This window comes from Parabacteroides merdae ATCC 43184 (assembly GCF_025151215.1).
In the GTDB taxonomy this organism is placed as follows: domain Bacteria; phylum Bacteroidota; class Bacteroidia; order Bacteroidales; family Tannerellaceae; genus Parabacteroides; species Parabacteroides merdae.
Map to the genome: position 1 here is coordinate 2998918 of NZ_CP102286.1, position 57671 is coordinate 3056588.

Annotated in this window: 47 protein-coding genes (2 of these 47 only partly in view); 9 read left to right on the top strand and 38 right to left on the bottom strand. The window is 41.3% G+C overall.

What is annotated here, in order from left to right; all coding sequences use genetic code 11:
* From NQ542_RS12535 to NQ542_RS12555, 5 genes are all read right to left on the bottom strand, one after another.
* Positions 1-71, bottom strand: partial view of a redox-sensing transcriptional repressor Rex gene (locus tag NQ542_RS12535; RefSeq protein ID WP_005634424.1) — the start only. 580 nt of this gene lie to the left of the window's left edge; 71 of the gene's 651 nt are visible here — the first part of the coding sequence; it begins with the start codon at positions 69-71; the stop codon falls past the left edge of the window.
* Between the two features lie 332 nt (positions 72-403).
* Positions 404-625, bottom strand: a complete 222-nt coding sequence (locus NQ542_RS12540; RefSeq protein WP_147295490.1) for a hypothetical protein — start codon at positions 623-625, stop codon at positions 404-406.
* A gap of 547 nt (positions 626-1172) precedes the next feature.
* On the bottom strand, positions 1173-4583 hold the full coding sequence (locus NQ542_RS12545) for a DUF6383 domain-containing protein (RefSeq protein ID WP_005634432.1): 3411 nt from the start codon (positions 4581-4583) through the stop codon (positions 1173-1175).
* Positions 4584-5250: 667 nt separating this feature from the next.
* Positions 5251-6705, bottom strand: a complete 1455-nt coding sequence (locus NQ542_RS12550) for an aminoacyl-histidine dipeptidase (RefSeq protein WP_005634435.1) — start codon at positions 6703-6705, stop codon at positions 5251-5253.
* A gap of 101 nt (positions 6706-6806) precedes the next feature.
* Entirely contained in the window at positions 6807-7823 is a 1017-nt protein-coding gene (locus tag NQ542_RS12555) for a lysylphosphatidylglycerol synthase transmembrane domain-containing protein (protein ID WP_005634437.1), read from the bottom strand.
* Positions 7824-7919: 96 nt separating this feature from the next.
* Here NQ542_RS12555 and rsmA point away from each other — a divergent pair, with 96 nt between their 5' ends.
* Both rsmA and mgtE read left to right on the top strand, forming a co-directional pair.
* On the top strand, positions 7920-8705 hold the full coding sequence (rsmA, locus tag NQ542_RS12560) for a 16S rRNA (adenine(1518)-N(6)/adenine(1519)-N(6))-dimethyltransferase RsmA (RefSeq protein WP_036723755.1): 786 nt from the start codon (positions 7920-7922) through the stop codon (positions 8703-8705).
* 80 nt (positions 8706-8785) lie between these two features.
* Positions 8786-10135, top strand: coding sequence for a magnesium transporter (gene mgtE, locus NQ542_RS12565; RefSeq protein WP_005634441.1), 1350 nt, complete (start codon positions 8786-8788; stop codon positions 10133-10135).
* 56 nt (positions 10136-10191) lie between these two features.
* On the opposite strand, the gene NQ542_RS12570 is transcribed toward mgtE, so the two are convergent.
* The 4 genes from NQ542_RS12570 to NQ542_RS12585 all read right to left on the bottom strand — a co-directional run bounded on the left by NQ542_RS12570 (position 10192) and on the right by NQ542_RS12585 (position 17122).
* Complete coding sequence (locus tag NQ542_RS12570) at positions 10192-11850, bottom strand: RagB/SusD family nutrient uptake outer membrane protein (protein WP_005634443.1); 1659 nt, start codon at positions 11848-11850, stop codon at positions 10192-10194.
* Positions 11851-11868: 18 nt separating this feature from the next.
* Positions 11869-14961: a TonB-dependent receptor gene (locus NQ542_RS12575; protein WP_227945684.1), complete on the bottom strand. Its 3093-nt coding sequence runs from the start codon at positions 14959-14961 to the stop codon at positions 11869-11871.
* A 282-nt stretch (positions 14962-15243) separates the two neighbouring features.
* Positions 15244-16425 (bottom strand): FecR family protein, encoded by a 1182-nt coding sequence (locus tag NQ542_RS12580; protein WP_005634459.1) that lies wholly within the window; start codon positions 16423-16425, stop codon positions 15244-15246.
* A gap of 154 nt (positions 16426-16579) precedes the next feature.
* On the bottom strand, positions 16580-17122 hold the full coding sequence (locus NQ542_RS12585; RefSeq protein WP_005649563.1) for an RNA polymerase sigma-70 factor: 543 nt from the start codon (positions 17120-17122) through the stop codon (positions 16580-16582).
* Between the two features lie 928 nt (positions 17123-18050).
* Here NQ542_RS12585 and NQ542_RS12590 point away from each other — a divergent pair.
* The 6 genes from NQ542_RS12590 to NQ542_RS12615 all read left to right on the top strand — a co-directional run bounded on the left by NQ542_RS12590 (position 18051) and on the right by NQ542_RS12615 (position 21865).
* On the top strand, positions 18051-18401 hold the full coding sequence (locus NQ542_RS12590; protein WP_005634472.1) for a CidA/LrgA family protein: 351 nt from the start codon (positions 18051-18053) through the stop codon (positions 18399-18401).
* Positions 18394-19092: an LrgB family protein gene (locus NQ542_RS12595; RefSeq protein ID WP_005634474.1), complete on the top strand. Its 699-nt coding sequence runs from the start codon at positions 18394-18396 to the stop codon at positions 19090-19092. Before NQ542_RS12590 ends, NQ542_RS12595 begins: the two co-directional genes overlap by 8 nt.
* Before the next feature lie 190 nt (positions 19093-19282).
* Entirely contained in the window at positions 19283-19846 is a 564-nt protein-coding gene (gene efp, locus NQ542_RS12600) for an elongation factor P (protein ID WP_005634477.1), read from the top strand.
* An 85-nt stretch (positions 19847-19931) separates the two neighbouring features.
* On the top strand, positions 19932-20612 hold the full coding sequence (radC, locus tag NQ542_RS12605) for a RadC family protein (RefSeq protein ID WP_005634480.1): 681 nt from the start codon (positions 19932-19934) through the stop codon (positions 20610-20612).
* Between the two features lie 154 nt (positions 20613-20766).
* The gene (locus NQ542_RS12610; RefSeq protein WP_005634484.1) at positions 20767-21084 is read left to right on the top strand and encodes a metal-sulfur cluster assembly factor; all 318 of its coding nucleotides are present in this window, start codon (positions 20767-20769) and stop codon (positions 21082-21084) included.
* Between the two features lie 4 nt (positions 21085-21088).
* Positions 21089-21865 (top strand): UDP-2,3-diacylglucosamine diphosphatase, encoded by a 777-nt coding sequence (locus tag NQ542_RS12615; RefSeq protein WP_005634487.1) that lies wholly within the window; start codon positions 21089-21091, stop codon positions 21863-21865.
* Positions 21866-21961: 96 nt separating this feature from the next.
* On the opposite strand, the gene NQ542_RS12620 is transcribed toward NQ542_RS12615, so the two are convergent.
* From NQ542_RS12620 to folP, 5 genes are all read right to left on the bottom strand, one after another.
* Positions 21962-22192: a hypothetical protein gene (locus tag NQ542_RS12620; RefSeq protein WP_046451767.1), complete on the bottom strand. Its 231-nt coding sequence runs from the start codon at positions 22190-22192 to the stop codon at positions 21962-21964.
* Between the two features lie 265 nt (positions 22193-22457).
* Positions 22458-23657, bottom strand: a complete 1200-nt coding sequence (locus tag NQ542_RS12625) for an acetate/propionate family kinase (protein WP_005634493.1) — start codon at positions 23655-23657, stop codon at positions 22458-22460.
* 85 nt (positions 23658-23742) lie between these two features.
* Positions 23743-24756, bottom strand: a complete 1014-nt coding sequence (gene pta / locus NQ542_RS12630; protein ID WP_005634495.1) for a phosphate acetyltransferase — start codon at positions 24754-24756, stop codon at positions 23743-23745.
* Positions 24757-24888: 132 nt separating this feature from the next.
* Positions 24889-25674, bottom strand: a complete 786-nt coding sequence (gene cdaA, locus NQ542_RS12635) for a diadenylate cyclase CdaA (RefSeq protein ID WP_005634496.1) — start codon at positions 25672-25674, stop codon at positions 24889-24891.
* Between the two features lie 4 nt (positions 25675-25678).
* On the bottom strand, positions 25679-26539 hold the full coding sequence (gene folP / locus NQ542_RS12640) for a dihydropteroate synthase (protein WP_005634497.1): 861 nt from the start codon (positions 26537-26539) through the stop codon (positions 25679-25681).
* Between the two features lie 96 nt (positions 26540-26635).
* On the opposite strand from folP, the gene NQ542_RS12645 reads away from it, so the two are divergent.
* Positions 26636-27922: a UDP-N-acetylmuramoyl-tripeptide--D-alanyl-D-alanine ligase gene (locus NQ542_RS12645; protein WP_005634498.1), complete on the top strand. Its 1287-nt coding sequence runs from the start codon at positions 26636-26638 to the stop codon at positions 27920-27922.
* A 763-nt stretch (positions 27923-28685) separates the two neighbouring features.
* Here NQ542_RS12645 and NQ542_RS12650 read toward each other — a convergent pair.
* From NQ542_RS12650 to NQ542_RS12765, 24 genes are all read right to left on the bottom strand, one after another.
* Entirely contained in the window at positions 28686-29948 is a 1263-nt protein-coding gene (locus tag NQ542_RS12650; protein ID WP_005634514.1) for an alpha/beta hydrolase family protein, read from the bottom strand.
* 33 nt (positions 29949-29981) lie between these two features.
* Positions 29982-31832: a RagB/SusD family nutrient uptake outer membrane protein gene (locus tag NQ542_RS12655; RefSeq protein WP_005634516.1), complete on the bottom strand. Its 1851-nt coding sequence runs from the start codon at positions 31830-31832 to the stop codon at positions 29982-29984.
* Between the two features lie 10 nt (positions 31833-31842).
* Positions 31843-35277, bottom strand: coding sequence for a TonB-dependent receptor (locus NQ542_RS12660; protein ID WP_005634519.1), 3435 nt, complete (start codon positions 35275-35277; stop codon positions 31843-31845).
* 961 nt (positions 35278-36238) lie between these two features.
* Positions 36239-38500 carry a Helicase associated domain protein gene (locus NQ542_RS12665; RefSeq protein ID WP_005634523.1) on the bottom strand — a complete coding sequence of 754 codons (2262 nt, stop codon included), beginning with the start codon at positions 38498-38500 and terminating at the stop codon, positions 36239-36241.
* Between the two features lie 25 nt (positions 38501-38525).
* Positions 38526-38834, bottom strand: coding sequence for an Arm DNA-binding domain-containing protein (locus tag NQ542_RS12670; RefSeq protein ID WP_005634525.1), 309 nt, complete (start codon positions 38832-38834; stop codon positions 38526-38528).
* Positions 38835-39322: 488 nt separating this feature from the next.
* Complete coding sequence (gene wecB / locus NQ542_RS12675; protein ID WP_005634529.1) at positions 39323-40483, bottom strand: non-hydrolyzing UDP-N-acetylglucosamine 2-epimerase; 1161 nt, start codon at positions 40481-40483, stop codon at positions 39323-39325.
* 17 nt (positions 40484-40500) lie between these two features.
* Positions 40501-41691: a glycosyltransferase family 4 protein gene (locus NQ542_RS12680; RefSeq protein WP_005634531.1), complete on the bottom strand. Its 1191-nt coding sequence runs from the start codon at positions 41689-41691 to the stop codon at positions 40501-40503.
* A 3-nt stretch (positions 41692-41694) separates the two neighbouring features.
* Positions 41695-43248: a heparinase II/III family protein gene (locus NQ542_RS12685; protein WP_005634533.1), complete on the bottom strand. Its 1554-nt coding sequence runs from the start codon at positions 43246-43248 to the stop codon at positions 41695-41697.
* A 5-nt stretch (positions 43249-43253) separates the two neighbouring features.
* On the bottom strand, positions 43254-44309 hold the full coding sequence (locus tag NQ542_RS12690; RefSeq protein ID WP_005634534.1) for a glycosyltransferase family 4 protein: 1056 nt from the start codon (positions 44307-44309) through the stop codon (positions 43254-43256).
* Positions 44306-45409: a glycosyltransferase gene (locus tag NQ542_RS12695; RefSeq protein ID WP_005634535.1), complete on the bottom strand. Its 1104-nt coding sequence runs from the start codon at positions 45407-45409 to the stop codon at positions 44306-44308. Before NQ542_RS12695 ends, NQ542_RS12690 begins: the two co-directional genes overlap by 4 nt.
* Positions 45410-45468: 59 nt before the next feature.
* Positions 45469-46608, bottom strand: a complete 1140-nt coding sequence (locus tag NQ542_RS12700) for an EpsG family protein (protein WP_005634536.1) — start codon at positions 46606-46608, stop codon at positions 45469-45471.
* A gap of 36 nt (positions 46609-46644) precedes the next feature.
* Positions 46645-47673, bottom strand: a complete 1029-nt coding sequence (locus NQ542_RS12705; RefSeq protein WP_005634537.1) for an acyltransferase family protein — start codon at positions 47671-47673, stop codon at positions 46645-46647.
* On the bottom strand, positions 47652-48641 hold the full coding sequence (locus NQ542_RS12710) for a glycosyltransferase family 2 protein (protein WP_005634538.1): 990 nt from the start codon (positions 48639-48641) through the stop codon (positions 47652-47654). Before NQ542_RS12710 ends, NQ542_RS12705 begins: the two co-directional genes overlap by 22 nt.
* A 5-nt stretch (positions 48642-48646) precedes the next feature.
* The gene (locus NQ542_RS12715) at positions 48647-49144 is read right to left on the bottom strand and encodes an acyltransferase family protein (RefSeq protein WP_330221672.1); all 498 of its coding nucleotides are present in this window, start codon (positions 49142-49144) and stop codon (positions 48647-48649) included.
* A 32-nt stretch (positions 49145-49176) separates the two neighbouring features.
* Positions 49177-49575 (bottom strand): acyltransferase family protein, encoded by a 399-nt coding sequence (locus NQ542_RS12720; RefSeq protein WP_005634540.1) that lies wholly within the window; start codon positions 49573-49575, stop codon positions 49177-49179.
* A 4-nt stretch (positions 49576-49579) separates the two neighbouring features.
* Positions 49580-49909, bottom strand: coding sequence for a hypothetical protein (locus NQ542_RS12725; protein WP_005649017.1), 330 nt, complete (start codon positions 49907-49909; stop codon positions 49580-49582).
* Positions 49910-49928: 19 nt separating this feature from the next.
* A complete protein-coding gene (locus tag NQ542_RS12730) occupies positions 49929-51458 on the bottom strand; it encodes an MATE family efflux transporter (RefSeq protein ID WP_032596391.1) in 1530 nt (509 codons plus the stop codon).
* Positions 51459-51524: 66 nt separating this feature from the next.
* Entirely contained in the window at positions 51525-52619 is a 1095-nt protein-coding gene (locus tag NQ542_RS12735) for a glycosyltransferase family 4 protein (RefSeq protein ID WP_227945685.1), read from the bottom strand.
* Between the two features lie 7 nt (positions 52620-52626).
* The gene (wecC, locus tag NQ542_RS12740) at positions 52627-53832 is read right to left on the bottom strand and encodes a UDP-N-acetyl-D-mannosamine dehydrogenase (protein ID WP_005634550.1); all 1206 of its coding nucleotides are present in this window, start codon (positions 53830-53832) and stop codon (positions 52627-52629) included.
* Positions 53833-53862: 30 nt separating this feature from the next.
* Positions 53863-54462, bottom strand: coding sequence for a sugar transferase (locus NQ542_RS12745; protein ID WP_085931221.1), 600 nt, complete (start codon positions 54460-54462; stop codon positions 53863-53865).
* Positions 54463-55197: 735 nt separating this feature from the next.
* Complete coding sequence (locus NQ542_RS12750) at positions 55198-55347, bottom strand: hypothetical protein (RefSeq protein WP_227187327.1); 150 nt, start codon at positions 55345-55347, stop codon at positions 55198-55200.
* Positions 55348-55372: 25 nt separating this feature from the next.
* Positions 55373-55591, bottom strand: coding sequence for a hypothetical protein (locus NQ542_RS12755; RefSeq protein ID WP_005634557.1), 219 nt, complete (start codon positions 55589-55591; stop codon positions 55373-55375).
* Positions 55588-56298: a tyrosine-protein phosphatase gene (locus NQ542_RS12760; RefSeq protein ID WP_005634560.1), complete on the bottom strand. Its 711-nt coding sequence runs from the start codon at positions 56296-56298 to the stop codon at positions 55588-55590. The genes NQ542_RS12755 and NQ542_RS12760 overlap by 4 nt, the downstream gene beginning before the upstream one ends.
* Positions 56299-56348: 50 nt before the next feature.
* On the bottom strand, positions 56349-57671 hold the 3' portion of the coding sequence (locus tag NQ542_RS12765) for a GumC family protein (RefSeq protein ID WP_005634564.1). The gene runs 1095 nt beyond the window's last position; the window shows 1323 of its 2418 coding nt (coding positions 1096-2418); its start codon lies beyond the right edge, outside the window; it ends in the stop codon at positions 56349-56351.

Consider the following 57671-nt stretch of genomic DNA (forward strand, 5'->3'; position numbering starts at 1 on the left):
AGATACCACGGCAACCTCCTAAGAGTCGGCTCCGGCACTTTCCAGATTTGTTTCATTTCATCGTTAGCCATTGTTCAATCTTTATTAATGTAGCTCACAAAAGTACAATTTTTTTCTTTGGGAATAGAAAAATAGAACACGCTCTTTTCATAAAGCGTCCATCTGTTTTCGCCACCGATACGGACGATAACTATATAAATGTTCTTGCAAAACCAACCATCATACTATCATAATCGCCCGTATATTACTTTAAAACAACTCGTTACAGCATGATAGTTACCATTTTACACTATTATTCATCTATCATAACCATCATAGTGAAAAACGATAACATACTGTATGTCAATTATACAATAAAAACAGAGACCGTCCGGGAATAGGTGCAGAACAGGTTAAAATAGCTTCATTTTTCATCAAGACAAGCTTTTCTTTTGCCAAAAACGGCTTGAATAGCTGCTTGAGACCCGGGTGTAAGAGCCACGGACATCCGGGTGTGGAAGAGGTGCAGATCCGGGTCTGTGCGAAGCTCTTCCGGGGATGTGGGGATGTTTATCTGCCATGTTGAGGACACTTTTATGCCCTGTTTTTGCATCTTATCCGGCGAAAAGAGCGTTTTTTGTGCCAAATAATCTCGTTTCTGTCGATAGTCATTTTGGCCTATATAAATATAAGCAGCTCATTATCGGTTACATAAATAAACTATTAAATAAAAAGCATGATAGATGCATGATGGTAGAATGATAGTAGAAAACAACTACTATCATGCTTTAACATATTGTGAAACAACAGCTAACAACCAGCCATGATAGTATGATAGTTGGTTTGCAAATTTTTATAGAGAAAAAAGAGATGGCCTTGGATAGCAATTTTTGGTGCGGTTGCCCTGAAAACATACAGAATCAATGCTTTTTTTTAACAAAAGCCTCCCCGATATTGCTACCGGAGAGGCTTCATTTTGTGTCTGCCTTTTCTCTTCACAGGGATAATGGCAGATGAACTTTTTTTAATTTTTTACTTTAGTATTAATATTACCGCCTGTTCACCCATCACGGGATAATTAGCTTGAAAGCTGCACGGTAAAATTTAGAATTATTTGATTTATAAAATCTTATTCTTTTTCAGAGCAGAGATACGATTGCTCGTATCCCTACCTGATGATGAATTTTCTATTATTACTTAACGATAGCCTTAACAGCTTCTTCGCCTTCAACAGCTACTACAACTACACCCTGAGGAGCAGCAATTACAGCATTGTCAGAAGTGATAACTGTGTTAGCTACTGTCTGGCCAAGGATGTTAGAAACAACAACCTTCTTACCGGCAGCATTAGCAACACGTACAGCACCCTGCTGAGCGATTACAGTTACTTCTGATGTTGCAATTTCTTCGTTGTCTGTTGCCAATTGATCATCTTCTTTGTTTTCAACGTTGAAGATCAGGGCACCGTCACCACCAGTCTTAGCGTTAGAGAAATAAGAAGGATTCTTAGTCAAGACAACGCAACCATTCTGGATCTTCAACCAAGAGCCGTTTTCAGGAGCAATCTTTTCACCATCATAGTTGTTTGATTCGAACAAGAATTTGTTAGCATTACCTTCTTCTTCCACATTACCGGCAGCTTCAGGATTCACATAACGGAATGACCAAGTATAATTTTTGTGGTTGACGCCAGTCAACACATTCTTAATCTTGGTTGCACCAGCAGCCACCAAAGAATCATTTACAGCTTGTAATCTTGCAAAATCGATCTTATCATTTGCCAAAGCCTTGAATTCGTCTGTCAAAACCCACAATGTATCAGCCTGTTTGATAGCTTCAACAAAACCTACGCGAACATAACCAGCAGTTACATCTGTGTACGGTTTCTTGTAACCATTAGCAGCAGCAGAATCAGCGAAGCTAACTACATATTTACCTCTTTCAAATGCAGCCTTACCCGGAATAGCATGGATACAGTGGTTAGCATCTACCAAGTTACCATTTTCATCACGGTGAGTTCCGTCTGCTTCCGTACAAGGAATTGTATCTGTACCCGCGAAATCATTATGAGCAACAGAAAGTAGATACTGAGGTTTGATATCACCATTGTCACGGTTGATCACAGCTGTATCGATCTGGAAGGCAAGACCTGTAGCCTTGTTAGCAGTCCACATACCTACATAATTCACGTTAGCATCCATCAAACCACCTTCGCGGTTGTTTTCATCCATCAGATATTCTTTACGAACATTTTCAAAGAATCTCAAACTGTCACGACCATCTGTTGCACTTTCACCCAAAGCCGTATTGTTGAAACGGCGATACAGAGGAGCATCGCTCTTAGCGATAGCAAATACAGAAGTTCTTGTTTCAGTCAATACCTGAGCACGCAGCAGAGCATCTTCATCGTTGTCGACAACACCAGCTTTATTCAAGCCATTGTTATTAATCAAAGCATAATAACAAGTCAGATCTTCACCCTTCGTAAATTCATTGTTTTCTTTGAAATAGAAAGAAGTTACAGCATCTGTGCTAGCCGGATTTGTCGTTGCCATGATCTGGTGTTCTTTGTTTACATAGAGCTTACGTCCGTAAGGTGCAGAAACCGTATAAAGACGTCTTTCCAACTGAGCCAATGTCGGAATATAAGTATTAGCACCACGAGCATCTACATCATAACCGAATTCAGCAGCTTGAGCAGCTTCAATTGAGAAACGGCCAGCATCTTCAGTCAATACGTTCAAAACAGAGTCTTCAGCATTCTTGTTCAGGTATTTATCAGCTGTATAAGCATGCCAGTAGTTGAATGTATAACGATTTACATCCAGATCCTGATCTTCCAAAAATTTGTATCCATTGTGTTTGTCAGCAACAGCGTCAGCAGAAACCGGTTCAAAGACAACTTCTACACCATTCAACTTGTACTGGCCGTCTTTAGTACCTTTTCTCAACTGGATCTGATAATCGTTCTGTGCATCGAACTCACGGTTAGTTACCTGAACCGGAGAAATTTCTGCACGAAGAGCAGAATGATCTTTCTTGATAACAACCCACTGGAATGCAGGGATATGGTTAAAATTCATATTCTTGATAACATCACCTCCAGTATATTCAGCTACAGAGTCTGCATCATAAATGTGAACGCCATAATATTCACCAGTTTTCACATTTTTGATCGTGTAAACACCGTCAGCGATACTTGCATAATCAGAATCAATACCGTCGGCGTAAGCCAAAAGATTTACGTGGTTTTCAACAGGTCTTCCAGCAAGCACATCGTCATCATAGAAAGTAACGACATTCTTAGCTTCGTCTACCAAAGTACAATGTGACAACACTGTAAACAGCTTCGTATTATTCTGAACACCTGGTTTAAAACCAGTTGCCATGCTACCAGAAATTCCATCATCTACACGGGCATCATCATTCAACATTGTCCAATATGTCACTTCGCTTCCTTTCTGGCTTTTCGGAGCCACGGCATTTGCCAACTCAACAAACTGAGAGAAAGATTCGACTTGCAAAGAGTCTGTCAACAGGTCCTTTGTGAATTTGAAACGGAATGCATCGTCCGGCAAATTATAGCCTAATGTATCAATCACATTATAACCATTAACCGGTGTAACCAAATTGCCTGCGGCATCTTTTTCCATGATTGCAGCCGATGTTGTCAACTGATTATACAGTTTGAAAGAAGCACCAGTACTTTCATAATAAGACGTATCAAGACGTAAATAGTTATAAGACAATTCTCCTTCGTCATTCAATTTGTTCAAAAACAGATATTCATCTTGTGCTGGTGTATATCCACCTTTTTTGTTACGCAGAACTTCATAAGGAGAAGAAGGAGTACCACTACTTCTCAGGACCTGGGCTTGATACTTATCGGCAAACGGATTTTTGTCGATATCCTCTGCAAAAGACAACTGCATGTACTTAACATCATCGCCCTTTGTGTTCAGGTCTTCAGCAGACATTACCCAAGAACCCGGAGTCAAGATCTGTAAAGCTGTACCTGATTGCAGTTTTTGTTTCGAATCTTTTGCTGCATAAATAACGTTAGTAGCAGCATCTACACGAATCACCAAAGTAGAGTCACCACCGGCAAAGTCCATAGAAACAACTTCGGAGGCTTGTAAAGAGTTAGAAACATTGTAACGGCTGTTATACCAAATCCACTGTGTCAAAGCACCACCAACTTCAGCTGCATTACCTGAAACAGCAGAAGTAGATGTACCCGTTTCTTTTACTGCATTCTTCGGATCAAAAGAAAAAGTAGCACCTGTTGCCTTGTTTGTCATAACAAAACGAGTAGCACCACCATCACCTGTCACATTAGCAGAAACCGTCCACAAAGCGGAATCAACTTTTGCCAAAGAATTCAATGAGTTTGCTGCAACCGATTTAAAAGCGAGAGTTCCATCGGCAGTTTCTGTAACGCTTACAACATTAGTTGCCCCACTTCCTACGCCTAAAGCATAATACTTGGCCTGACGAATTTCAGGTTCACTAGAAAAAACCTGAGGATTAAACGTCTGCGCAGAAGCTCCGACACCAGAAGCCAGCAGAACACCGGCTACAAGAGTAGAAAACTTTTTGTTCATAATCTAATAATTTAATTAATAATACTATATATAATGAAATTCAGTTCTATAAATCCCTCTTTGGGATCATCCTATAAAATGACTAATGAAAACGTACGTTTTTTTTAGTCATTTTGGGGGAGGGTTTAAATGGTTTGTGATAAAAAGGTGGTTTTTCGTACATGTTAAGCTATCTAATTGATAAGAAAGAATATAGAAAAAGAAAAATCTTTGAGGAAAGAATTGCAGGTTCAAAAAGTATATGTATTTTTGTAGCTGAAAAATGACGAATTTAAACGTACGTTTTTTTAGTCATTTTATTTTAGGGACCTATCTTGTTGATATAAAATTAATTACATCCCATTTTTTACCTATTTTTACCCTCATAAACATACGTACGCGTGTACCTTTCAAGATCACAAGTACACCTAATAATCAATATATTACGAAATTGCCAAACTTGCAAAAAAGAGTTTTCCCGCAAAAAAACAAAAAAACATCACCTACGAGACAATATACATATCCTCAATATACATACAATTCCTACTTTTCATACCGAGAAAGGAGATCATTCAGCATGCACAACGCAAGAAAACTTCACAGTTGACATTGTGGCAACAAAAAAGCCTCCGATGAAAAAGATCCACCGGAAGCTTCCTATTATATTATTATATAATGTATATACGAATCAGATTCTCGCAAGCGTCGTAACAATAAAGTCCCACGTACGGGCAACAGACGGAATGCTGACACGCTCGTCAGGAGAATGCGGATGCTGCAAGTCCGGACCGATAGAGATCATGTCCATATCAGGATAGGATTCCTGAATGATACCGCATTCCAGACCGGCATGCATAACCTTAGCCTCCGGCTTCTTTCCGTACAAATCCAAATAAGCTTGCTGCATGATTTTCAGGATCGGCGAATCGATATTCGGCTGCCATCCGCCGTAACCATCCGAATATTCCACCTTCGCCCCGGCTAGAGAGAAAATACTTTCCAAACTCGAACAAACAGCTTCCTTGCGGCTCTCGGACGAACTGCGAACCAAAATTTGAATCTCGATCATTTCGTTCGAGGACTTGACGATTGCCAAGTTTGTAGACGATTCGACCGTACCCGGAAAATCGACCAGCATACTGATCACACCGTTCTGGCAACCTTCTATCGCATTGATCAGATCATCCTGAATCTCTTCCGGAATCAGAGTTGCCGGCATATCGGTCATTTCGGCCGTAAAATTAATATTGTGTTCAATGCCCTTATATTCGTAGCGGTACATTTCCTGATAATCGGACACAAGCTCCCAAAGAGCTTCCACATTATCTCCAGGAATTGTTATTACGGCAAAAGCTTCACGCGGGATAGCGTTGCGCAACGAACCGCCGTCGACAGATGACAGACGAGCCCCATAATCGCGTACGGCCTCTTTCAAAAAACGGAACATCAGCTTATTCGCATTCGCACGTCCCAAATGAATATCCACACCGGAGTGACCGCCTTTCAAGCCGGTCAGGCTGATTTTCACGGCAACATCGCCCTCCGGAATATAAGTATCTTCCTTAAATTGCATGGAGACATTCAGATCGGCGCCACCAGCACAACCGACAAACAACTCGCCTTCTTCCTCTGAATCACAGTTCAACAGGATTTCCCCTTTCAGGAAACCCGGCTTCAAACCGACTGCGCCATCCATTCCCACTTCTTCGTTAATGGTAAAAAGGGCTTCCAGAGGACCGTGCGTCAATGTCTTGTCCGCCAGGACAGCCATAGCAAAAGCAGCACCCATACCGTTATCAGCACCCAATGTCGTTTCGCGTGCTTTCACCCAATCTCCATCTATATAAGCATCGATCGGATCAGTTAGAAAATCATGTTTTACCGAAGAGTTCTTCTGCGGAACCATATCGAGGTGAGACTGCATGGTCACGGTTTTGTGTCCTTCCATTCCCGGAGAAGCCGGTTTACGAATCAAAACGTTTCCCACTTCGTCCTGCAAAGTTTCCAATCCCAATCCTTTACCAAAAGCTACCATAAAACGGGTTACAGCCTCCATATGTCCGGTCGGACGAGGGATTTGCGTAAGGTCATAGAAATAACCCCAAACTGGCTGCGGAGAAAGATTTTTGATTTCTGCGGACATAAATAAAACTGCGTTTTAATTGACAATTGACAACTTAATCAATGAACAATTGACAATTAGGTTAATAATTAATGTTATATATCGAATGGACAACCGGGCATTTAATTGTCAATTGTCAATTGTCCATTGTCAATTCCTTTGTTTACAAAAGGTAGCGCCACCACACCAAACAGTCCCGTAATTCCGAGCCAGGCAGTTTGCACCGTATGCACCACCAGAGCAAAAGCCGCAGCATCGGTTTCTTTTACTCCGAAGCACATCAAAGTGGCGATCACCATAAAATGCCACGGACCAATCCCCCCCTGCACGGGTACCGCCACAGCGATACTACTCATCGTAAAAGCGATCAGACCGACCGTCACACCCAAATCACGGGTAAAATCGAAAGCATAGAAAGTGATGTAGAAATACAGGAAATATCCTGTCCAGATCAACAGGGTTTGAATAACGAAAAGACCTTTACGCTTCATCAGCCAGATGCTCTTCATTCCATCCCAGACGTTCTGCAACATCGACTTTGCTTTCTTGACCAGCGTAAAGTTACTCATATATGTGAATATAAACCAAATTCCGGCAATAAAAATTACGCCGGCCACATAAATCCATATCGAGTTGAACATGGACTGAAAACCATCCAGCAACGCAGGGTTCTTCGCAAAGAAACTATGGAAAAAATCAAAATTGAAGATAATGATGGACATTGTGATCAGCCCGACCATGATGGTATCGCTCACACGGTCGATCAGCAGCGTCCCCAACAGGCGGGTAAACGGGATCTTGTCATATTTGGTTATCATCCCGCAACGCCAGACTTCACCGACACGTGGTAGCACAAGGTTCACAGCATAATTCCCCAACACAGCATAAATCACATTGCAGGTCTTCACCTTATCACCTAACGAACGAATCAGCAGTCCCCAACGCAATCCCCGGACAATATTGGCTCCCAAGCCAAACAAAAGGGAAAAAAGAATAATCTCATAGCGGACCCCCTTACGAATCACATTCCAGATCTCGCCAATATCCATCTTACTGTATAGATACCAAAGGAGTAAACAACCGAATGCAAGCGGGAGAATTATCTTGAGAAACGTGCGTAGAATTGCTTTAAAATCCATTATACGTAGATGACTTTAAATTATTTGTTGTATTTTTGTACGCCTGCAAAGATAAGCATTATATTTAAATACGAACACATTACACCAAAGAAGTGGATGAGATTAGTTAAGCCCAAAAAAGCATTAGGACAACATTTCCTGAAAGATCTGCAAATAGCTGAGCGTATTGCAGATACATTGTCCGATTACAAGCAGTTACCTGTACTGGAAATTGGCCCAGGGATGGGCGTCCTCACCCAATTCTTACTGGAAAAAGGACACGATCTGACAGTAGTGGAGCTGGATATGGAATCGGTCGATTACCTGGAACAGAACTTTCCCGTCTTGGAAGGCAAGATTTTGGCCGAAGACTTTCTGCGTCTGGATCTCGGCAAGTTGTTTCCGGACCAGTTTTGTGTGATTGGCAATTATCCTTATAATATATCCAGTCAGATATTTTTCAAAGTGCTCGACTACAAGGAACATATTCCCTGCTGTTCGGGTATGATACAGAAAGAGGTGGCCGAACGTCTTGCTGCCGGTCCGGGTAGTAAGACATACGGCATCCTGAGCGTCCTGCTACAGGCCTGGTACGAAGTGGAATATCTGTTTACAGTCAGCGAGAATGTATTCGATCCGCCTCCAAAGGTCAAGAGTGCGGTGATACGGATGGTGCGCAATGACCGAAAATCGTTGGGATGTGACGAGAAGCTTTTCAAGACGGTTGTCAAAACCTCGTTCAACCAACGTCGCAAAACATTGCGCAACTCCATGAAACCTCTGCTGGGTAAGGATTGTCCCGATTATTCGCTCCCGATCTTTAACAAACGACCGGAACAGCTTTCCGTAGAGCAGTTCGTGGAACTGACGCTGATAACGGAGCGAAACTTAAAAGATTTATGATTTCAGATTTATGATTTATGACTTATGGAGCTTGTATTGTTTCACAAATCATAAATCATAAATCCTAAATTCTCCAAAGCATGATTGAACTGACGAAAGAATATATAGACCATCTAAAAGACATCATCACGGAGAAGGATGATGCTAAGATTAAGGAGATACTGGACGAACTGTATCCGGCGGACATAGCCGAACTGTACCAGGAGCTTGATTTGCAAGAGGCTATCTACCTCTATCTGCTGATGGATGGTGAAAAGGCAGCGGATGTTCTGATGGAACTGGATGAAGAAGACCGTCACAAGTTGCTGAAAGAACTTCCGAACGAACTGATTGCCAAACGCTTCGTGGACAATATGGAGACCGACGACGCTGTAGACCTGATGCGTGAGTTGGACGAAGATACCCAGGAAGAGATTCTTTCGCACATCGAAGACGTAGAGCAGGCGGGCGACATCGTCGACCTCTTGAAATACGATGAAGACACTGCCGGTGGATTGATGGGTACCGAAATGATCGTGGTGAACGAGAATTGGAGTATGCCCAAATGTATCGACGAGATGCGCAAGCAAGCTGAAGACATGGATGAGATCTATTACGTCTATGTAGTTGACGATGATGAGCGCCTTCGCGGAGTCCTCCCCCTGCAGAAGCTGATCACTAATCCTTCCGTCTCGAAGATCAAGCATGTGATGAAGAAAGACCCGATCTCCGTCCGCGACAGTGACAGTATCGAAGAGGTGACCGAGACGATCGAAAAATATGACCTGGTCGCCCTACCTGTTATCGACAGCATCGGGCGTCTCGTCGGACGTATCACCATCGACGATGTCATGGATGAAGTCCGCGAACAGCACGAACGTGACTACCAGTTGGCATCCGGTATCTCGCAGGATGTGGAAACTTCGGATAATGTCTTCACCCAAACGGCCGCCCGCCTTCCTTGGCTCCTGATCGGTATGATAGGCGGAATAGGGAACTCTCTGATCTTAGGTAATTTTGAAGGAAATTTTGCCGTCAACCCCAAGATGGCGCTGTTTATTCCGTTGATTGGAGGAACAGGTGGAAATGTCGGCATCCAGTCTTCCGCCATCGTGGTACAAGGCCTGGCCAACAACAGTTTGAAGGAAGGAAACATTCTGCCTCAGATCTTGAAAGAGTCTGTCGTTTCACTGATTAACGCCAGCATCATCAGTTTAGTCGTATTTATCTATAATTTCTTTATGTTAGGCGACAGAGGCATCACCGCTTCGGTTTCCTTAAGCTTGTTTGCGGTCGTGATGTTCGCCAGTGTCTTCGGAACACTGGTCCCCATGACTCTCGATAAACTGAAGATCGACCCTGCTTTGGCCACCGGACCGTTTATCACCATCACAAACGACATTATAGGTATGATGATCTACATGTTCATTACGTCTGCACTGGCTGGATAAGCAAAAAAACAATCTCTTCCCCTTTCAGAAAAGAGATTGTTTTTCCACACCAGACATCACCAACCCGTGGGCTGTTTGATATTCGGATTAGCGGTTACTTCTTGCTGATGTAAAGGCCATGAATCGAATTTCGGGAAAACACAATTACGTGTTTCAATCGTCACATAAGAACCCTCATTAGGATTCCATGCTCCATAAATTGTACCTTGATTCGTTTCATTCCCGATTCCCCAACGACGAATATCGTCATAACGCTTTCCTTCGAATGCAAACTCGATACGACGTTCACGGCGATACAATTCACGTACCTTCTCTTGAGTATTATACACAGACTTATCCATATTTGGCATTCCAGCACGATTTCGAATCATATTAATATATTTCTCCACATCCGGATTTTGCCAGTCTCCTGTTTCAATCAGACACTCCACATAATCCATCAGGACTTCGGCATACCGATAAATCATAAAGTCAAGTGTTCCTCGTCCCGTAGCTCGATCTTGTTCATCCAAGTATTTTTTCAACATATATCCAGAACGCGAGGCTCCTGTTTTTCCAACAAAATCACTACTGTTAGGATCAAACGGATGATAAACATAATTAGAAATGGAAGTGCTGTCTTCTGGCATCATCACAGTTGCATACAAACGGGGATCCCGCGCTTTATATAAAGGATTCCGTTCATACTGTAAACGTTCTTCAGCCGAAAGAGACTGAATCGTTTTTCCATCAATCGTCTCATAAACGTCAACCAATGACTTCAACGGGGCACTTACACCTTGCCCCCCCATGACTGTCCCCATATTACGGAACCAAATATCATTGCATCCCTGGTCTCTAAATAATATTCTTTCCTTATTTTGTTCGCCGAGATAACGGAACAAATCCCGATAATTCCTGCCTGGATCATTATCCTGAGAAGATGTATAATACAGTTCAAATTCCCCTGAATCGATCAACGCCTTTGCTGCTGCTTTTGCCTGCTCATATTGTTTAAATTGCAGGTTGACATCCATTTTTAATGCTAAAGCGATCGATCTGGACATTCTACTCCGACGCCCTTCATCCCAAACGAACGGCAGATCTTCTGAATTTATAACCATATCCAATTCACGATTGATAAAATCCAGACATTCTTGTACCGTATTACGCGCCAAGTAAATATCACTTGGATTCAAAGCATGATCCACGATAGGAATCCCGTCATGCCGTCCATAATAATTCAGCAGGCGGATGTGATACCAAGCACGCCACACACGTGCTTCCGCTTTCATACGTGCTCTTTCCGATTCATCTGCAAAATAGGCATTATCAACATGTTCCAAGAATCGGCAACACCGACGAATATAAGTATAACTATTAGACCACTGATCTAAAACAACTTCCCAACTTGTTGGATCATTGTTTTTAGTAGGAGGTACCAAAGAGCCATTTCCTAATTGAACTATACGTTGATCAAAATTAGCAAAGAAATACATGTTGTCTGTAGCACCCTCCAAAAACATCAATCCTAACTCTGTCTCAGACTGCCCTCCTTTCATCCATAACTTACATTGTCCTAAAGCATTTTCACATTCATTCATCGTTTCCCAAAACTTATCATCTGATATTTCAGTCGGATGATTACGTGTTAAAAAATCTTCACATCCACAACAACTTATCATTACGGCAATCAGACAGATTACCTTCATTATTTTCTTACTATATTTTTTCATCTTTACTTTATCATTATATTAGAAATTCAAACTTACACCTGCCGAATAGGTCTTAACCAACGGATAAGAGCCTCTTTGTCCACGACTTTCCGGATCAACCAAATCCTCTTTTGCAATTGTAAACGGATTCTGCACATTCAGATATAAACGAATATTAGACATTCCAATCTTTTTCAATCCGATTTGGTCAAAAGTATACCCAAACTGAATATATTTAACGCGACAATAACTTGCGTCAAAACGCCAATAATCTGATGTATGATCATTATTCCCATAAGAAGAATTAGGAGCCAAACGAGGATATCTTGCAGTCGGATTTTCCGGAGTCCAATAATCTGTTTGAACTGCTAACGGTGTCTGACCGTCACCGGATGTATTCAATCCATAGGCATAGGGACCAGAATAATAACCATCAACTCCTGTAACCCCTTGGAAAAGTATTTCAAAGTCAAACTTTTTATAATTCAAAGAAATATTAGCAAAATAGTTCAAATCTGGCTGATCATCTCCACTGATAACACGGTCATCCGTTGTGATCTTACCATCCTCATCTGTATCCAAATAGTGGATATCTCCCGGTTTCTGTCCATCAAAAATCACAACACCTTCTTTGGGAATCCAATTTCCTGCAGCATCTTTCGTAAAATCGTCTTCTTGCAACAGACCATCCGTTGGATAAATAAAGTAACTATTCAAAGCATACCCTATCTGATGAATCCTGTTTCCATTATCATAAGGTGCACCAAAAAGATCTTCTATCTTGTTTTCATTATGTGTCAAACCAGCATGTATATTCAATCCGAAATCTTTAGTGACCTGTTTATTATAACTCACATCGAATTCCCACCCTTTATTACGGACTTTGCCCGAATTCAAGGGTGCTGCACTGATTCCCCCGATATAAGAAATAGGTGGGGTTATGATCATATCTGTCGTCAACTTATTATAATAATCGAACGTTACGGTCAAGTTTTTAAACAAACGGATATCAGCTCCTACATCCAACATGTGAACCGTTTCCCAAGTTATATCCGGATTCCCGAAGACCGTTTCATTACCATTTCCCGCATTTATCAATGTCTGATACTTATAAAGTCCGATATTCTCATTTCCTAATGAACCATAAGACATTCTCAGTTTGAATTCATTCAAAAAATTTTTCGTCGACTTCATAAATGCCTCTTCATGAATATTCCAGCCAGCACCGATAGAGGGGGACACTCCAAATTTGTTTCCCGGTCCAAAGCGGGAGGAACCGTCACGTCTCACCGTACCTTCCAACAAATAACGGTTATCAAATGTATAATTTGCTTTTGCAAAGAAGGAACTCATAGCCCACTGATCCCAGTCACCATTATTTGTCAGTTCCTGATTATACCCACCAATAGCAAATAACCGATGTTTATTTTTCTCCAAGGTATATTCAACGGTTCCCCCTAAATAATAATAACTGGAACGACTTTTGGATGCATTATGGATAGCTCCCCAAGTTTGTAGAAAAGAACCTGAATTATAATCGAAAAAGTTATAAGCATCTCTTTCTTCTTTTGTTGCTCCACTACTTATTCGATAAGAATATTGCCCACGGACAATCAGGTTCGGAATAATTTCCCAACGCGGAGCAATATTAATACTGATATTGTCTCCTAAATAAGTACGGACACCCCCCTTTTCCATCAAAGCTGCTGGATTCCGCTGCTCCGGACGATTTCCATAATATAAAATATCACTTCCTTCTTTCATCGGATAATGGATTACCGTATTCGGAGGTGTTGTATACAAATAATTAAGCACGGCTTGCAAAGGCTCATGCCTGTTTGTACGATACGAATTAAAATCCATATTGACCGACAAATTGTCCAACAAACTGACTGATGTATTTGCCCGAATATTCAAACGGTTATAACCTGCGTTATCAATCAAGGCTTCATTATCCAGATAATTGGCAGTCAAGGCAAAACGAGCAAGGTTACTTCCTCCGGATACAGAGACGGAATGGCTTTGGATCATACCGGTCTGATACATATAGTCGGTCCAATCTGTATCCGGATATTTGATAAGATCCGAATGGCTCCTCGTCGCATCAATTGCTTCTTGAGAATAGATCGGTGCTCCTCCTACATTCGCATTCGCAACATTTACCATTTGCATATAATCTGCCGCGTTAACAAACTCCGGTAGATAGGTCGCTTGTTGAAAACCTGCATAACCATTGTAGGAAATGCTGATCTTACCAGGAGTTCCACGTTTTGTCTTCACAACAATCACACCATTTGCTGCACGAGCACCATAAATGGCAGAAGCAGCCGCATCTTTCAAAACAGTCACACTCTCGATCGTATTCGGATCCAGTTGATTCATGTCCATAGGAATACCATCTACCAGCACCAAAGGATCACTTGTACCCAAAGTCGAAATGCCACGAATCTTTATTGCAGCTGCATCTGCCCCCGGTAAACCGGAACTTTGTGTCACATTCAACCCTGTGATTCCACCTTGCAGCGACTGGGACAAAGATGTGATCGGTTTGGTCGACAAGTTTTTTGTCACATCTAAAGAAGATACGGCAGAAACAGAGTTCACTCTTTTTTCTTCCGAAATACCTGTTACCACAATTTCATCCAATTCTTCGGAGTCAGAATTTAAAGAGACTGTCAAGTTGCTTATAGCACGAGAGACAACATACTCATAATCTTTAAACCCTAAATATTTAAAAATCAAAATATCTCCTCTCTTTGCCTTAATAGTGAAATAACCATTACCATCACTAATGGTCCCTAGAGATGTTCCTTTAATCAGAATATTCACTCCTGGTAATGGATAAGGCGGTTCTGAATTTTCAAGAACCTGTCCTTGGATAGTCCAAATCCTGTCATCAATAACACTGTTATTGATGACATCCGAAGAATCGGATGTCTCTTTCCGGGCGATTGCGATATAATCCTCAATTTGTTTAAAAGAATAACCGTCGCCCAATACAGAGCGTAATGCTGTCAAAATATCAGAAGTCTGGATATCCACCGATACCACCCGGTCCTTTTGAAGTTCATCACTACTATAGGCTATTTTCACTCCCGATTGTTTCATAATAGCATCCAGAACTTGCTCCAAACGGGCGTCTTTAAAAGATAAATTCAACGTGTACTTTTGCTCTAAAAGAGTTGTTGATGCCGAAATATCCGGCGAAATACTTAATAAATTGATGAGTAAAAATAAAAATAACGAGTGCTTTAAGACTTTTTGTGCATACACAAAAGCCCCATGTCTGCTTTTTTCCATAAATTTGTATTTTACAGGTTTAAACTGAGTTATAAAAATGTTTAGTAATCTGTTACGGGAGACAGTATCTGGTACATACTGTCTCCTTTTTGTGTTTTCATGATATCTAAGTCATCATACCTCCTCTCTTTTTTGTTTAACATAAATGATATTTCCTTGGCTTCGTTCCAATTTCACATCTGACGTAAAACTGATCAACTCCAATAATTGCTCCAAACTGATTTTCCGGTCTATGACCAAAGAAAAACGCTTATCTTTCAACTGTTCATTTTGATACCGGACGGTAAAATCATACCAATGCAACAACTTATTAAAGATTTCCTCTAACGCGGCATCTTTGAAAATATATTCTCCTTTTACCCAAGATGTATATAAATCCGTGTCTACAACCCGTATCCCGGACTTACGGCTTTCCTTATTATAACAGAACTGCTCGGAGGGGACAATCCGGAATTCTTCGCCACCATTCGCTTTTACAGCCACAGAACCTCCTACCAGTGTGACACGAGCCATTTGCTCGGACTGATAAGCCGAGACATTGAAAGAGGTTCCCAAAACCTGGACTGCGACCTCATCCGTCCTCACCACAAAAGGACAGTCCGGATTCTTAGCCACATCGAAGAACGCCTCTCCTTTCAACCGGACCTCGCGCATTTCTCCTGCAAAGCGAGTCGGATAAGATAACTCCGATTCAGCATTCAGCCAAACGTGTGTTCCATCTGCCAACTCCAGTTCGTAAGCATTCCCTTTCGGTATCACCAAGTGATTCCAAGACAGCTTTTCTTCATCTGAAGGTTGCTCCCGGTCCGACTCATACGAAAGTTGTCCAACCAGATTATTCCGAATCACCATATTGCCCTGCTGAATCGAAAAACTATCCTGCTTCAACGGAATCCGTTCCCCATTATCCAACAGTAAAGTCGGTTGATTTATGTTTTTCAATACATCTGCCTCAGCAGTCCAATCCGGCTCCGCAGGTCTGTTCATAAAATAGAGCCCTATAGAAAACGCAATAGCGACCAAGGCCGCATAAGGCAACCAAGTTTTTAAGTTAAACTTTTTCTTCTTCTCTACAGTTTGGTTGCGTACCCTCATCCAAGCCTGTTCAACATCATATTCAGAATCATCCTGCTTTCCGACAGTCTCGAAACTGCGATATAGTTCACCTACTTGCTCGAACTGCCTTCTGTTGGCTTCCGAACAAGCAAGCCATTCATTCAACAGGCGATGCTCGTCTTCGGTCGCATCTTCGGACAGGACAGACAACATGATCTCATATATCGTTTCAGACTTCATTTGCAATACCTTTTATTATATGACAACAGTGGGCAGGAAAATGGGTAGGAAAAAATAAACTTTTTTCATGTATCTATGACAAATTCAGTCTGCATGTAATTTGTTTCCGGCAATGCCGAACATATATTCGTATATCTTCGACAATGTCGAACAGCTACACGACAACGTCAAAAACAGGTTTCATTAGCATAAAAAGCAAGACTGTTCCTTGTAAATCAATCAATTCTTCCCGCATAATTCGAAAAGCTTCTCCCAAATGATACTTGACAGTATTGACCGATATTCCGGACACTTCTGCTATTTCTTTATATTTCAATCCTTTTATACATTTAAGAAGAAATACTTGTTTACATTTAGGGGGTAGTTTACGAAGAGCCTCCCGCACTTCTTGTTTATACCGGAAATCATTCTCCTCTTCAGCTTGTCCATTCCACTCTTCTACAAGCGAGGCCAGAAAACTTTCTTTCGATAATTCAGCTTTATAGTAATTCAAGCAGCGGTTATAGACAGAGCGATAAGCATAAGGCAAAAAGTTATCCCCGTTGATCGTCAAACCGTCTTTTTCCCAAACGGCAATAAAAAAGCTTTGGACAATATCTTCTACAATTTGTTTATCTGACAAATAACGGGATGCATAGCGGCACAACTCCGCATAATACATCCGAAATAATTGCTCAAAAAGTAGTTCATTGACCATTTTTCCATTCAATTTTTCAATCTTATATGATAACTTAGAAGTACAAATATACGGAAAAACAAGAAACAGGAGTGAAAACCATAGTAATCCATAGGGTAACCTCATCAAAATTCGGGAACCGTATGAAATATACCAAAGAAAAAACAGGACCTTATCATACAGGTTTTTCTCATTTCCTCTGTCACTGTATCACTGATTTCTTTCTATCAGTTGATATTCAAATTGTTTCATTAGTGATATATGCCCGTTTTCTCTATCACTGCCCTATCACTGACAATCCCCTGTCTCCCATCCCTGCAAATCACTCGATTATTTTATGCAAAAACGGGTGTAAAATAGGTAAAACCGGGTGTTTTTTATTGTTCAGCACGGTACTTTAGTTGCCAGACACCCCCATGTTGCCCCCTCTTACACCCAGGTGTAGAGGGGCGATACATCCGGGTGTGAAGGATGGTAACATGGGGGTGTTTACGGAATTATGTACTTGTCTTTACTAAAAAAAGAGAGGGCTTTTGTGGAATGAAGAACCGTATTTCGTCGATTTACTACCTGCCACATTCGTTTTTACATTTGTTTATTCGACTCTTTTATATGCTCTTTCAAAAACAAAAAGAGGATAGCACACTGATTCTTAATCATATATCAAAAGCTCCATATTTCAGAAGTGATAGAGGAGTGATAGAGGAAAACGTCCTGTATCACTGCCTCTGACGCTTGAATATGAATAGCTACAACCTTCGTTGTGATAGAGTGATAGAGGATTTGCAGAAAACTTTGTGTGCGGATCACGCCCTTGGAAAATTTTGATGCGGTTACCTTGAGCCATCCATAATGCTTTTGTTAAAATCGAAATTAAATTATATGTTGTAGAACATATTTCTTACAAAGATGTTATCTTTGCAGCGGTTATCTAAAAGACAGTAAGAATATGCTAATAGAAGCATTTTACATCCTCTTCTTCTATTTTACAGGAGAGTTTATCAGTTATTTTATCGACGGGTTTATCCCAGGTAGCGTAATTGGAATGGTGCTGTTATTCCTGGCACTGGCATTCAAAGTCGTCAAGCCGAACAAAGTGAAGAAGCTCTCCACGCTTCTGACCGAAAACATGGGGTTGTTTTTCCTGCCGGCGGGTGTGGGATTAATGAATTCGCTCGGTATCATTTCCCAGTATTGGGTTGTGATCGTAACAGCCTCCGTTGTCAGCACCATACTCGTAATTGCCAGCGTAGCACTCATCCAGCAAAAATTAGGAAAGGAAACGGACGAAAATGAATAACCTGGCACAATCGGAAGTATTTTCACTGACTCTGGTAATCGGTACTTATCTGGCTTCTTTGGCTTTGTACAGAAAGACGCGTATCAGCCTGCTGCATCCGCTTATTACCTCCATATTTGTTATTATCGTTGTCTTGAAAACGATGGATATCGAATACGAATCGTTTCAGAAAGGCAGCCACCTGATCCATTTCCTGTTGGGGCCGTCGGTCGTGGCGTTAGGATATGTATTGTATGAGCAGATCCAATACCTGAAAGGAAATGTGATTTCGATCCTGACGTCCGTCTTTGTCGGAGCGATTGTCGGGATTGTCAGCGTTATAGCGATCGGCGAACTGATGGGAGCAGATGCCGCGTTGGTCGCCACGCTCGAACCCAAGTCGGTCACGACACCGATTGCGATGGGCATTGCCGAGAAGTCAGGCGGCATTCCTTCTCTGACAGCCGTCATCGTAGTGGCGGTCGGAATATTCGGCAGTATTGTCGGGCCGTTCGTGATGAAAGTGTTAGGCATCGAAAGCCGCATAGCCAAAGGGTTGGCATTGGGCGCCTCTTCGCACGGGGTAGGTACTTCCGTTGCGATTCAGATCGGTGCGGTGGAAGGAGCTTTGAGCGGACTTGCCATCGGCCTGATGGGGATCATGACGGCTATCCTCGTTCCGGTTATCAGCTTTATTATCTCGCTTTTTTAACTTCCCGTTATCCCGGACTTGATCCGGGATCGTATTTAGCCCTTATACCCCCTCTGCATATCAAACTGATTTGCAACCTATTTCCAAATAAAATTACAGAAGTTTATTGTTACTTTAAGAGGAAAACACTACTTTTGCACCCGAAATCCATCACGAGATAAATTAACAATATAATATAAAGAACATTAGTATGATTAATTCACAGGACATCAAGAAAGGAACATGTATCCGTTTGGACGGTAAACTCTATTTCTGCGTCGATTTTCTTCATGTAAAACCGGGAAAAGGTAACACGATTATGCGTACAACCCTGAAAGACGTTGTAAAAGGTGGTCAGATCGAACGTCGTTTCAACATCGGTGAAAAACTGGAAGACGTACGCGTAGAACGTCGCCCGTACCAATATACATATCAGGAAGGCGAACACTATCATTTCATGAATCAGGAAACTTTCGACGATATCATCATCGACAAAAACCTGATCAACGGTGTGGACTTCATGATCGAAGGCCAGATTGTGGAAGTCGTTTCAGACGCTTCAACAGAAACTGTTCTGTTCGCAGATATGCCTGTAAAAGTACAGTTGAAAGTAACTTATACGGAACCGGGTATCAAAGGTGATACAGCAACCAACACTTTGAAACCTGCAACAGTAGAATCAGGTGCTGAAGTACGCGTTCCGTTGTTCATTGAAGAAGGTGAAATCATCGAAATCAATACACAGGACGGTTCTTACGTAGGACGTATCCGGTAAAATATATGATTTATGATTTATGATTTATACGTTGACAAGATAAATCATAAATCATAAATCTAAAATCATCCAAAACTTTCTTGCTATGAAAATAAAAGAATGGGCAGAAGAAGACCGCCCACGCGAAAAAATGTTATTGAAAGGTATTGCTTCCCTCAGCGATGCCGAATTACTGGCCATTCTGATCGGCTCCGGCAACAGCCGGGAAACTGCCGTCCAACTGTCACAACGTATTTTAAATTCCGTCAATAATAACCTGAATGCTTTAGGCAAATTATCCGTCAAAGAACTGATGTTTAAGTTTAAAGGCATTGGCAAAGTCAAAGCTATCACAATCAATGCAGCCCTCGAACTTGGGAAACGACGTGGCAACAGCGATCCGGTTCAACGTCCCGTTATCCACTCCAGCAGCGATGTTTACCGGATTTTCTATCCCCTGCTCTGCGATCTTCCCCACGAAGAATTATGGATCGCACTCACGAACCGTTCTTCCCTGGTGATCGAAAAGGTCAAGATTAGCCAAGGCGGGATAAGCGAGACATCAGCCGACCTGCGCATCATTCTGAAAGCCGCGATCAATGCCCTTGCGGTAGGCATCATCCTCTGTCATAACCACCCTTCGGGCAATCCCCGCCCCAGCCGGCAGGACGACCTGCTGACACAACACCTTCGGGACGCTGCCCGCTTACTCGAAATACAACTGTTAGACCATATTGTCCTGGCCGACGGCAGCTACTACAGTTATTCGGACGAAGGAACCCTGTGAGATAAAGCTATGCTTTACGAAGGGTAACTCTATGCATTAGCCATCGTAAAGCTATGGGTTACGAAGCAGAAGCCACCCTTTCCTGTTATTAATTGTCAATTGTCAATTGTCAATTGTCAATTAATTCGTACGTTTGTATTCAAATTAAAGAAATATGAACAACGAATTCCTCCAAACAGAAGAAGCGATTGTCGCCATGCTTAAAACCGTATACGACCCGGAAATCCCGGTTAACGTCTACGATCTTGGCCTGATCTATAACATAGAGGTAGACGATGAGAAGAACGTTCGCATCGACATGACCCTCACCGCCCCCAACTGTCCTGCCGCCGATTTCATTCTGGAAGATGTCCGGATGAAGATAGAATCTGTCGACGACGTGAACAACGTGGAAGTAAACCTCGTGTTCGAACCTGAATGGGATAAGGACATGATGTCCGAAGAGGCCAAACTTGAATTAGGTTTTTTATAGAGACATGGATTCCCTTCGAAAGAAAATATATTTTGCATCGGACGCCCATCTGGGTGCCCGCTTCCATAAAGACCCGCTTGCCGTCGAAAAGAGACTGGTACGCTGGCTGGACAGCATCAAAGACGAGGCAATGGCTATTTATTTCCTAGGGGATATGTTCGACTATTGGTATGAATATAAATACGTCGTACCGAAAGGCTTTGTCCGTTTCCTTGGTAAATTGGCGGAACTATCCGATAATGGAGTGGAAATCCATATATTTATCGGCAATCACGACATCTGGATGTTCGACTATCTGCCAAAGGAGATAGGTGCGATCATCCACCGGGATGTGCTCACTGTAGACCTTTTAGGCAAACGGTTCTTCCTCGGACATGGCGACGAGGTAGACTATAGAAGCAAGGCATTCCGTTTCCTTCGCACCCTTTTCCGTAATAAATTCTGCCAATGGCTGTATGCGGGCATCCATCCCCGCTGGACGTTCGGCTTCGCTCTCGGCTGGTCGCTCAGCAGTCGTAAAAGCGGATTAAAAAAACATAAGACAAGGGAAGCAGCCGAATACCAGGGCGAAGACCACGAGTATATGGCCCTCTTTGCAAAAGAATACCTCAAGACACACCCGGATATCAACTTCTTTATCTTCGGACACCGCCATATCATGCTCGACTTGATGCTTTCACGTACCGCGCGCCTACTGATCGCGGGTGACTGGATGCAATATTTCTCCTATATCGTCTGGGACGGGGAAATGCTGTATATGGAGCAGTTCGAAACAGAGTAAGAAGAGAATTAGTTTTTACTAATATTTATCGTTACATTTGTATAATCATACTAAATAGAAAGACGATGCAAACTGAACTCTCCAATATAAGCAAAATCAAGCATGCTTCACTTCAATAGAAATTGGTGGCTTAACAGTCATTACCGGAATTAACGATTCTGGTAAAAGTACGGCAGGTAAAGCTTTGTTCTGTGCAATCAAAGCTCTATCAAGCAGTGAAGGAGATTCTTTTGAGTACAAAACCCGTATCGTTCGAGAATGTATTAATACCCATCTTAAATCAAACAACGGAACAGCATTAATAAACGATGCATTCCAAAGAGCCATTGATTCCGAATTTATTCAGAACATTTGCACAGAAGGGGCGGAACAGTCATCTGTCATATTATCCGATGAGACAGGACAATGTCTTTTTACAATTCAAGACAATCAGGTTGTCAGATCTTTTAAAGATGAAAGTTTCTATCTACCCCTTGTTTATTGTAAAGATTTTGACCGTTTCATTTTATAAAAAAAGACCGCCCCAACCGGTGTCGGGGCAGTCTAAACACTAATCCTAATGTTTTGTAAGCTGTGAGGATTAGAATAATTATTATTTACCTAATATATCCATTGTATCGGCAGCGATCATGTATTCTTCGTCTGTCGGGACCACAATGATCGTAACCTTGCTGTCCGGTGTACTGATGACCATTTCTTCACCACGCATACCTTCATTCTTTTCAACGTCAATCTTCATGCCCATGTATTCCATGTTTTCACAAACGACACGACGTGTCGCCCACTGGTTTTCACCGACACCACCGGTCCAAACCAAGATATCGCAACCACCCATGGCAGCAGCGTAAGCACCGATATATTTCTTGATGCGGTAGTTGTAAACATCCAAAACCATAGTAGCACGTTCATCGCCTGCCTCTACGGCTGCTTCCAAATCACGCATATCGGAGGAACCACCGACCAAGCCGGCAACCCCACTCTTCTTGTTGATCAAGTCTGATAAACCATGACCATCCAATCCTTCTTTTTCCATGATAAAGGAAAGAGCACCAGCGTCTACGTCACCGCAACGAGTACCCATCAGCAGACCTTCAACCGGAGTCAGCCCCATAGAAGTATCAACACATTTGCCATGATCTACGGCAGCGATGGAACCACCGTTGCCTACATGAGCCGTAATGATCTTCTGTTCTTCATAAGGAACGCCCAGGATTTCGCAAGCGCGACGGGAAACATAGCGGTGGCTTGTTCCATGGAAACCGTAACGGCGCACACCGTATTTCGTATACATCTCGTAAGGCAAACCGTACATATAAGCCTTAGCCGGCATTGTCTGGTGGAAAGCCGTATCGAATACTGCTACCTGGGGAATACCCGGAATCAACGCTTCCATAGCATCGATCCCCTTCAGGTTAGCCGGGTTATGCAACGGAGCCAGATCCGAACATTCGATTACCTTGTTGATCACATCCCGGTCGATCTTCACGCTGGAAGCGAACTTTTCACCTCCATGTACCACACGGTGGCCGACAGCGTCGATTTCGTTATATTCCTTAATGCAGCCGTATGTCTTGTCAGTCAGAATACTCAGGATAAATTCGATACCTTCCTTGTGGCCGGGCATTTCTTTTTCCAAAACAACTTTCTTACCGTCTTTGTCGGTCAGTTTCAGGAATGCACCGGGCAGACCGATCTTTTCGATACCACCTTGTGCCATTACTTCACCGGATGTCATATCGAACAATTTATATTTAATAGAACTACTACCGCAGTTTAATACTAATACTTTCATGATTTAATGATTTATGAGTTGGGATTTTAGGAATTTATGAATTATGATTTATCATCGTCACATAAATCATAATTCATAAATCAAATTATTTATTTGCTTTCAAACCTATCGACTGGTTACATGCAATCGCAACCATCTTATAGATATCGTCAACAGAGCAACCGCGAGACAGGTCGTTAACCGGAGCAGCCATACCCTGCAGGATAGGACCTACAGCTTCTGCACCTCCTAAACGCTGAACCAGCTTATAAGCGATATTGCCCACTTCCAGAGTCGGGAATACCAAAACGTTAGCCTGTCCGGCAACATCGCTGCCCGGAGCCTTCAATGAAGCGACCTTTTCAACCAAAGCGGCATCGGCCTGCAATTCTCCGTCAACCTTCAGGTCGGGAGCCATTTCTTTTGCCAGACGGGTAGCTTCGACAACCTTGTCGACCATCTCGTGAGAGGCACTGCCTTTCGTAGAGAAGCTCAGCATGGCGACACGCGGTTCCATTCCTACGATATCGCGGGCTGTAGCAGCTGTAGCAATAGCGATACTTGCCAATTCTGGTGCTGTCGGATTCGGCATTACGGCACAGTCGGCAAATACCAAAATGCCTTCTTTACCATACTGGGGAGTCTTTGTAAACATCAAGAACGCACCTGAAACGCAACTCATACCCGGAGCAGTCTTGATAATCTGCAAAGCGGGACGCAACACATTGCCGGTCGTGTTCTGTGCACCAGCGATTTCACCGTCGGCATCGCCGGATTTAATCATCAGGCAGGCAAGAAACAAAGGATCTTCTACTAAAACGGCAGCCTTTTCAGGAGTCATACCCTTTTTCTGGCGCAGCTGGAAAAGCAGGTCTGCGTAAGCGGCTTTCTTTTCGTGATTCTTCGGATCGATAATAGTAGTTTGTCCGATGTGGTTCAACCCGTACTGAGCAGCCAGGCTGTTGATTTCAGCGGGGTTGCCAATCAGGATAATGTCTGCAACTTCGTCGGCCACTAAACGGTCGGCAGCTTTCAATGTTCTTTCTTCTGTTCCTTCAGGAAGAACGATACGCTGTTTGTTTGCTTTAGCGCGTGCAATAATCTCTTGCATTAAGTCCATAGCGGAAGATCTGTTTTTATTATATTGTTAGTTAGATATCACAATAATCGGGTACAAAAGTAGGCAAAATGCAATATAGAGTTTGCAAAATCAGTAAAAGATTTACATGCAGACTTATCAGTTTCAGAACATTTAACAATAATTTGTTACTTCCTTCTCCCCTGACAGGATTTGTTGCAAATCCTCTGCCGTAACGTTCACTTCTATTTTACCATTATGGGCGACCGATATCTTCCCGCGCTCTTCCGAAACGATGATTACCAGTGCATCCGTTTCGAGCGACATTCCCAAGCCGGAACGATGGCGTAATCCCATATCTTTCGGCAAATTAGCGTTTTGGGCAACCGGAAGAATACAGCCGGCAGCCTTGATACGGTTGTCCGCAATGATCATGGCGCCATCATGCAAAGGACTGTTTTTGAAGAATATATTTTCGATCAGGCGGGCATTGGCATCAGCGTTGAACATTTCACCGGTATGCTCATAAACAGTCAGATCGACATCCTGCTGGATGCATATCAGTGCTCCCGTCTTTTTCTTCGCCATATTCATGCAAGCCAGGACAACCGGGGCAATGAACTTCCCTTCGTTCTCCTTGTCATGGTTCTTCTTCGAAAATATTTTTCCCAGAAACTTCCATCCCCTGTGCGAACCGAGCGCCACCAGAAAACGACGTATCTCATCCTGAAACAAAATCACCAGCACAAGGAAACCGACACTGATAAACTTGTCGAGTATCGCTCCCATCAAACGCATCTCCAACACTTGGGAAACCAGAATCCAGACAATAATAAACGACACTACTCCACTAAAGATAGCCAGAGTTCCGGAATTCTTCATCAGCTTATATGTCTGGTACAAGAAGAAGGCTACCAATAAAACATCAATCAGGTCTTTTATTCCGAAATTCATCCACATAATATTAACAGTTGAAAGTTGAAAGTTGAAAATTGAAAGTTTTCGAAACGAGTTTGACTGCTTCTACTGCGGCTTTTACGTCGTGGACACGAAGGATATCCGTCCCATTCAACAAAGCGATCGTGTTCAGGACTGTCGTTCCATTCAGGCTGTCGGCTGGTGTTCCACCCAGATATTTATAAATCATGCTCTTGCGGGAAACACCGACGAGCAAAGGTAAACCGAAATCCTTAAACTCACGCAGATGTCCCATTAACGTATAATTCTGGTCTACCGTCTTACTGAAACCGAAACCGGGATCCAATATAATATCGTTCACTCCCAACAAACGGAGCTGTCGGACTTTCCGGGCAAAATAGAGCATAATCTCCTCCATTATATCTGCATAATCGGTATGTTGCTGCATCGTCTGAGGAGTTCCACGCATATGCATCATTATATAAGGTACATGCAAACGGGCGACCGTCTCAAACATTCCAGCATCCAACTCTCCTCCCGAAATATCGTTGATTATCGCGACGCCGTATTCTTCGACGCAACGACGTGCCACATCCGCCCGGAATGTATCGACAGACAGGGTCACATCCGGATAATGCGTATTCAGTATTTTCAAGGCAAAAGCCAGACGTTTCATCTCCTCTTCCGGTGAGACCTCTGCGGCATCGGGGCGGGAAGAATAACCTCCGAGGTCGATGATCTGTCCTCCCTCGGACAAAATTGCCTGTATGCGTTCCTCAATTGCAACTTCCGTCTGCTTCCTACTATCGGCATAAAAAGAGTCGGGAGTGACATTCAGAATCCCCATCACCAGCGGAGTATCGAGTGAGGTAAGCGTTCCTCTAATATTGAGCGTTTTATGTAACATTCTTATTTTTCTTTCCGACAAAGATAAAGGTAAATACATTAAATCACTACATTTGCGCAAAATAACTCTCATAGAAATTATAAAGGGAAAAAGACTATGACTATTCCTGAACTATATGAATTGTTTATACACAATCCGAAAGTGACAACCGACAGCCGAAACTGCCCTCGCGGTTCGATTTTCTTTGCCTTGAAAGGGGATAAATTCGATGGTAACCAATATGCAGAAAAGGCGCTGGCATCCGGTTGCGTGTATGCGGTAATCGACAATCCGGATTATTTTATAGGAGAACGCACAATCCTTGTGGACAACGTGCTGACGACCTTGCAGCAATTAGCGCACCGCCACCGTAAAGTGATCGGCTGTCCGATTATCGGTATCACCGGAACAAACGGAAAGACAACGACCAAGGAACTGCTGGCTTCCGTCCTGTCTACCAAATACAACCTTCTCTACACCGAAGGCAACCTGAACAACCATATCGGCGTACCTCTCACCTTGCTCCGCCTGACGCACGACCACGAAATGGCTGTGATCGAAATGGGAGCCAGCCATCCGGGCGATATCAAAGAGTTGGTCGACATAGCACAGCCAAACTACGGGATTATCACCAATGTCGGGCGTGCCCATCTGGAAGGTTTCGGCTCATTCGAAGGTGTGATCAAAACAAAGGGTGAATTATACGACTATATGCGCCGCACGAAAGGTAAGATATTCATCAATCAGGATAATAAATATCTGAAAGAGATCGCCAATGGAATCGAACAGGTCACATACGGTTCCGATGAAACGGCTTTTGCCTGGGGATGTGTAGTCAGCTGCAATCCCTACCTGACTTTCGAATGGAGACAACAGGGCAAAATCCACACAGTGGAAACCCATCTGATCGGCAGCTACAATCTGGACAATGCCTTAGTTGCCGTTGCTGTTGGCCGTTTCTTCAAGATTCCGGCAGAACGCATCAGCCGTGCCATTACCGCTTACGAGCCGACTAACAACCGTTCACAACTGAAAAAGACTGAAAATAACGAACTGATCATCGATGCCTACAACGCAAATCCGAGCAGCATGAAAGTTGCTTTAGACAATTTCGCCACAATGCCTGTCTCGCCCAAAGCTCTCATCTTAGGCGACATGCGCGAATTAGGTCCTACAAGCGACGAACTCCATACCGAAGTCGTAGCCCGGATCAAGGAAGGTAATTACGATAAAGTATTTCTGTGCGGCGAACATTTCCAAAAAGCCGCCGGAAAAGACTTCACCACCTATGCCACAACAGAGGAGCTGATCGAAGCCTTGCGCAAAAATCCCTTGGAAGGATATCATGTGCTGATAAAGGGATCGCACGGGATGGCCCTGGAGAGGGTGGTAGAGGTTTTATAAAAATCCACAAATCCGATTCACATGAAGGAGGTACATATCTCTGCAAAGAGATGAATTTCGATTGCGAAAACAACTGTCATACCATCATGCTTTGCCTTTTATATAATGAATATCAATCTCTACATAGAATGATAGCAGGCATGATGGATGTTTTTTTAACTATCATACTATCATAGATATAATAGCTTTTTCACACACAACATATAGCTTATTATCAGCAATATAGCTATATATTTTTGTCGAGATCCGGGTGTCACCCCCCTGCAGACCCAGGTCTCAAGACCGCTCAGATGTGGGTGTAAATGGACCTGATACGCGTATTTTGAGGAAAAGAACTAACGTCTTTTGCTTTCCAAAGTACCTTATTCCGGCAAAAAAGGCTTATACATTCTCAAAAACATTCTGTTTTAACACTTCCAAAGTACATCTATTTTCCGATAAAAACGACCAAAATGATGGTTAAACAGCTGATTTATGATAGTTGCATGATAGTTGAAATAAGAACTATCATAGCTGTATATCTTGATATTCAACCTTTACACAAGAAGCATGATGGTATGATGGTTGTTTCTAAATCATCATTCATAGATTCAAATATTCTTATATAGAAAATACCTCTAAGATACTAGCTTAGCCTCCTACGCTGTGCTGTTTCTTAGAGGTATATCAAGTTTTTGAAAAGCTATGTTGAATAATGAATAAATATTCCTTCAGAAACCAAAATCCAAGATTTCCATTTTTTAATCTTTACAGGAAATCCAATTTACTTAAAATGTAAATCACAGAAATCCATAAAGCGCTCCCAATCATAATCTGTCACATCATGTTTACCTGCCCGTATATGATAACCTACATCATTCATAATTGGTTGATGAACAGCCGGAGGAACTGGTGAGTCCAACCCTTTCATTTTGTATAATTCATAAACTTTATTGGTATAATATGCAGATAAATATTCACCTTTAGGATCAGCCCAAAGATCGCCTTCCGCACTCGCTACATAAAGGTGGCGTGGTGCTATTAAAGCCAGCATCTCATGCTGGTCAAAAGGCAAATTTTCTTCATTACCTGCATATTGACTAAATGCAGGGCAAAACCAATGAGAAAGAACAGTTGTTATGCGAGCAATATTTTCCCCATAAACTCTTTTTGACAAGGCAGCTCCTCCACAACCAGAATCATTCGATATGACCACTTTGAAACGTGAATCCTGAGCTCCAGACCAAAGCGCAGCTTTCCCCTGTCTGGAATGTCCCATTATTGCAATTTTACTCATATCTATTCTTCCCTCACGTTCCAAATAATCAACAATACGACTTGATCCCCAAGCCCAAACTCCAATTGCTTCCCACTCATCATGATTTTTGGATCCTGATATATAATCAGGGAAAAGAGAAGCTACACTATAATCTCTCAACTCTGCTCGATCCGGATAGATATCATGATAACACATAGTCGCTACAGCATATCCACGTTCTAATATTTTATCATAACACCAACGGTTTTTCTGCGCTCCTCTTGTCCATACGGGACTATCTTTGCCATGTACAAACCTTAATCCTGGAGAATAGTAAATCGATGGTTCTAATGTTGTCGTTTGATTCCCCATAAAATTATATCCAACAAACACAGGTACTCTTCCTTGTACATGGTTAGGAATATATAATAATAGAATTGCATCTATTGTTTTCTTCCCATTTGTAAAAGTGAACAATATTTGTTTACAAGTTGCTTTACCATCCATTGCTTTAGGATCACAAGCCAATAAGGTATAAGACACATCGATTTTATCAGTCGGTGTCCGTCCATAGACCTTAGACATAAATATCTCTAAAATTTCCGGTCTTCTTACCTTTTCCCATTCATCCGCAGTGGTTACTTGCTGTCCGTCATTACAAATAAGAGGATCCGGCAGCACAAAATCAGGGACTTTACTTTCATCATAATTTATTCCTTTTATGATCGCTTGACCATAAGCAAAATTACAAATCAAAGAAAGAAATAATATATAAGAAAATGATCTCATGATTCATTCTATTTTTAATAAAACATCCATTTGTTATAATTGACCAACTTTCAGTGGCTCTACATTTTTCTCTGCACCAGGATAACCGATATTCTGATTTATAACCCCTTTCGTATTCGCATTAATAGCTGATGCAGGAACAGGCCATAACAGATGATGGACACTGATTTTATATTCAGCCCAACGATGCTTGATGCCTTTATTATAAAAATTATTCTTAGCATTTACCCAATCATACCAAAAATTGATTCCCTCTTGTTTAATATTAGAACCAGCACCTCCGGGTCCCGATATATTATCAAGACTATAACTTCTTCCAAAATATTCACAATTTCTACCAGTACGAGCATAAGTAAAAGCTATACGAGTAATTTCTACGTGCCTATTTTCTTCATAATACAGCTCACGCGCCCGTTCATCTAAAATTGAACCGATATTAATATCTGAAGCGGTCAAAGATTCTGCTCCAGCTCGATTACGTACGACATTCAACATCTCTGCAACTTTAGCTGGTTGTTCTTTCCAATAATAAGCTTCTGCCATCAATAGATAAACTTCCGTCGAGCGATAAATATACATAGGAGTTTCACCTCCCCAATACCAACTCGAAGAAAGTGGATCAGGTACATATAGTTTATAATGAGGCCATTGATACCAAGCTCGAATAGAATCTTCTACAGACATTGCTGGGCTTTTCACCAAATGTGTACCATAATAAATGTTTCCACTTGTTTTTAACGTCGGATCATTATAATACAAATCAGATGGACTTATCCAACTATCACGATTATAAACACCTCTTAAATCGTTTTTCTCCTTTTCCGTCCATATTGTGTACTGATAATAATTAGTACAACGGGCTCTACCAATACCTCTTCCATACGTTTTATTTATTTCATATTGAGATTCCACATTATCAGTATAAACAATTCCAGACATTCCGTCTGGGGTCGTAACTCCAACTACACGTGGAATTGTATTTCTCATCAATTGAGATCTTACAGATCCTTGAGCATTAGGGTATGATACAATATACATCAACCCCTCGGTATTTGATATATCCATTTTTGCTTCAACACTGTGCAGATCATGCATTAAATTGGTTTTAGGTTTGTTTTGATTTGATGTAAAACGAGTTGTCATTAATGGATGTTCGGCTACTATAGATTGTCCTATTTGTATTGCTTCGTCAAAATATCCCAAGCATATATTTATTTTCATCAACAAAACCCCACAAGCACTTTTTGAAACTTTCCCACGATTGACATTATCAGGTACATTTTGATAAGAATATTCCAAATTTCTTTTTAATTCTTCCAAAATACTCCATCTGTCGTAAGAATAAAAATCGGTCTTAGGTTCTGCCAATTCGTAATCTAACCAAGGGATATCGCCGAATTGATGAACTAATTTATAATACCAATAAGCCCTATGAAAATAAGCCTGTCCCAAAATCCGACTCTTATCTTCTTCATTTGCAAATTTTCCTTCATCAATACGAGCAATGATTATATTTGCAGATTTAATGGCTTTGTAACCATGTGTCCAATACCATCCGACACGAGTATAATCCATATTGTCCAAAGGCATATCAGGTAATAAAGATTTATCCATATCCATTTGAGGCCCAGCTTTATCAGTAGTTCCTTCCACACAAATATCCGATTGTATCATCTCTGTAAGGATGGCACATCCATCTCCATTATACTCATCGTGCATTTCAGCTTCGCATGCAGACAAAGTAGCTTCAAACCCATCAACTCCAACATAAGTATCTTCTGGAGTATGAAAAGATAATGGCTTAGGCTCTAACCAACTATCTGTACAAGAATTGAGCGATAAAAAAGCTACAGCAACGCATATATATATATTCCTACTTTTCATAATCTAATTTTTACAATGTAACATTAATACCTAAATTAAACGTACGAGGAGTAACAGAGCCGCTCTCTGGATCCCAGAAATTCCAATGAGGAGCAAAAACTGCAGCATTCTGAATACTACCCGATAAACGTAAAGACTGTATAGCAAATTTATTTATCCACTCTTTCGGAAAATGATAAGATAACGTCACATTTTCCAAACGTACAAATGACTTATTTACATAATTAGTTCCTATGTTCTTTGAGCCAATACGTGCATAATCATTTATTGGATTTGTAGCCGTCCATCTTGGGAAATCATAGTCCGAAGTTCTATCTGGAAACGAATAATTATTGGCAGCCCTTTGAAAAGCGCCGTAATGTCCTAAATAAGAATATAAGACAGCCGATAATGAGAGATTTTTATAAGTCCATTCATTCCTCAAAGTCCAACGAAAACGAGGAGTTGTATATCCTTGAAAAACTTTATCTTTATTATTCATGATACCGTCTCCGTTTTGGTCGACATATTTAAAATCACCAGGTTGACACCCATAAATCGCAGCTTCTTCACGTTCATCTTTTTGCCAGACTCCAGCTCTCTCATAATCCCAAATACGATCCGGATCTTGACCAATAAACCATTTATTGGTTTCATCATCCGACTCTTTTTGTCCAATAACATTTCCATTCTCATCCAAAACATCGACCATATCACCATAAAGGCTATTTATTTTTCTTCTATTTAAAGAAAAATTACCAGAAGCGAACCATTTGAAATCTTTTGAATTAATAATATTTGCATTTAAAGTTAATTCAAATCCTTTATTCTGTAACTGCCCCAAATTGGCAGTTACACTATTAAAACCAGTAACATCGGGTAATGCTCGTTTTACTAACAAATCATTTGTCTTAGATACGTAAGTTTCAATGGAACCACTCAACAATTCATCGAATAAAGAGAAATCCAAACCAAAATTAAACGCAGCAGTTCTTTCCCATTTTAAATTATGGTTTGCCATCGTATTTACAAACATCTGAGAAATTGTATAAATATTGCCTGTTTGGTCAATATAAGGTCTCAAACTTGATTTCATTTGAGCCAATGCTGCATACTGGCCAATATCTCTATTTCCATTTTCTCCCCAAGAAATTCTCAATTTTGCATAATTCAGCCACGAATTTGCTTGTTGCATAAATTGTTCTTGAGTAAAAACCCATCCTAAAGCGACAGAAGGAAATGTTGCTCGAGGGTTTTTCTTTCCAAATGCAGAATATCCGTCACGTCGGATAGAAGTTGTCAACATATATTTGTTATTAAACGAATAAAATAGACGAGCCATTAAAGCATCCCCTGTTTGATACGTATCATCACTTGATACTTTTTGTACTGATCCCGATTGCAACTGATGATATCCCAAAACATCATTAGGCGTATATCCTTGAGCCTCTGCCGTAGTGGACCAATACTGAGCTTTTTCTGCATTCGCTAACAGTGTGACTTCTACTTTATGCTTCTGAGCAAATTCTCTCTTCCAGCGAATGATATTATCTATTTGCCAACTGAACTGTTTAGTATTCGTTCTAACTGAAGCTCCTCCTATAGCTTCCCATTTTTCTCCTTCAGATGAATAATGATTATAATAATCATGCCAACTATAGTAAGGAGTGAAATTCAAAGTATATTCGATTCCAAATGGAAGTTTAACTTCTGCATACAGTTTTGCATTTAAATTCTGATACAAATCTTTCCTTTCTGTATACATATTATCATAGAAAGGATTGACAGGGTCCATTCCTGTCGGATTTCGTCTATAAGGGCTTTCTAAATTATCCACCTCATTTGCTCCATAAGGTGAAATCATAGTCATTTGCTCCCAAAGACACTTCAAAAAGCCTTCATTTCGAGAGGAAAATTGAGCATTCATACCTACAGAAAGGAATGATGTGATTTCTGTTTTCACATTCATTCTTGCTCTAAAATTTGTATATTTATCTCCGGTAATAATACCTTCCCTATCCGCCCAGTTCAATGAGTAATATTGCGAAGTCCTTTCTGTAGCATTCGATACACTAACTGTATAATCTTGTTGTAATCCCGTTTGAAATACAAGATCATCCCATTTCGTAATTCTACCTGCAAAATAATTATCAATTTCAGGAGTCAGTAAATTCAGACGGGATAACCATTGAGTTTCCAATTGTTTATCAGTGACAGATGTGGCAGGTACACTTTGGTCATAATTATACCAAACAAGCGGATCGACACCTTGTAGCTTAAATGGATTTACAAATATTTGAGGATATTTAGCCAAATATTCATCCGAATTTCTCCCTTCATTATAATCCTGCCTAAATTTCAAGAATCCCTCAGCATCCAATATTTTAGGTTGATTCGCAGATTTTGCAAAAGAGATATTTGCATTGAAATTAATCACAGGTTTCCCTTGAATTCCTTTTTTTGTTGTAATTGCAATAACTCCATTTGCGGCTTTTGCTCCATATACGGCAGACGAACTCGCATCTTTCAAAACATCTACACTTGCAATATCTTCAGGAGTTATATCTGACAAATTTCCTTCATAAATCACTCCATCTAAAACAATAAGAGGTGAACTGCCCGCAGATAAAGTACCTTTACCCCGAACAGATAAATCAGCCTCAGCTTTAGCATCAGTAGCTATACCAATATTCAAACCAGCGGCATTCGAACGTAAAATATCTTGTACATTTCGAGGAGCCTGAGCTGATAATTTTTCGGCTTTTACACTAGAAACAGCTCCTGTAAGATCCTTTTTCTTCGCTGTTCCATAACCTACCACTACAACCTCATCCAATACTTCGGTATCTTCTTTCAATTTAATACTAAAATTTGATTTATTTGCTACGATTATTTCTTGTGGAGTATACCCAATATAGCTTACAACCAACGTGCTGTTTTCATCGACTTCCAAAGAAAAATTTCCGTCTACATCCGTTATCGTACCATTCGTCGTTCCCTTTTCTACAACATTTGCCCCTATAACCGCTAAACCGTAAGTATCAACTATTTGTCCACTTATTTTTTTCTTTTTCTCTTGATTTACAGATTTAGAAGAGGTAGACAATAACGTAATATAGTTATTTTCAAACTGATAACTAATACCTGTGTTTTTAGTAATCATTTCTAGATAGTCTGCAACTGTAGCTGTTTTTGTGTTAAAAGAAACAGTCTTGTTGACATCCACATCCTGATCCCGAAACACAACCAAATAGTCAGTTTGCGCCTCAATCTCTTTGACCAATTGTTTTATTGTCATGCTATTCTGGCTAAGTTTGATCTCTGCATTTTGTGCATCTGCTTCTTCTGCCATCAATTGAAACACACATACAAACAATAGGAAAAGTGATATTCTCATAATCCTAAAAAAATATTTAATGTTACTATTATAGATAATAAAAGGCAACAACAAAGTTTTTCTTTTCATATCTTTGTTCTAAATTTAAAGTGAATACTAAAAAATTACGACTTGTGTTTGCTTTAACTTCTGCGGCAGTTGTTGGTAGCTTCTGCCGCTTTTGTTTTTCTACTGTTCTTTCATCATAGGCTATACGTTTTTATGTTTGACATGTTCTTATTTTAAGGTCACTATGTTCCGCTCTGTGTTTTTTTCTACTTTAAATTCTTATCTAATTGATGGATTGATTTGAAAGACAAACGCTTATGAAAGTTTTGAAAAGTCTAAGGTAACGATTTGGAGATTGTGCTAATTTCAGTATTTTACAACCTCATACTTATGAGGAACTCTTCTATGGACAAAGATAGACATTTTTTAGATTAGGGAAAAAATTTGAAGGAAAAAATAAAAAAAAAGTTTGGGAAAGGATTGGAAAAATTCAAGAGAGAGGTTGAGGAATTAAGTGTATGTGTATGGGGGGGGATTGTATAATCAATTTGCAGTTACCGAAAAAGGCATATTCAGAATTCCTGTATATTGCTTCTACTAGTGATTGCAGAACCGACAATTATATTTAAAATTACCCAAATCAAGTATTCCGAGTGGGGCATAAAGATTATTTAAATTGTAACCATACCCTATATATTCAAACTGGCTTCATTCAAAGGAAAGTCAAAAGATGTTCATAATAATGCTCCTTACATTATTATGACAGACAAGAGTCATGACATTGGTAATAACCATCTTTTGTAAATCGTCATTTATATGCAGTGACAATTTCATTTCCATGTCTACGAAATTTGGTAATAACATCTTTTAAAAGTGTCTAGAATTCCTATCAGTTATGTACATATCTGAATTCTGATTTTATGCGTATTTATTCATAAAATTAGACTCTATATCTGCTTACACAGGTTATCACTATACTATTTCCTGCAAATAACATTTGGGAATATATTTCGTAACCCAATGGTTTCAAAGATGTTTCCTGTCAGCTCAGAGGGAAACCGATCCGCTCCAATTGTACTATTCGCTCATCTGACATGTTTCCCTTGCGGTAATCCCGTCTTTGGATGGTACACCAACGTCCCAATGCTCCTTCACGGCAACCTGGCCATCGCCCTTGGCGGTTATGGAACAGGCGCAACTGCTCAAAGTTGCCTTGCCAGACTTGTTCCGCTGACCAAACAAATCCTATTTTATCCAACAGAAGCCAGCGATCATGGGATAATTTCCCCAGTTTGTGCATTTTTCGTTGTGTATGACACCATCCACCCAGATTCCCCTCCGTCGATTTAGGGAAACGCTGATATTTTCCGACAAAAGACTTCAACTCCTCGTAATTCTTCATCCATTCCCTTTGAAGGTCTTGATTCCAAACAAAGCCGATCTCATCCAAAGCCCGGATGCGCTCTTTGCTCAAGCGTCCATTCTTCCGCCTTTCCCGTTGGGTATAACACCAAGTTGCAAGCGGGCCGTCTTCACGTTTGGGCCAGCGTCCGCAGGTATCAAAGAAGACTTTCAACGCACGGTATTCTTTCATCCATTTGGAGTCGAGCTGGTTCCATTCGAAGCCGATCAATTCTAGCTGACGGCGGCGTTCCTCCTGCAATTTTCCCCGTTTATAGGCAATGCGTTGGGTGTTGCACCACAAACCGAGTTTCCCTTCCGTAATTGATGGCCAGTCGTTTTCTTCCCGACGGAATTCAATCAGCCTCTCATACATAATCTGCCAGGGCTCCAGTTCTGCCAATATCTCTTCTATGCGCAGCCGTATGTCTGATAGGAAACCCGTCGTCAAAAAAGAGGTGTTTCCTTCGAATCCTTTGGGTGACGGAAGGAGAGATAGACGCTCCAAGTGGGGAGCCATCACATCATAAACCGATTTTCCTGAAAGATTGTTGACAAAATCCAAGACGACCGGCCGTTTTCCAGCCTCGGCATTTAGACAACGGCCCAATTGCTGCAAGGTAACGATATATGATTCTGTCCGTCTAAGGAATAAGACAGCATCCACACCTTCCACATGCAGTCCTTCTATCAGCATGTTGACGGAAAACAATACGTGCAGCCGGTCTGATTCTTCTCGGAAAGCATCCAGTATCCGGCCGTTCTGCCGTTCACCTTGGGCATGATGGATCTCGAACGGAGTAATGGCACGTCCCGCTCGCGTGAGCCATCCGCATACTTCTGGCACCATCTGCTTCAAATCGGTGAGATCGCGACAGAATACCAGCAGCTTGCGTACGCTTGTCGGCAGGAACTTCCGGATGACTTCCGGTGCCCCTAAAGCCTCTTTGAAATCCACACGTGCCAGATCCAGTTTCTTCTGTACCTTTTCTTTTCGTCCTTTTGAACAACCGCTGCGTTCCAACTTTCTTTGCAGCCGGTCCAGTTCGTTGTCCAGCCCGTAAGCACTCTGTACCAGAACCGGAACCGGCAAGATATTGTAATACCAAGCCTGCGGCAAGGTAAGCTCATAAAACAAATTTCCTTCGAAATAAAGATCCACCGTATCGATCATTCCCTCCGGACGGATCGGCGTTGCCGACGTTCCCAGGACATAGGCACAGGGATTATTTTCTATCACATCCTGCAAGGCACTTCCCCAAATTTCCGCCCCGAAATGGTGGAATTCATCAATAAGAATATGATCTGCCCGTAACAACCCATTGTCCTCCCGGTTACGGATCAGTGACTGGAATGTCCGGTACGTCACTTGCGGAATAGAGAATCCGACGGCTTTCCGGATCTCATCCAGAATCGTGATGTTCGGAGCAAAGACCAATATCTTTTCCTTTGCATGATCTGCGATATAGCGTGCCAGCAAATAGGATTTCCCTGTTCCGGTAGCCTGCACGACCGCACCGATACGGTGTTGTTTGAATCCCCGCATGATCGCCCTGTAAGCCGCTTCGTTATGCGGATAAAGCTCCACATGTCTTCCGGACAAGAGGCTTTCAATATAGCTTTCATCCGAAACGGTCAGCCCATGCAGTTCAAAGTCCAATGCTTCCGGCAGGAATCCGCCGTGTGCCACGATCCTGAAATATAGATTTCGATGCCCTTTACTTAGTGTAGAGAACTTCTCGTAGAACAATTCAGCATCCGAGCGAGTCAAAGGACGTTCGTTTCGGACCTCCTTCACGATGGCATGTACCATTCCCGGCTTGAAGCCTATCCGTAGTCCCTCTTCGGATTCTGTTACCTGGAAGCCTAGACGGAGATAGCAATCTGTTAAAGACGATACCATCCTATTTACTTACAAGTCAAAAAGTTCATTTGATTATTGTCCTTTGCTGTTTAAAGAGGGCTATCATATTACCCATTGTCAGTCGACCGGTAATATCTTCTGTTATAATCCGGTTCAAAAGCCGAAGATCCGCCTCAATTTGGACACGGAAACGACAGGACTCAGGATAATCATCCCGGATTGTCCTTGCTGTTTCATCCCAGGAAGAAGCTGACAAGTGAAGACGGGAAGAAAACTCCATACGCCGGTTGTGCCCTTTGTAGATACGGTAATAAATTGTACCACGCTCGGGATTTTTCTTATTAGGTTCAAAACGGACAACAACAGTAGGCATCCTTGTTACTTTTACAGCTGATTTATATAGAGGAGTTTCCCTTATAATCAAAATTTGGGTAGGGTGATTTTTTCTTAAAAACGCTCACCAATCTGAGTATTTTCCCTGCATTATTTATATCCGCACTGGAAATATGGATAAATTCACTCATACTAGTATATGCTACCCAGAAATAGGAGAAAGTCCAAACAATAAAAGTTCCCAAAAGGAACACCCATACGCAGGAATTTTTTCATTTACCATTCCCCTTTTCTTCACACTAAAATCCAGAATCATATTGCAGACGGTTGCGGTCAAAATGCCTCTCATGCCCGTTCTCTTCCGAAGTTAGTGGTGACAACATATAGTAATCCTTGAATGTTATACACCCGTTTGAAATTAGAAACCGGACGAATCTGCATCTTCCTCGTTTTCCGCTTATAAAGCAGAATCATCATCACCTTAAAAAATATTAATAGTCTGATTTTCAGGTTTAATCTCACATCTTTTTATATTCTGTACAGCAATGCGTTCACAATACGTCCACAAGCAAGCCCGTCTCCATAAGGGTTCACTGCCTTGCTCATTTTTTCATAGGCGACTTTATCGTCAATCAAAACAGATACTTCATTTACTATTCTGTTATAATCCGTACCTACCAGTTTTACCGTTCCTGCATCCAATGCTTCCGGACGTTCCGTTGTGTCGCGCATCACCAATACCGGCTTACCCAGTCCTGGAGCTTCCTCTTGTATGCCACCGCTATCGGTTAATACTATAGTGGATTTTTCCATTAAATAGACAAAACTCAGATATTCTAAAGGTTCAATGAAGAACATGTTCCCAAAATCGGATAATTCCTCTCCAAATACGTCATGTATCGGTTTGCGCACATTTGGATTCAAGTGCATCGGATAAACGAAGTCCACCTCCGGGTATTTTTTTGTCAAGTCTTTGATAGCAGTACACATATGGATGAATCCGTCACCGAAGTTTTCACGACGATGTCCCGTAATCAGCACCAGCTTCTTACCACCATTCAAACGGCTCACGTCATATCCGGCTTTTGCCAGTATCCCTACCAATTCACAATCCAACGCCTTGTCGCTCTTAATTTTATCCACTACCCAATAAAGCGCATCAATTACCGTATTCCCGGTCACGATGACATTCCGATCGTCAATACCTTCCCGCATCAGATTGCTACGACTCAGTGGCGTAGGCGAGAAATGGTAGGTCGCCAGTCGTCCGGTCAAAAGTCGATTCATCTCCTCCGGCCATGGGCTATAGATGTTATGTGTACGTAATCCTGCCTCTATGTGTGCTACCGGAATCTGTTGGTAGAAGGCCGACAGAGCAGCGGCAGTAGAAGTGGTCGTGTCACCGTGCACCAGCACTACATCCGGCCTTGCCTCTTTCAGTACATCACGCATACCTGTCAATACACGGGACGTCACGTCATATAAGTCTTGTCCCTGCTTCATAATGTTCAAGTCATAATCTGGACAAATATCGAATATATCCAATACCTGGTCCAGCATTTCCCGGTGTTGTCCGGTAACACATACTACAGTTTCCACCCGTTCTGGCTGTTTCTGGAATTCTTTCACCAGCGGAGCCATCTTGATTGCCTCCGGACGGGTGCCGAAGACCAACATTACTTTCTTCATTGAATTATATTTTTACATCAGATTGATTTTATAAAATCGTAACAGCGATATATCTGTTTGTTAAAATCGAATTCATTTTTTGCCATATCCAGGCAGTTCTTCGATATTGTGCTGTATTCTTCGTCAGGAAGGTTAATCAACTCAATAATATTATTGTGTAATTGTTTGAAATCATGTGGCTTTGAAACCATTCCAAAATAATATTTCGATACGATCTCAGCCCCTTCTCCACCTCCACAAAACAGTATAGGTATGCCAATAGGTATGAGATCATATATTTTGGATGGCACTGCTCCTTTGATTGCTACGGTAAGTGGAACAATTGACGCATCGTATCTTGACAACTCTTCGGCGATTTGTTTTTTCTTTACATATCCATGATAATACACGAAACAACCGGGATGTTTATTTATATATTCTTTTATCTTTTCTGTCTGATTTCCACCACCATACAAGTGGAACTCAGCGCCAATAGACTGAAACGGAATATTCTCGATAATTGAATATATATCTTGTGCCACACCTAATAGTCCGGCATATACAATGCGAAAGGGCGTGTGCTTCCTTTTGGGTTGAGCAGCAACCGCATATTGCTGCAAATTACGGTATACAAACTTGTTTTTTGTCGAAGGAAATTGATTCACATGCCGGATTATCTCTTCAGACTGACCGAAAATACCGTCTGCATTGCGATAAATATAACGTTCAATCCACGCGAAAATATCATATATCTTCCCACCTTCACGCATTGCTCCAAGCTCAACAGCAGAAAGTGGCCATAAATCGGATATGTTCACAAGAGTCTTGCGCCCGAATATTTTTTTGAAAAGCGTGATGGCCGAACCAGCCACTGGTAGTGGAGGGCTTTGGATGATCACCCTATCGTAACCCTGGATCTTCTTTATCTTAAAAGCAAACAACCATAACATGGTCGCAAATGACATCATACTTACCGCTCGCTTAAAAGGATTCTTGGACACGGTTGCATAAGTCCAATATCTATACACGTTTATGCCATTAATCTTTTCTTTTTTTGACAAACGGCCTCTATAACCCTCGAATATTTGTCCTTGAGGGTAATTCGGCAAACAAGTTAACACATCCACTTCCGCTCCCTGACTTTTCAGCCCTTCAGCCATATTGGTTATACGGGAAGGAGCAGCCCCAAGCTCGGGAGAATAGTAGAACGACACAATTAAAATCTTCATATTTTATGCCTGAAATATTTGATACGTTAAATTTCTGCAAAATACTATTTTTATCGTCTTAGAAGGTTCTAGTCGATTGTATTCTACTGATACAAAATCATTTATAATTTCTATGGAATTTGCACCAGATACAGCGATATTAGCCCTGTTGGTTCTTATTTCAGTTGACGATATGGCAAGGACCTCAATATCGGGTGCGAAATGAATATAGCTGATACATTCTGTCATATTATTGCCGACAATCTTATCATTTATTGTAAACACATCATCGTTAATAGTGAATTTCCGTTGATGTATACATCCTTTAAAACCATCGTGCTCTGCCATAATTTCATTTTCGGTATCGGATAGTACTCTTACTTTAGCTCTTTTACCCATACGGAAACCTCCCCACACCTCGCTAGAATCCTTGTTGCCGACAGTTACGGTGTTATGAGCTGACGTACTTCGTTCGTACTGCCTTCTTGCAGTCTTGTTGTAGGTAGAAATACCTGTATCAACAACAAACGGTCTGCAATCAATTCGCAATTCATAATTAAACGTATCGGCATGACTATGCCCCGGCTGATAGGTCGCAGTAATATTACCCACATCCACAACTGCCTCCAAATGTGTTGAACAAAGCTTCCTATAGCCACATTCTTTCATAGGCAAAGGGGTCCATTCCAACTTCAATCTTTTGGCGTATGCTCTCAATTCGGAAACTGTCGGTGCTATCCCATATGCCGAATCATTAAGTAAGGGAATCGTATCGTCTTTCCACACGATGCTCTCCAAATGCCCCAACATCCTTACCACATACAGTTTCAAAAGCTCACACATTTTCTCATGACCTCTATTAATCGAGGCATTATAGCAATCCAATAACCTATCGAGCAAAATGCAGTGATACATCGGTGATTGCTCGTAATGTGAGCCATCAGGCAAAATCTGTTCATCAAGCTCTTTATACAACAGACAGGATGCCTTGTCATACATTTTTTTATCGGAAAAATAAATTGAAGCGATAAACAAAGCGTAAGCATCTTCTAAAAGATGGTTGCCAAGCAGTTGGTATTCCAGTTTCCGTTCGAGCAATTTACATTGCGCATAAAGGGAATCGTTCCACCGTTGCAACCGATTGCTCTCCACTTTTTTATGATGCCTGCCGATAAACTTGATCCAGTTGATGCTTCGCAGTGCGATAGGATAAGGATCAAGACCGATCCTGTTTGTTGGCAAATCAGTTATAAACCGTTCAACCCATTCTGAACCTTGTTCAAAAGTCATGTCAGGTTGCAACAACCAATCCATATAATTCAGATTGTATGCCCAAAGCATCCCATGACTAACATCATTCCATGACTTAAAATCCCCTATAAGATTTAGGAATGTAAATGTCTTGGGTACATTGTAACAATACCACTTTGCGATAACTGAGACCATCCGCAATGAAGATTGCCGGGGAACATTATATTCCATCAACTTATGAGAAAATAGTCTATAATATAATTGATAATAGATTTGTTTTAACCGAAGATGTTTAATTGTATTGACAATAAGAATATTATTAGCCATTTGATTTAGTGCATTATAATTTCAAGTATGCGTTTATTCGTCTTATCAGATTCAAACTCTTCTTCAAATTTCTTCAAGGCATTCCCTGAATATTGAGAATAGTTTGTTGCGTTAATCGATAAGATAGCTTGTTTTATCGCATCTACATCACCGGGAATTACTAAACGACCATTGTAACCGTCTTCTACGATTTCAGGTATTCCACCTGCATAGGTTGATACGCAAGGAATGCCTACAGACATAGCTTCGATGATAATGCCCGGGTAGCCCTCGCGATAAGAAGGTAATAGCAGTAAATCATATTCTACTAAAGTTTTTAAAACCTGTTCGGAAGAGACAACCCCATGGTATGTTATTCCGCTTTCGTTGAAGTTGATATTGCGATATTTATCCTCTTTTATCTCACCATATATATCAAGGGTATAATTCGAAGGTAACAGTTTGGATACCGCTATAAGATCTTCTATCCCTTTTTCTTTGTTGATATGCGACATGAAAACACATCTGCCATGAAAGTCTGAGGGGTTCTTTCGTATTGTTGAAGCTTTACGCACATTAGGGAACCAATGTATATTGTCACTCTTTCCTATTAACTGTTGTAGGTGTGTAATACCCTGTTGGGTTTCAAAGAATATCAAGTCTGTTTGTCTGATAGCATCAAGTGCCCGTTGTAATTGGGTTTGACCAATTTTCTTTATGTAGAACTCAAATGAACCTCCGAATTTACGTAGTACGACTTTTTTGTGTGCCAAACGAGCTATTTTGCTCAATAATGGGAAATAATAAATTGTACCATGATCAGAAAAATTGAACATTACAATATCGCACCCAAACAGTCTCCACAAAAATGCCGGGAAAAAGTATGAATAATTGCGCCACATACTACGCTGGCGAGTGCGAAGATTTGAATACCGGTTGTTTTGTACAAACCTATATTCATATTCAGACTGAGAGGCTAGATAGTCAAGATAGTTTTTCATCAACACCGTCGCACCTCCATAATTCAATAAGTTGCTCTCATCGGGAATTGAGCCTACAACGAGTAATTTTTTCCGTTTCATTTCTTTATTCCTTTCTCGAAAAGTCTTACGTAGTTGCGAGCACATTCGTACATACTGAATGGACCATAAGTGGCAAGAGCTTTTTGCTTCATGTCTTTAAGCTGTACATCAGTGAGGAATAGAAATCTCTTTACCGTTTTGTAATAAGATTCTTCACCGATACCGTCACTCAGAAAACCGTTTTCACCGTTGTGTACCACATCTACTATACCGCCCACAGGTGTGCATACCGGTATACAGCCAACACCAATAGCCTCTATCAACGAAATAGGCATCCCCTCATACGAGGAACAAAGTGCATAAGCATCTCCCATTTTAAGGTATTCAAGCGGATTGTGCAGTTCTCCAAGTAATTGTATTGCTTCATCGTTGTACGAACGCAATTCCGCGGTCATCTGTGCATCACGTTCACCTCCGATAAACAATACAGTGAGGTCGTATCCTTCCCGTTTTAACCGCATTACCACACGTGCCAAGAGAGTTTGCCGTTTCACAGGGTCAATACGTGCGAGACTTATCAGTACTCGCGTCTTATTTGTATGTCTATACTGTTTAAATTGTTCCTTGACCTCGTCTGAAACAAGCATACCAGCATCCACATTGCGCCCATTGAAAATCATAGGAGCATCCATTCCATAATATTTTCGGAAGCTATGTAGTGATTCGGCGGAAATGGTAATGGGTGTAATCCACCCATGATGAAAACAGAACTTCCGCATTCCGCTGCTGATAAAGGAGCCTCCGGCTTCTTTATCAGCAGCGGAATGCACTGTATGACAGTGCATAACGCCATTCTTTCGCATGATTGCGAAAGCAATATACATAATAGCACGCAAATGCGTGTGCACCACATCAGGCTTTTCTCTACGGATATATCTATATACTCTAAATAACAAACCGATGTCAAGTCCCATCCGTTTGTTCATCGATACCACCCTTACATTATTCGATACCTCTTTCAAATAGAAATCCACCTTGTCAAGTGAGTGCAAAACCATCAATGTCACATCATGTTCTTTCGACAACTCATTGCACAAGTCAACCACAAACCGCTCTCCGCCGCCACTGCTAAGTTGAGGAATTATTTCTAAGATTTTCATTCAGATTGTTTTTTAATTTTTTTATTGTGATCCTAATACGTGTAAACTAACGAAACATGTCAGAAAAAGACGTACCCTTCCCATACCAACCTCTTATAGAAGGCATAGAAAAGTTTATAACAGATAGGAAGGATTGCCAAAAGCATCAAGATTCTTTTCTCGCGTGTCATCTTGAAATTAGAATAATAATAACCCACAACAATACAAAGAGGAAAATAGCTCATCATTATGAAACGTATAAAGAGCCATACCGAAGTTTCTTGGAAGAAAAACAGACTGGCAATATAAGTTATTGCATACCAATAGATGAACAATGCCTTTATATACCGTGGAACATCAATTTCTTCAAAAACTATCTTCTTAGTCATAAGAGCCAAAGATGCGTATACCGGCATATAGGTTATCATTTGGTTCAGTTTACCAAAAATATTCGACTGCCGCATTGTGCCGCTCGCATATCCCGTCATCGAGCTCCCTATATTCATGTCTGCTATATCAAAACCGATGAGTCCGTTCATAATAATATAATCCAGCAGTAAAGTAGTCACAACGGTCAGGAAAGGGAATATGACAAGACTGATTTTTACCGTTTTCCTATTCAGATAAAAAGGTGTTACCGAAAGTGCAGCAATCGAAAACAACATACTTTTGTGAAAGAAGAATGAACAGAAAATCAACAAACAACCGAATAGGAATGACAATAACCTATTATGAGAGGGCCTGATAATGAATGAAAAGCCAAAAAACAGTATGGCAATTCCCAAATTTCCGCGCATTACTGAAATAATGTTGATATAAAACAGCACAAATATCAGCAATCCTATCCTCACATCAAGTTTGAGCCGTTTTATTGTCCATAACGACAAAATCACCGTTCCGCTCCACACTATAAACCGCCATACCAGATAGTTTGAAGTGACATTCCGTATCAACCAATAGTAAACGGGTTCAAGATGCACGTTTAATCCGGTTGAACAGATACGTTTGAAAAGCCCCTCGTAGTGATAGAAATCGTTGTCCGCATAGCCGAAAGTGCAAAACAGTATCAGCAGGACACCGTATACTGCATAATCCAAGATGTCTGTATATCGTTTTCTAAATTCACAGCCATATCTATACACATTCGGAAACGGATACAGCATAAGAAAAAACAGAAGTATATTGAACAGTACCGGAACTGCCTCGTAATGATATTTCATCGTTGTAATTTATTAGGTAAATAAAATAGGACACATTCATACTAACACAGAAATTTGGTGTATTTGCATCCGGCTATAATCACACTTGATACATAGCAGACGATGAAAGTGCCCACGAAGGCGACCAACGGAGTTAACTCTTTGGTATACAAAAATACCCCCCCCCATTCTATAATAGATAAGTCTCAGAACTATTTCTTGCATCACATATATTCCCATCGAATTCATTGCGATACTTCGGCATACAGTGTATAGTTTTCCATTGCATCTGTCTTCCAGTTTTATAAATACAGCGACATAGATAATTGTGACTAATCCATAGCTTACCATTTTAAGAGTATGGTGGACAAACAGGATTAAAACTTTTACTTTCAAGTCCGATGCCAGTTCCGGACGCATCCCGTCCATTCCCAAAACCAATGTTACCGCAATGAATAACCCCATATAAACAGCCGATAAAATGCATATTGTTGACCAATTGACAGTTCTCAGCCGCTCACGATTTCTAAAGAAAATTCCACCAAGATGGAAAAAAAGCAGATAATAAAGCGATTGATTAAAACGGAACGGAATTCCCGGCCAAGGCAGAATAGCAATAATCATGAGTACTAACATCAAGTTACGTCCCTTGAGACAGTGCTGTATGCCATATTCCATTAAAAAGCACCAAAAGAGCATCGGAAGAAACCAAAGATGTCCGTATCCCCCAATAATTTTCCAAAAATGTTCCAGATTAAGAAGTTTTGACGGACCAAAGAATATCAATGTCATGATAATGCCCCAACACATACACGGTACAAACAGCCGTTTCAGCTTACCGGCTAGTAATAATCGGAAAGAAATGACTTTCTTTTGGAGCGAAAAGGCAAATACATACCCGGAAATCAGGACAAAAGTTTCCAGCATCCCACTGTATGCCAGTTTTCCTCCCCAATAAAATCCTTCATTGGGTTGGGCGTAGGAAGGCATATCCCAACCACCGCAATAGGGCGCAAGAGCATGATAGAGCACGAGCAGAATGATTACGAACGTCCTGATAATATCTATTTCCTTAAGTCTTTCCATATATTTTTAAGGTATTTGAATATGGGATATACACCAAGCAAAGAACCGAAATACTCGATTTTACTGAGAGTACGCATCTTGCTGTGACGAATGACTGTAATACTGTTGATTTCCGGATATGTATTGTGCCAAATCCGACGGATTCGCGGCATCAGCATATATCTATCAAGATACATTCTTGAACCAACTTTCAGCGCATTTATCTCGTCTGTATACTTTTCATAAATACCTTTGGAGCGAAGAAAGGTGAAAATCAGATCAAGATTCTCCTTACGCTGATTGAGTTTATTAATCTGGATCTCAGCACTGCCATAACTTGTAATTGACGCAGGATTAAAAAAATAGTAATAAAATGGTTTCATCAAGTATCCTACATTCCGGCTATTCCAAACCAATTGGATTATCGTCGCCAGATCCTCGTTCATATTTTGCCTTGGAAATGTTATCCCATCGTAAAGACTACGTTTGATCAAAGCGCCGCACAAGCTCCCCATCAACCGCCCGCAAAGCAATGATGACATCAGGAAGTCTTTATTATTGGTAGAAACCTTGCGCGGGGCGGAAGCATATGTAGAAACACCATCACTACGATAGAAATCATAAAAGACCATATCGTAATGGCCGGATAGGGCAAAAGTATATAGTTCCTTTATGGCATGCACATCCATCCAGTCATCGCTATCGCAATGAACCGTGTAATCACCAGAGGCCAATTGAATCCCTTGTCGTCGAACAGCGGCCTGCCCGCTGTTCGACGACAACCTCTCAATTCGTGTCAGCCTCTTTCGATGCGGATATTTTTCCAGAGTTCTCTGCAAGATCTCCACCGACTTGTCTGGAGAACAATCATCCACAAAGATGTATTCAATGTCATCAAACGTTTGGGCGAACAACGATTCAGCGCACCGCTCAATATATTCCTCTACTCTATAAATCGGTACAATGATTGATACTTTCGGATTATCCATGATTTTTAGCTGTCAGTTTTTTTAATTGTTCTATTCCAAGGGCAATTAAATAACTCAATGTTATGAAGATAACAAAAGTGATTAAGTTTGAAATTACCCCCCCCCAGTTTTGTGTTATAAAAGCTACTGTTTGTTCTGATAAAATCCCTGAACAACCACAGAAAAGGAGCGTGTATAGCCATTATCGTGAGTGAATTAGCTCCCAAAGATGCCAATATTCTGTTTGTAGTTGTTATCTTGTTGAAAGGCTTGAAATTCAACAAAAGATATATGGCACAGAAAGCTCCGGCATAGAATATAAACGGGAAACTGGAAAATTTCAGTTGCGAAATATCAAATTGATAATGTGCCAAACGGCAGAACGCTATGATATATCCGGCTATAGCAATAACGGTTGCTTTTTTAATTGCCCCCTCTGCTTGTGTCAGCCCTTTGTCGTTCATCCATTTGCCGACAGCATAGAATGGCAAAGAGAACAGCCCCTGCCCGATATAAAACGGCAAATTGATCTTGGAATATGCGACAGCCAGCCCAATTACAAAAGAAACGATAAGAATAACGTTTTTTCCTTAACGGTTTTGTCCCAAAAATAATATATGACACATATATAAAAAAGAGCGACCAAGAACCACAACGGACCATCAAATGCGGCGATATGATGGATGCTCAGTTTATCAAGCGGTATTCCCTGCAACCCCATGCTAAAATAAAATACAGCGAATATCAGAGAATATTCCCCAAAGGGAATAAGCAACCGTTTTGCTCTTGATTGAATAAATCCTTGTTTGGGATGATAAAACATACCGGCCAAAAAGAAAAACAAAGGCATATGGAAAATACAAATTTCCTTTATAAGGATTGCGGTGGCATGTCCCCAAACGACAAGGATTATGCCGATGCCTTTAAGTATGTCTATACGAATGTCCCTTTCCATTATTTCAAAAGTTTAAGTTCCTCTTCCTTTCTTCTGCAAGAAATACATCCGCAGCACTATAATCTGCCCAAAGAACTTCTTTGTATTTTTCCTCTTTATCTGTTTCACTGATAGTACGTTTCTGCAAACCGATATTATCGAGAAAAGTAATCATGCAGTTGTCCTTATCTCTATTGACAGCAAAGAACGGCATATGAAAAAACGAGCGCATGAAACGAACCGCCGGTAACAAACATTGTAATTTGACCAAATTAAGGAATTCCAAAAGCCCCGTAACAAGCTGCTGTTTAAAAGGATACAAACCGCAACGGAGTGTATTGTATACTGTTGCCACCACCTTTATTCCCTACATTTTATTGTTTTTTTAAGAACATGAATTTATTTGTTACCGTACTGATTACGAACCCTCTTTCTTTAGCATCAAGTCCGAATTTATAGATAACAAGTCCGGAAATGATAAGACTGGTCAATACGACAAGTATATGGCTACCCCAGCTTGAGGTTAGAAATTTATGCAAAAAGAATGGGACCGGAATGATGCAGACCGACACCCAAAGACACCTAAACATCACTTCCACGACATACCTCCTAACCGGGAAATTCACTTTGTGTTTGAGATAGAATATTCTGTAACAGTGAGTAATGAAATTGATGGCAATTCTGACAATCACCGCATAGACGGGACTGCAACCGAACTTGAACAATATATATATAATCGGAATATTCATAATTATCATCGAAGAAACGGTAAACTGATACTTGGCTATATTGCCTATTGTTTCAGATGACACCCAAAGACTTCCGGATAATGCATCAATAAGCAGGAAGATGAGATAAAGCTGAATGAACTGTACTGTATATTGAGGGACACAGACAAGCCATAACTCGACGACAGGCCGACAAATCAAAATCAACGGATAAGCGACGAAAAAGAGCAGGAAATACGAGAATTTTGACGAGCGGAAAACAAGTTCCAGAAATCTGGATTTATCCCCTGAAAAATAGGACTGGACAATCTGTGGCTGCACCGCTTTCTGAAAGTTTGTAACCAAAGTATTGACAGCACTGAACACTTGCGAGGCTACCCCCATTGCCGCATTGACAGCAACCGTGAAAAAAATATTCAAAAGTATTGATATGCCTTGTATGGATGCGACATGGGCTATACCGCCGAAAAGGCTCCATGAAGAAAAGAAAAGCATTTCTTTCAGCAGCTTTCTGTCAAAATAGAACCGGAATCTGCAAGTCATGAAATTACGCTTGCAATAAATGGCATAAATGATATTCAACAATATCCCAACGGTCATAAGGGCAACGGCGTACAACACCAGACGATTGTCTTCAGCCCAGAAAAGGAGAAATACTGTTCCCAATTTTGCCATTACCTCAATGATGCTGACATAAGCGAAAAAAGACATCCTCTCATATGCAATAATGCTCGACTCATCAGGAATCCTGATAAAATGAAGACAAGCGGTCACTACAGAAATATGGTACACAACCCGTGCTGCATCTTGTGTTTCCGGAGGAATATTCAATTTTGTTTCAAAGAAATAGAGCCCCACAGTTTCCAATACGAAGCCGATAAATACCGCTATTGCAAAATGTATCAGAAGACTCATGGAATAAACCCTCGAGACTCTGTCATGATTGCCTTTTCCCAATTCCACGTTCAGAAAACGTTGGGTGGCTTTTGTCATTGCGGAATTAATAAAAGACAGAAGTGCGATAAAGCCGCCAACAACATTGTATACTCCAAAATCGTTCTCTCCCAACACTTCCAATATAATCCTGGAAGTATATAGAGATACGGGCATCATTACGAATGTCCGTATATAAAGCATTAACGTGTTGCGTGCTATGCGTTTGTTTGATGACTGCATTTATAACTATCCTACATTTTTTAATCTCAATTGCAACCTGAATGACAATAGAGTGTCAGGGGCAAATCAATTGGTCTGATGGTATATAGAAGCTAACTTTTCCACACCGTCTGCAAGCGTGAACCGACTGGATATTACTTTTGATTTTCTACCCATCATTTCTCGGACTTCACGATTATTGACAAGTATCTCAATCCTGTCAGCAAGCTCTTCAACATTCTCTTTTTCAAAAAGATATCCGTTTTCTCCCTCATGTACGATTTCAGGAATGCCCCCAACTCGTGTACCAATAACAGGCAACGAATAGTTTAGGGCCTCCATAATACTAAGAGAAAGTCCTTCTGTACGGGAAGGCTGCAAGTAAATATCAGAAATATTCAAAATATCATTAATGTCATTTCGTATTCCCAAAGACATAATCTTTCTATTCAATCCGGCCTCGGCAATCAATTGCCTCAAGCTATTACTGTCTTCAGAATTTTCGCTAATTCCGATGACAAGCACTATTATATCGTTTTTAAGTCTGTTGGAGTCCATCAGACTCTGAATACTTTTGACAAGTATATCGAATCCCTTGATACGAATATTGAATCCGATTGTAGTCAACACGACTACCCCCTTTGGTATGTCCAATGTTTTTTTCAGATTTGGGTTGACAATCTTTTTTTTCCGGACTCCCAAGTATAGGACTTCACTCTTTGAAGAAAAACCTACGCCTTCAATCATTTCTTTCTTTACGCCACAACTGACACAAAGGAATCTTTCAAAAGGAAAAAAACAGAACTTCAGATATAATTTTTTAAGTTTGTTGGAAACAAAGATTTCACTATGACGGGTTGAAATAATCCGAATCCGGGGAAACAGAATTCGCAAGAATGGTGCAATAAGATAACTTCCAAAATGAAAATGAACAATGTCTATTTTCTCACGTTTGATGACACCTATCACAAATTTGAAATATTGAAATGTGGAAATGCTTTGTTTACAAAGTATTACCCCCCCACACTTATTGATGTCATTTACATAGTTTTCACTGATTGGCATCGACTCGTATACAAAAATAAATTTATCAACACGGCATATCTTGACCAATTCAGCGAAGTAGGATTCTACTCCGCCGTATTTAGTCGATTTCATACCTGTCAGTTCTAAAATATTCATATATTCACTATTTTTTAAATATTCCACAAAAGTCCAATATCACCTTATCCTCTCGCCATTCTAATTCTTTGAACGGAGTGTGTGCTGTAAGGAATACCACGATGTCCGCCTTGTCGTAGGCTTCTTTGTAATCTGTTAACTTGAACACATGGTGCTCCTTTACATTGGGTTCCACAACCAGGATATTGGCATTATTGCAACTCTGCATCACTTTCGTGGTAATATATTTTGCAGGACTCTCGCGCAAATCGTCGATATTCGGTTTGAAAGCCAACCCCATCATGGCAACGCACGGTTTCCGATGATGTTTCAGTTCAAATTCCAGCATGGCATTTTTCACTTTTTCTGCGCACCAAAAACTTTTGTAGTTGTTAATTTCACGGGCATCGGCAATCAATTTACTCTCTGCTGGAAAATCAGCAGTGATAAAATAAGGGTCAATAGCTATACAATGACCTCCCACGCCACAACCAGGCTGCAAGATGCTAACCCGCGGATGTTTGTTGGCAAGATTGATAAGTTCCCACACATTGATACCGGCCTTGTCACAAATCAAGGAAAGTTCATTCGCAAAGGCTATTTGTACATCCCGACTGGAATTCTCCGTCAGTTTGCACATTTCAGCAGTACGACAGTTGGTTCTATGAAGTGTTCCCTGCACGAATTGAGAATAAAATCCAATGGCCTTATCGGTAGATTCAGGATTTAAACCGCCTATGACCCGGTCGTTATGTATCAGTTCGTAAATCACATTGCCCGGCAATACACGTTCGGGACAATAAGCCACATAAATCCTATCTTCCAATTCAGGACGTTCGCTGAAAATGAGGCGGGCCATCGCTTCGGTGGTGCCTACGGGTGAAGTGGACTCGATGACATAAAGGTCGCCTTCCTTTAATAATGGCAATACGGCACGTGTAGCGGCTTCCACATAACTAACGTCCGGTTCATGATTTCCTTTGAACGGGGTGGGAACTACCATAAAATAAGCATCGCTCACCTCCGGCTTTATGGAAGCTTTCAACGAGCCGGCATTCACCACCTCCTGCAACATCTCCTCCATACCCGGCTCAATGATATGCAGATGTCCTGCATTCGTCATATCCACTACCTGGGGGTTAATATCAACTCCTGTAATCTGAATGCCGTGCTTGGCGGCGATAATGGCTGTGGGCAATCCGATATACCCCAAGCCCATAAAACAAGCTTTCATTATCAATCTGTTATATAAGTTATTAATCTTTTAAAATTTCTTTCCGAGTACAATTGAACAGAATGTGTTCAACAGAATTTTAAAGTCGAACCACCATGAGCGATGTCCTAAATAATAAAGGTCATATTCCAAACGTCGGAGCATCTTCTCCATCGTATCCGTATAGCCGTTATATAGTGTGGCATATGATGTTACGCCCGGACGGATTTGGTAAAGATAAGTATATCGCTTGTCGTGTTCAAGTATCTGGTCGATATAAAACTTACGCTCCGGACGTGGACCGATGAATGCCATATCGCCACGCAGAACATTGTAGAGTTGGGGTAATTCATCCAAATGGTGCGCCCGGATGAAACGACCGGTCTTAGTCAATCGGGAATCATTTTCACCCCCGGTATGACTAAGCTGCGGTCCGAACTTCTCGGCATCCAGACGCATGGAGCGGAATTTGTATATGTAGAACGGGCGCCCGAATCTGCCGATACGTTCTTGCTTGAAGATGACACTTCCTCCATCTTCCCTGCGAATGGCAATGTAGCAAAACAGGAATAGCGGAGAAAAAATGATCAATGCAATCAATGACAGGATAAAATCACCGATACGCTTTACATTGCGCGCAAATGCGGACATTCCATCGGGAATGAAACTGTCCCGTGGCACATATTGGCTGACATGTGTGGTGACAATTATTGCATCATCATTCGGGTCATCCTTTTTCAGCTTATGCAACCACTTCTGATAAGCATTAAAATTTATTGTATCTGCCATTTTTAACTTTATATAGGTCTCAGTTTGTGAACCTACCTCAACAGAACCTTGCAACAATGAAACAAGGGATTCTCCGGATGTAACCGTACACGGCATCTGAAGACAGTCTGAGTAACTACGAAAATTCATGTAGCCTTGTTGTTTATCAAAAAGACGTAAACCGTATGCGGAATAACCGTATGCACACCATGCACCGATCTGTTTATTCCGATACAAGTGGATATAAGAACCATCATTTTGATTTTCGTTTTCCCTTATAAGATGAACATTCATAAAAGTATATTGTTTATAATTTATCGTAAGCACAAAGCACTATACATTTGACTAATAATCAAGAGGTTTCCTGATCGCATCTATTCTATTTCACCTAAGACATACTTGTGGGGGCATGACGAAGAAGTTCCATTCCTCACACGAAGGACAACAGAATCTTTGATAGAGGAACAATCGTGATTATCGTCAATGTTGTTAATGCAGCTTCGTATCCGACCACTGTCTGGACCAAAGCCATAGCTGTTATGGCATGAGCCGTAGTGAAACCATGCATAACAACATTGGATATAAAAATATCAGTGTCTTTTATTCTAAGATTAAAGATTATACCAAATCCTGTTGATTGTACAAGTCTTGTTGCAATTTAGTCAACGGACGTAGATGAATGTCCGTTTCATTCTCCAGAAAACCAAAAATGATACGTTTCTGAAGGGAAGGAGTTATGGTCATCCCATCGTATTGATTTTCCATCATCTTCATATAGCTCTTATCCCATGCCTTACGTTTCCAGATAATTTCTTCCGCCACTTCCATTCTTGCCGACAATGGCACTTATTGTCACCCCCGCAGCAAAGAAATTCCTTTCAAGCGACCTGCACTCATCACCATAGCCATTGAACTGATATTGTTCACCTTGTTTCAAGATGCGCAGTACGTTCCTGTTCCAGCGGTCATCCTTTCGGATTACAAGGCTCGTCAATGCAAAATTTGCAATCATTGATCACTTTGTTTCTGTAAGGTTCCAATGACTTCCGATTTTACTGCCGAAGCGACCAATGTCTTGTAACAGCCTATGGCATGGATGTCACAACCGGTACGGTCGTACATTCCGGCTTTCAGCAGGGCTTCGGCCTTTTCCTGTACATGTTTTCCGTACATTCCGGCCAACGAGGGCAAATTGAGTTGGAAGGAGACATGCTCTTCCTTCAAGGCCTGATAATCCCTCTTCTGCATATATTCATACCGTTCCGAATGTGCAAGCAACGGGTAATAACCTTTCTTTTGGATGCGTTGCAGGACAGAGAGCAGTTCCATTGGTGGATTGAAATAGGAGGTTTCCACCAACAGGTAACGTTTCCCCTCCTCTAGGGGCAGCAGGTCATCTTTTTCCAGCCGTTCCTCAAAGAGATTGTCCATCATGTATTCCGCAGCCAAGGCAAGTTCCAGTGTGCCGTTATAACTCCGTTTCAATTCTTGGAACTTTTCCTGCAAGGTCACAGTTTCATTAGGGATGTCCTCCATGATGTGCGGCGTGAGCCATACCTTTCTGACTCCATGCTTTTCCATCATATCTAGAATTCGGAGTGATTCATCCAATGTTCCCACTCCGTCATCCACTCCCGGAAGGAGATGGCTGTGACAGTCGGTCATTCCTTTCAGGATACCGCTCCGGGCGAAGGTTATTGTCTTACGAAAGGGCCACATGATAGTTGAGTTAAAATTAAAAGTTCTTACGAGAACGATAACATGCAAAATCAATCACTTGATGACCATCCATTTACCCCCCCCATTTTTCCTTTATTTCCATAATAGGAAGAGTAGCCGTTGCGATAGCCATATCTATAGCCATAGCGGCCTCCGGCACTTTCTGTACCGTTCAGTATCACGCTGAGGTTCTTGAAACGTTTCTCCTGGTAAATATTTTCTAGTTCGGGCAGCATGCTACGGTCCAATAAACCGCTGCGGACTACAAAGACGGTGCGGTCAGCCAGTTTCTCGATGATCTGCGCATCGGCCACGATATCGATAGGCGGACAGTCAATAAAGATATAGTCATACTCGCTGCGAAGCACCTCTATCAAAGTGGCCAGTTTGCCGTCCTCCAACAGTTCCGTCGGGTTTGGGGGAACAGTACCGATAGGAATGATATGCAGGTTGTCGTATTTTTCATCCTTCACGATAATCTCCTTCCAGTCACTGACACGGTTGCCCAGATAATCACTTAAACCAGTCTTCGGGGAATCCACGTAGGAGGAGGTGGAGCCGTGACGCAGGTCACCGTCTATCACCAATATTCTCTTTTTCTTGATGGCAAAGCTCATGGCAATGTTCATGGCAAGGAACGACTTGCCGCTGCCAGGATTAAACGAGGTAAGCATGAACACGTTCTGACCGCTGTCCTTGCCTGCCATAAAGTCAATATTGGAACGTAACACGCGGAACGCTTCATTGATAATGTTACGGTTGCCTTCCTTCACCACGATGGCTTTCATGACAGACTGTGTGTGTTTATCGAATCCCAATTTCTTCTTAGCACTGAGATATTGGGGGATCTCACCGATGAACGGAATGCTTAGGTTTTCCAGATCCTTTCGCCCGCGCACCTTGGTATTCATGTTTTCCTTCATGAAAATAATCACCGCCGGAACAAGCAGACCGATGGCGAATGCCACCAAAAGGATATTCATCTTTCGGGGGGCTGTGGGAAGCATGCTGCCTCTCGGAGCGGTAATCACACGTGTATTGTAGGCGGTGAAAGCCTGTGAAAGCTCGTTCTCCTCACGTTTCTGGAGCAGATAAAGATACAGTTCCTCCTTCACCTTCTGCTGGCGTTCCACAGAAAGCAGATATTTCGCCTGGTTCGGGTTGGAAGCCAGTTGGCTGGTGGTCGTGGCTTCCTGTTGGCGGATGTTGCGTATTTGGGTATTGAGCGAAACAATCAGGTTGTCCACCGACTGAATGATGGTACGCTGCATGCTTTGCAGTGAGTTAGCCATGTCTTTTGCCAGAGGGTTCTTCTCGCTACTGTTGGCGATCAGGCGGTTACGTTCGAGCACGATCGTGTTATATTCACCGAT

What these genes read in the sequence shown, in the direction of transcription:
- NQ542_RS12545 (WP_005634432.1), bottom strand. Translation starts at nt 4,583, where the DNA reads ATGAACAAAAAGTTTTCTACTCTTGTAGCCGGTGTTCTGCTGGCTTCT.
- NQ542_RS12550 (WP_005634435.1), bottom strand. Translation starts at nt 6,705, where the DNA reads ATGTCCGCAGAAATCAAAAATCTTTCTCCGCAGCCAGTTTGGGGTTAT.
- NQ542_RS12555 (WP_005634437.1), bottom strand. Translation starts at nt 7,823, where the DNA reads ATGGATTTTAAAGCAATTCTACGCACGTTTCTCAAGATAATTCTCCCG.
- rsmA (WP_036723755.1), top strand. Translation starts at nt 7,920, where the DNA reads ATGAGATTAGTTAAGCCCAAAAAAGCATTAGGACAACATTTCCTGAAA.
- mgtE (WP_005634441.1), top strand. Translation starts at nt 8,786, where the DNA reads ATGATTGAACTGACGAAAGAATATATAGACCATCTAAAAGACATCATC.
- NQ542_RS12570 (WP_005634443.1), bottom strand. Translation starts at nt 11,850, where the DNA reads ATGAAAAAATATAGTAAGAAAATAATGAAGGTAATCTGTCTGATTGCC.
- NQ542_RS12580 (WP_005634459.1), bottom strand. Translation starts at nt 16,425, where the DNA reads ATGAAGTCTGAAACGATATATGAGATCATGTTGTCTGTCCTGTCCGAA.
- NQ542_RS12585 (WP_005649563.1), bottom strand. Translation starts at nt 17,122, where the DNA reads ATGGTCAATGAACTACTTTTTGAGCAATTATTTCGGATGTATTATGCG.
- NQ542_RS12590 (WP_005634472.1), top strand. Translation starts at nt 18,051, where the DNA reads ATGCTAATAGAAGCATTTTACATCCTCTTCTTCTATTTTACAGGAGAG.
- NQ542_RS12595 (WP_005634474.1), top strand. Translation starts at nt 18,394, where the DNA reads ATGAATAACCTGGCACAATCGGAAGTATTTTCACTGACTCTGGTAATC.
- efp (WP_005634477.1), top strand. Translation starts at nt 19,283, where the DNA reads ATGATTAATTCACAGGACATCAAGAAAGGAACATGTATCCGTTTGGAC.
- radC (WP_005634480.1), top strand. Translation starts at nt 19,932, where the DNA reads ATGAAAATAAAAGAATGGGCAGAAGAAGACCGCCCACGCGAAAAAATG.
- NQ542_RS12610 (WP_005634484.1), top strand. Translation starts at nt 20,767, where the DNA reads ATGAACAACGAATTCCTCCAAACAGAAGAAGCGATTGTCGCCATGCTT.
- NQ542_RS12615 (WP_005634487.1), top strand. Translation starts at nt 21,089, where the DNA reads ATGGATTCCCTTCGAAAGAAAATATATTTTGCATCGGACGCCCATCTG.
- NQ542_RS12620 (WP_046451767.1), bottom strand. Translation starts at nt 22,192, where the DNA reads ATGGCTCTTTGGAATGCATCGTTTATTAATGCTGTTCCGTTGTTTGAT.
- NQ542_RS12625 (WP_005634493.1), bottom strand. Translation starts at nt 23,657, where the DNA reads ATGAAAGTATTAGTATTAAACTGCGGTAGTAGTTCTATTAAATATAAA.
- pta (WP_005634495.1), bottom strand. Translation starts at nt 24,756, where the DNA reads ATGGACTTAATGCAAGAGATTATTGCACGCGCTAAAGCAAACAAACAG.
- cdaA (WP_005634496.1), bottom strand. Translation starts at nt 25,674, where the DNA reads ATGTGGATGAATTTCGGAATAAAAGACCTGATTGATGTTTTATTGGTA.
- folP (WP_005634497.1), bottom strand. Translation starts at nt 26,539, where the DNA reads ATGTTACATAAAACGCTCAATATTAGAGGAACGCTTACCTCACTCGAT.
- NQ542_RS12645 (WP_005634498.1), top strand. Translation starts at nt 26,636, where the DNA reads ATGACTATTCCTGAACTATATGAATTGTTTATACACAATCCGAAAGTG.
- NQ542_RS12650 (WP_005634514.1), bottom strand. Translation starts at nt 29,948, where the DNA reads ATGAGATCATTTTCTTATATATTATTTCTTTCTTTGATTTGTAATTTT.
- NQ542_RS12655 (WP_005634516.1), bottom strand. Translation starts at nt 31,832, where the DNA reads ATGAAAAGTAGGAATATATATATATGCGTTGCTGTAGCTTTTTTATCG.
- NQ542_RS12660 (WP_005634519.1), bottom strand. Translation starts at nt 35,277, where the DNA reads ATGAAAAGAAAAACTTTGTTGTTGCCTTTTATTATCTATAATAGTAAC.
- NQ542_RS12665 (WP_005634523.1), bottom strand. Translation starts at nt 38,500, where the DNA reads ATGGTATCGTCTTTAACAGATTGCTATCTCCGTCTAGGCTTCCAGGTA.
- NQ542_RS12670 (WP_005634525.1), bottom strand. Translation starts at nt 38,834, where the DNA reads ATGCCTACTGTTGTTGTCCGTTTTGAACCTAATAAGAAAAATCCCGAG.
- wecB (WP_005634529.1), bottom strand. Translation starts at nt 40,483, where the DNA reads ATGAAGAAAGTAATGTTGGTCTTCGGCACCCGTCCGGAGGCAATCAAG.
- NQ542_RS12680 (WP_005634531.1), bottom strand. Translation starts at nt 41,691, where the DNA reads ATGAAGATTTTAATTGTGTCGTTCTACTATTCTCCCGAGCTTGGGGCT.
- NQ542_RS12685 (WP_005634533.1), bottom strand. Translation starts at nt 43,248, where the DNA reads ATGGCTAATAATATTCTTATTGTCAATACAATTAAACATCTTCGGTTA.
- NQ542_RS12690 (WP_005634534.1), bottom strand. Translation starts at nt 44,309, where the DNA reads ATGAAACGGAAAAAATTACTCGTTGTAGGCTCAATTCCCGATGAGAGC.
- NQ542_RS12695 (WP_005634535.1), bottom strand. Translation starts at nt 45,409, where the DNA reads ATGAAAATCTTAGAAATAATTCCTCAACTTAGCAGTGGCGGCGGAGAG.
- NQ542_RS12700 (WP_005634536.1), bottom strand. Translation starts at nt 46,608, where the DNA reads ATGAAATATCATTACGAGGCAGTTCCGGTACTGTTCAATATACTTCTG.
- NQ542_RS12705 (WP_005634537.1), bottom strand. Translation starts at nt 47,673, where the DNA reads ATGGAAAGACTTAAGGAAATAGATATTATCAGGACGTTCGTAATCATT.
- NQ542_RS12710 (WP_005634538.1), bottom strand. Translation starts at nt 48,641, where the DNA reads ATGGATAATCCGAAAGTATCAATCATTGTACCGATTTATAGAGTAGAG.
- NQ542_RS12720 (WP_005634540.1), bottom strand. Translation starts at nt 49,575, where the DNA reads ATGGAAAGGGACATTCGTATAGACATACTTAAAGGCATCGGCATAATC.
- NQ542_RS12730 (WP_032596391.1), bottom strand. Translation starts at nt 51,458, where the DNA reads ATGCAGTCATCAAACAAACGCATAGCACGCAACACGTTAATGCTTTAT.
- NQ542_RS12735 (WP_227945685.1), bottom strand. Translation starts at nt 52,619, where the DNA reads ATGAATATTTTAGAACTGACAGGTATGAAATCGACTAAATACGGCGGA.
- wecC (WP_005634550.1), bottom strand. Translation starts at nt 53,832, where the DNA reads ATGAAAGCTTGTTTTATGGGCTTGGGGTATATCGGATTGCCCACAGCC.
- NQ542_RS12745 (WP_085931221.1), bottom strand. Translation starts at nt 54,462, where the DNA reads ATGTCCGCATTTGCGCGCAATGTAAAGCGTATCGGTGATTTTATCCTG.
- NQ542_RS12750 (WP_227187327.1), bottom strand. Translation starts at nt 55,347, where the DNA reads ATGATGGAAAATCAATACGATGGGATGACCATAACTCCTTCCCTTCAG.
- NQ542_RS12755 (WP_005634557.1), bottom strand. Translation starts at nt 55,591, where the DNA reads ATGATTGCAAATTTTGCATTGACGAGCCTTGTAATCCGAAAGGATGAC.
- NQ542_RS12760 (WP_005634560.1), bottom strand. Translation starts at nt 56,298, where the DNA reads ATGTGGCCCTTTCGTAAGACAATAACCTTCGCCCGGAGCGGTATCCTG.